Annotated in this window: 53 protein-coding genes, 1 tRNA gene and 2 pseudogenes (1 of these 56 cut by a window edge); 26 read left to right on the top strand and 30 right to left on the bottom strand. The window is 67.4% G+C overall.

Features of this window, described 5'->3' with window-relative positions:
• The 5 genes and pseudogenes from ACFE7F_RS01125 to ACFE7F_RS01105 all read left to right on the top strand — a co-directional run.
• A protein-coding gene (locus tag ACFE7F_RS01125; protein WP_375401987.1) for a M10 family metallopeptidase C-terminal domain-containing protein crosses the window boundary here: on the top strand, positions 1-236 show its 3' end. It extends 2,095 nt beyond the left edge of the window; 236 of the gene's 2,331 nt are visible here — the last part of the coding sequence; the start codon falls outside the window, past its left edge; the stop codon is at positions 234-236.
• A gap of 515 nt (positions 237-751) precedes the next feature.
• A pseudogene (locus tag ACFE7F_RS01120) lies at positions 752-862 on the top strand (PEPxxWA-CTERM sorting domain-containing protein); the annotation flags it as partial.
• Between the two features lie 181 nt (positions 863-1,043).
• Positions 1,044-1,117, top strand: a tRNA-Gly gene (locus ACFE7F_RS01115).
• 200 nt (positions 1,118-1,317) lie between these two features.
• A complete protein-coding gene (locus ACFE7F_RS01110; protein ID WP_375401986.1) occupies positions 1,318-2,619 on the top strand; it encodes a UDP-glucose dehydrogenase family protein in 1,302 nt (433 codons plus the stop codon).
• Positions 2,616-3,608, top strand: a complete 993-nt coding sequence (locus tag ACFE7F_RS01105; RefSeq protein WP_375401985.1) for an SDR family NAD(P)-dependent oxidoreductase — start codon at positions 2,616-2,618, stop codon at positions 3,606-3,608. The genes ACFE7F_RS01110 and ACFE7F_RS01105 overlap by 4 nt, the downstream gene beginning before the upstream one ends.
• 10 nt (positions 3,609-3,618) lie before the next feature.
• On the opposite strand, the gene ACFE7F_RS01100 is transcribed toward ACFE7F_RS01105, so the two are convergent.
• The 4 genes from ACFE7F_RS01100 to ACFE7F_RS01085 all read right to left on the bottom strand — a co-directional run bounded on the left by ACFE7F_RS01100 (position 3,619) and on the right by ACFE7F_RS01085 (position 9,557).
• Positions 3,619-5,295, bottom strand: a complete 1,677-nt coding sequence (locus tag ACFE7F_RS01100) for a TolC family protein (RefSeq protein WP_375401984.1) — start codon at positions 5,293-5,295, stop codon at positions 3,619-3,621.
• Between the two features lie 33 nt (positions 5,296-5,328).
• Positions 5,329-6,675 (bottom strand): HlyD family type I secretion periplasmic adaptor subunit, encoded by a 1,347-nt coding sequence (locus ACFE7F_RS01095; protein ID WP_375401983.1) that lies wholly within the window; start codon positions 6,673-6,675, stop codon positions 5,329-5,331.
• A gap of 11 nt (positions 6,676-6,686) precedes the next feature.
• Complete coding sequence (locus ACFE7F_RS01090; protein ID WP_375401982.1) at positions 6,687-8,453, bottom strand: type I secretion system permease/ATPase; 1,767 nt, start codon at positions 8,451-8,453, stop codon at positions 6,687-6,689.
• A 207-nt stretch (positions 8,454-8,660) separates the two neighbouring features.
• Positions 8,661-9,557 (bottom strand): family 16 glycosylhydrolase, encoded by an 897-nt coding sequence (locus ACFE7F_RS01085; RefSeq protein WP_375401981.1) that lies wholly within the window; start codon positions 9,555-9,557, stop codon positions 8,661-8,663.
• 212 nt (positions 9,558-9,769) lie between these two features.
• Here ACFE7F_RS01085 and ACFE7F_RS01080 point away from each other — a divergent pair, with 212 nt between their 5' ends.
• Positions 9,770-10,630: an FkbM family methyltransferase gene (locus ACFE7F_RS01080; protein ID WP_375401980.1), complete on the top strand. Its 861-nt coding sequence runs from the start codon at positions 9,770-9,772 to the stop codon at positions 10,628-10,630.
• Here ACFE7F_RS01080 and ACFE7F_RS01075 read toward each other — a convergent pair.
• On the bottom strand, positions 10,621-11,604 hold the full coding sequence (locus ACFE7F_RS01075; RefSeq protein WP_375401979.1) for a rhamnan synthesis F family protein: 984 nt from the start codon (positions 11,602-11,604) through the stop codon (positions 10,621-10,623). The genes ACFE7F_RS01080 and ACFE7F_RS01075 overlap by 10 nt on opposite strands.
• Before the next feature lie 74 nt (positions 11,605-11,678).
• Here ACFE7F_RS01075 and ACFE7F_RS01070 point away from each other — a divergent pair, with 74 nt between their 5' ends.
• The 3 genes from ACFE7F_RS01070 to ACFE7F_RS01060 all read left to right on the top strand — a co-directional run bounded on the left by ACFE7F_RS01070 (position 11,679) and on the right by ACFE7F_RS01060 (position 15,178).
• Positions 11,679-13,139 (top strand): oligosaccharide flippase family protein, encoded by a 1,461-nt coding sequence (locus ACFE7F_RS01070; RefSeq protein ID WP_375401978.1) that lies wholly within the window; start codon positions 11,679-11,681, stop codon positions 13,137-13,139.
• 69 nt (positions 13,140-13,208) lie between these two features.
• Positions 13,209-14,366, top strand: coding sequence for a glycosyltransferase family 2 protein (locus ACFE7F_RS01065; RefSeq protein WP_375401977.1), 1,158 nt, complete (start codon positions 13,209-13,211; stop codon positions 14,364-14,366).
• Positions 14,363-15,178 (top strand): hypothetical protein, encoded by an 816-nt coding sequence (locus ACFE7F_RS01060; protein ID WP_375401976.1) that lies wholly within the window; start codon positions 14,363-14,365, stop codon positions 15,176-15,178. Before ACFE7F_RS01065 ends, ACFE7F_RS01060 begins: the two co-directional genes overlap by 4 nt.
• A gap of 73 nt (positions 15,179-15,251) precedes the next feature.
• Here ACFE7F_RS01060 and ACFE7F_RS01055 read toward each other — a convergent pair whose 3' ends face one another.
• Genes ACFE7F_RS01055 through rfbA form a run of 6 tightly spaced genes read right to left on the bottom strand, consistent with a single transcriptional unit; the run spans position 15,252 to position 20,797 of the window.
• Complete coding sequence (locus tag ACFE7F_RS01055) at positions 15,252-16,178, bottom strand: hypothetical protein (protein WP_375401975.1); 927 nt, start codon at positions 16,176-16,178, stop codon at positions 15,252-15,254.
• Entirely contained in the window at positions 16,175-17,434 is a 1,260-nt protein-coding gene (locus ACFE7F_RS01050; RefSeq protein ID WP_375401974.1) for a glycosyltransferase, read from the bottom strand. Before ACFE7F_RS01050 ends, ACFE7F_RS01055 begins: the two co-directional genes overlap by 4 nt.
• Before the next feature lie 22 nt (positions 17,435-17,456).
• Positions 17,457-18,527, bottom strand: a complete 1,071-nt coding sequence (rfbB, locus tag ACFE7F_RS01045) for a dTDP-glucose 4,6-dehydratase (protein WP_375401973.1) — start codon at positions 18,525-18,527, stop codon at positions 17,457-17,459.
• Entirely contained in the window at positions 18,520-19,377 is an 858-nt protein-coding gene (gene rfbD / locus ACFE7F_RS01040) for a dTDP-4-dehydrorhamnose reductase (protein ID WP_375401972.1), read from the bottom strand. Before rfbD ends, rfbB begins: the two co-directional genes overlap by 8 nt.
• Entirely contained in the window at positions 19,374-19,919 is a 546-nt protein-coding gene (gene rfbC, locus ACFE7F_RS01035; RefSeq protein WP_375402029.1) for a dTDP-4-dehydrorhamnose 3,5-epimerase, read from the bottom strand. Before rfbC ends, rfbD begins: the two co-directional genes overlap by 4 nt.
• Positions 19,916-20,797, bottom strand: coding sequence for a glucose-1-phosphate thymidylyltransferase RfbA (rfbA, locus tag ACFE7F_RS01030; RefSeq protein WP_375401971.1), 882 nt, complete (start codon positions 20,795-20,797; stop codon positions 19,916-19,918). The genes rfbC and rfbA overlap by 4 nt, the downstream gene beginning before the upstream one ends.
• A gap of 98 nt (positions 20,798-20,895) precedes the next feature.
• On the opposite strand from rfbA, the gene ACFE7F_RS01025 reads away from it, so the two are divergent.
• Positions 20,896-21,801, top strand: coding sequence for a glycosyltransferase family 2 protein (locus ACFE7F_RS01025; protein ID WP_375401970.1), 906 nt, complete (start codon positions 20,896-20,898; stop codon positions 21,799-21,801).
• Positions 21,802-21,846: 45 nt separating this feature from the next.
• Positions 21,847-22,905: a glycosyltransferase family 2 protein gene (locus ACFE7F_RS01020; RefSeq protein WP_375401969.1), complete on the top strand. Its 1,059-nt coding sequence runs from the start codon at positions 21,847-21,849 to the stop codon at positions 22,903-22,905.
• A gap of 3 nt (positions 22,906-22,908) precedes the next feature.
• Here the strand turns inward: ACFE7F_RS01020 and ACFE7F_RS01015 are convergent, their stop codons facing one another.
• Positions 22,909-23,895, bottom strand: a complete 987-nt coding sequence (locus tag ACFE7F_RS01015) for a glycosyltransferase family 2 protein (RefSeq protein WP_375401968.1) — start codon at positions 23,893-23,895, stop codon at positions 22,909-22,911.
• Between the two features lie 121 nt (positions 23,896-24,016).
• On the opposite strand from ACFE7F_RS01015, the gene ACFE7F_RS01010 reads away from it, so the two are divergent.
• The 4 genes from ACFE7F_RS01010 to ACFE7F_RS00995 all read left to right on the top strand — a co-directional run bounded on the left by ACFE7F_RS01010 (position 24,017) and on the right by ACFE7F_RS00995 (position 27,714).
• On the top strand, positions 24,017-25,144 hold the full coding sequence (locus tag ACFE7F_RS01010; RefSeq protein WP_375401967.1) for a hypothetical protein: 1,128 nt from the start codon (positions 24,017-24,019) through the stop codon (positions 25,142-25,144).
• A complete protein-coding gene (locus ACFE7F_RS01005) occupies positions 25,141-26,103 on the top strand; it encodes a glycosyltransferase family 2 protein (RefSeq protein ID WP_375401966.1) in 963 nt (320 codons plus the stop codon). Before ACFE7F_RS01010 ends, ACFE7F_RS01005 begins: the two co-directional genes overlap by 4 nt.
• A gap of 124 nt (positions 26,104-26,227) precedes the next feature.
• Positions 26,228-26,497, top strand: coding sequence for a hypothetical protein (locus tag ACFE7F_RS01000; protein WP_375401965.1), 270 nt, complete (start codon positions 26,228-26,230; stop codon positions 26,495-26,497).
• Positions 26,497-27,714 (top strand): SGNH/GDSL hydrolase family protein, encoded by a 1,218-nt coding sequence (locus ACFE7F_RS00995; protein ID WP_375401964.1) that lies wholly within the window; start codon positions 26,497-26,499, stop codon positions 27,712-27,714. The genes ACFE7F_RS01000 and ACFE7F_RS00995 overlap by 1 nt, the downstream gene beginning before the upstream one ends.
• Positions 27,715-28,362: 648 nt before the next feature.
• On the opposite strand, the gene ACFE7F_RS00990 is transcribed toward ACFE7F_RS00995, so the two are convergent.
• The 5 genes and pseudogenes from ACFE7F_RS00990 to ACFE7F_RS00970 form a co-directional block, all read right to left on the bottom strand.
• Positions 28,363-29,643 (bottom strand): outer membrane beta-barrel protein, encoded by a 1,281-nt coding sequence (locus tag ACFE7F_RS00990; protein WP_375401963.1) that lies wholly within the window; start codon positions 29,641-29,643, stop codon positions 28,363-28,365.
• A gap of 60 nt (positions 29,644-29,703) precedes the next feature.
• Positions 29,704-31,035, bottom strand: coding sequence for an O-antigen ligase family protein (locus tag ACFE7F_RS00985; protein WP_375401962.1), 1,332 nt, complete (start codon positions 31,033-31,035; stop codon positions 29,704-29,706).
• Between the two features lie 73 nt (positions 31,036-31,108).
• Complete coding sequence (locus tag ACFE7F_RS00980) at positions 31,109-32,152, bottom strand: hypothetical protein (protein WP_375401961.1); 1,044 nt, start codon at positions 32,150-32,152, stop codon at positions 31,109-31,111.
• Entirely contained in the window at positions 32,149-32,550 is a 402-nt protein-coding gene (locus ACFE7F_RS00975; RefSeq protein WP_375402028.1) for a glycosyltransferase, read from the bottom strand. The genes ACFE7F_RS00980 and ACFE7F_RS00975 overlap by 4 nt, the downstream gene beginning before the upstream one ends.
• A 205-nt stretch (positions 32,551-32,755) precedes the next feature.
• A pseudogene (locus tag ACFE7F_RS00970) lies at positions 32,756-33,262 on the bottom strand (glycosyltransferase); the annotation flags it as partial.
• Positions 33,263-33,460: 198 nt separating this feature from the next.
• Between ACFE7F_RS00970 and ACFE7F_RS00965 the strand changes: the two are divergent.
• Positions 33,461-34,048 carry a polysaccharide biosynthesis/export family protein gene (locus ACFE7F_RS00965; RefSeq protein ID WP_375402027.1) on the top strand — a complete coding sequence of 196 codons (588 nt, stop codon included), beginning with the start codon at positions 33,461-33,463 and terminating at the stop codon, positions 34,046-34,048.
• 13 nt (positions 34,049-34,061) lie between these two features.
• Here ACFE7F_RS00965 and ACFE7F_RS00960 read toward each other — a convergent pair whose 3' ends face one another.
• Positions 34,062-34,838: a peptidyl-prolyl cis-trans isomerase gene (locus tag ACFE7F_RS00960; RefSeq protein ID WP_375401960.1), complete on the bottom strand. Its 777-nt coding sequence runs from the start codon at positions 34,836-34,838 to the stop codon at positions 34,062-34,064.
• A 324-nt stretch (positions 34,839-35,162) separates the two neighbouring features.
• On the opposite strand from ACFE7F_RS00960, the gene ACFE7F_RS00955 reads away from it, so the two are divergent.
• The gene (locus ACFE7F_RS00955; protein ID WP_375401959.1) at positions 35,163-36,077 is read left to right on the top strand and encodes a hypothetical protein; all 915 of its coding nucleotides are present in this window, start codon (positions 35,163-35,165) and stop codon (positions 36,075-36,077) included.
• Positions 36,078-36,167: 90 nt separating this feature from the next.
• Entirely contained in the window at positions 36,168-36,683 is a 516-nt protein-coding gene (locus tag ACFE7F_RS00950) for a TIGR02281 family clan AA aspartic protease (protein WP_375401958.1), read from the top strand.
• Here the strand turns inward: ACFE7F_RS00950 and ACFE7F_RS00945 are convergent.
• Positions 36,635-37,438: a PEPxxWA-CTERM sorting domain-containing protein gene (locus ACFE7F_RS00945; protein WP_375401957.1), complete on the bottom strand. Its 804-nt coding sequence runs from the start codon at positions 37,436-37,438 to the stop codon at positions 36,635-36,637. The genes ACFE7F_RS00950 and ACFE7F_RS00945 overlap by 49 nt on opposite strands.
• Positions 37,439-37,649: 211 nt before the next feature.
• Here ACFE7F_RS00945 and ACFE7F_RS00940 point away from each other — a divergent pair, with 211 nt between their 5' ends.
• Entirely contained in the window at positions 37,650-38,264 is a 615-nt protein-coding gene (locus ACFE7F_RS00940) for a hypothetical protein (protein WP_375401956.1), read from the top strand.
• Here the strand turns inward: ACFE7F_RS00940 and ACFE7F_RS00935 are convergent, their stop codons facing one another.
• From ACFE7F_RS00935 to ACFE7F_RS00925, 3 genes are all read right to left on the bottom strand, one after another.
• Positions 38,265-39,581, bottom strand: a complete 1,317-nt coding sequence (locus tag ACFE7F_RS00935) for a cell wall hydrolase (RefSeq protein WP_375401955.1) — start codon at positions 39,579-39,581, stop codon at positions 38,265-38,267.
• 238 nt (positions 39,582-39,819) lie between these two features.
• Positions 39,820-40,707, bottom strand: a complete 888-nt coding sequence (locus tag ACFE7F_RS00930) for a family 16 glycosylhydrolase (RefSeq protein ID WP_375401954.1) — start codon at positions 40,705-40,707, stop codon at positions 39,820-39,822.
• Positions 40,667-42,862: a GumC family protein gene (locus tag ACFE7F_RS00925; RefSeq protein ID WP_375402026.1), complete on the bottom strand. Its 2,196-nt coding sequence runs from the start codon at positions 42,860-42,862 to the stop codon at positions 40,667-40,669. The genes ACFE7F_RS00930 and ACFE7F_RS00925 overlap by 41 nt, the downstream gene beginning before the upstream one ends.
• A 212-nt stretch (positions 42,863-43,074) precedes the next feature.
• On the opposite strand from ACFE7F_RS00925, the gene ACFE7F_RS00920 reads away from it, so the two are divergent.
• From ACFE7F_RS00920 to ACFE7F_RS00910, 3 genes are all read left to right on the top strand, one after another.
• Positions 43,075-44,322: a hypothetical protein gene (locus ACFE7F_RS00920; RefSeq protein WP_375401953.1), complete on the top strand. Its 1,248-nt coding sequence runs from the start codon at positions 43,075-43,077 to the stop codon at positions 44,320-44,322.
• 94 nt (positions 44,323-44,416) lie between these two features.
• The gene (locus ACFE7F_RS00915; RefSeq protein ID WP_375401952.1) at positions 44,417-44,674 is read left to right on the top strand and encodes a hypothetical protein; all 258 of its coding nucleotides are present in this window, start codon (positions 44,417-44,419) and stop codon (positions 44,672-44,674) included.
• Between the two features lie 51 nt (positions 44,675-44,725).
• The gene (locus tag ACFE7F_RS00910; RefSeq protein ID WP_375401951.1) at positions 44,726-45,535 is read left to right on the top strand and encodes a metallophosphoesterase; all 810 of its coding nucleotides are present in this window, start codon (positions 44,726-44,728) and stop codon (positions 45,533-45,535) included.
• Here the strand turns inward: ACFE7F_RS00910 and ACFE7F_RS00905 are convergent.
• Entirely contained in the window at positions 45,529-46,212 is a 684-nt protein-coding gene (locus tag ACFE7F_RS00905; protein WP_375401950.1) for a sugar transferase, read from the bottom strand. The genes ACFE7F_RS00910 and ACFE7F_RS00905 overlap by 7 nt on opposite strands.
• Before the next feature lie 244 nt (positions 46,213-46,456).
• The gene (locus tag ACFE7F_RS00900) at positions 46,457-47,560 is read right to left on the bottom strand and encodes an acyltransferase family protein (protein WP_375401949.1); all 1,104 of its coding nucleotides are present in this window, start codon (positions 47,558-47,560) and stop codon (positions 46,457-46,459) included.
• Between the two features lie 390 nt (positions 47,561-47,950).
• On the opposite strand from ACFE7F_RS00900, the gene ACFE7F_RS00895 reads away from it, so the two are divergent.
• Both ACFE7F_RS00895 and ACFE7F_RS00890 read left to right on the top strand, forming a co-directional pair.
• Positions 47,951-48,655: a PEPxxWA-CTERM sorting domain-containing protein gene (locus ACFE7F_RS00895; RefSeq protein WP_375401948.1), complete on the top strand. Its 705-nt coding sequence runs from the start codon at positions 47,951-47,953 to the stop codon at positions 48,653-48,655.
• Between the two features lie 102 nt (positions 48,656-48,757).
• Entirely contained in the window at positions 48,758-49,006 is a 249-nt protein-coding gene (locus tag ACFE7F_RS00890; protein WP_375401947.1) for an XrtV sorting system accessory protein, read from the top strand.
• A 285-nt stretch (positions 49,007-49,291) separates the two neighbouring features.
• On the opposite strand, the gene epsI is transcribed toward ACFE7F_RS00890, so the two are convergent.
• From epsI to ACFE7F_RS00865, 5 genes are all read right to left on the bottom strand, one after another.
• On the bottom strand, positions 49,292-49,990 hold the full coding sequence (gene epsI, locus ACFE7F_RS00885) for an exosortase-associated protein EpsI, V-type (protein WP_375401946.1): 699 nt from the start codon (positions 49,988-49,990) through the stop codon (positions 49,292-49,294).
• Complete coding sequence (gene xrtV / locus ACFE7F_RS00880) at positions 49,987-50,880, bottom strand: exosortase V (RefSeq protein ID WP_375401945.1); 894 nt, start codon at positions 50,878-50,880, stop codon at positions 49,987-49,989. The genes epsI and xrtV overlap by 4 nt, the downstream gene beginning before the upstream one ends.
• A 315-nt stretch (positions 50,881-51,195) precedes the next feature.
• Positions 51,196-52,416: a methionine adenosyltransferase gene (metK, locus tag ACFE7F_RS00875; RefSeq protein ID WP_375402025.1), complete on the bottom strand. Its 1,221-nt coding sequence runs from the start codon at positions 52,414-52,416 to the stop codon at positions 51,196-51,198.
• A 44-nt stretch (positions 52,417-52,460) separates the two neighbouring features.
• The gene (gene lnt / locus ACFE7F_RS00870; RefSeq protein ID WP_375401944.1) at positions 52,461-53,987 is read right to left on the bottom strand and encodes an apolipoprotein N-acyltransferase; all 1,527 of its coding nucleotides are present in this window, start codon (positions 53,985-53,987) and stop codon (positions 52,461-52,463) included.
• A 46-nt stretch (positions 53,988-54,033) separates the two neighbouring features.
• Positions 54,034-54,414, bottom strand: a complete 381-nt coding sequence (locus ACFE7F_RS00865; protein WP_375401943.1) for a hypothetical protein — start codon at positions 54,412-54,414, stop codon at positions 54,034-54,036.
• A 67-nt stretch (positions 54,415-54,481) separates the two neighbouring features.
• On the opposite strand from ACFE7F_RS00865, the gene ACFE7F_RS00860 reads away from it, so the two are divergent.
• Both ACFE7F_RS00860 and ACFE7F_RS00855 read left to right on the top strand, forming a co-directional pair.
• A complete protein-coding gene (locus ACFE7F_RS00860; RefSeq protein ID WP_375402024.1) occupies positions 54,482-54,958 on the top strand; it encodes a VOC family protein in 477 nt (158 codons plus the stop codon).
• Positions 54,955-55,257 carry a polyhydroxyalkanoic acid system family protein gene (locus tag ACFE7F_RS00855; RefSeq protein WP_375401942.1) on the top strand — a complete coding sequence of 101 codons (303 nt, stop codon included), beginning with the start codon at positions 54,955-54,957 and terminating at the stop codon, positions 55,255-55,257. Before ACFE7F_RS00860 ends, ACFE7F_RS00855 begins: the two co-directional genes overlap by 4 nt.
• Positions 55,258-55,300: 43 nt before the next feature.
• Here ACFE7F_RS00855 and ACFE7F_RS00850 read toward each other — a convergent pair whose 3' ends face one another.
• On the bottom strand, positions 55,301-56,638 hold the full coding sequence (locus tag ACFE7F_RS00850) for a PQQ-dependent sugar dehydrogenase (protein WP_375401941.1): 1,338 nt from the start codon (positions 56,636-56,638) through the stop codon (positions 55,301-55,303).
• Positions 56,639-56,726 lie beyond the last annotated feature (88 nt).

Below are 56,726 nucleotides of genomic sequence, written 5' to 3'. Positions count from 1 at the left end.
TCGTCGGCGTCGACCGCAGCGACGTTACCCTGTCGAATGGACGCATCTTCATCGAGAACGGCGCAAACGACATCACCATCCTCGTCCAGGGCGACAGGGTCAGCGACTCCGCCTTCCTGTTCGCCACGATCGGTTCGCCGACATCCACGACGACCGGCGACACAGTGGTCGGCAGTTTCTCGGGATCGCCGAGCGGCGTTCTAGTTGGGCAGTTCAACGACTATATACTTTTCTAATCGTGTCTTTTCGGGACAAGCATTTTGAGCGTTAACCTGTTATGCGGTCCGCAATCATTGATCGGCCGCAATTTAGGGGTGATGAGCTTATGACGTACAACTACAAGTCGGTGGTCGGGGCCGCGTTGATCGGCGCGGCCGCAGTCGCCACGCCGGCTGCGGCGCAGCAATATTCGTTTTCGTTCGATGACCGGACGGTCCTCAACCGGGATTTCTCGTTCGCGCTGCCGAGCAGCGTGACCCCGGATTTCGCGAGCGAGCTAGGCTTCGGCGTCGCCGACGTCTCGATCCGGCGTACCGGTGGCGTGACGCAGTCAACGGTCAGCGATGTTTCGTTCTTTTTCGGAATCGAAGGCGGCGGGTTCACGACCGACTTCGACGATCTACGCGGGGCGCAGCTCTTTACTGGCCCGAACACGTCGCCGACCTTCCGGCTCGGAAACTTCGATCTGAGCAGGTTCGACGACGCGGGCAATCTGACCTTCGCCGGCAACCTAACGATCGCTGATCTCGCCGCCGCGGTTCCGGAGCCGGCCACCTGGGCGCTCATGATCCTCGGCTTTGGCGCGGTGGGTGCGGCGTTGCGACGCAGGAGGGTCACCACCCGCATCAGCTTCGCCAGCTGAACGCTTGTCCGGATGACGAAGAAGGGGCGGGAGTCGGCGGCTCCTGCCCCTTTTTTGTAAGCGGTTAAGTCGCTGCCATCCGACACCGATCGCATTGACCATCATACTTCGTTCGTGGCATTGACTGATTGCTGATCGATTTGCACCGCGCTCTTGCCGGCTCCGGTTCGGATCTCGCTATGCGGGTGTAGCTCAATGGCAGAGCAGAAGCTTCCCAAGCTTACGACGAGGGTTCGATTCCCTTCACCCGCTCCAATCACTATCCACGGCTTAGCTCGCACTCCACAGGTCGTCGCGTAGCGGCGTCCTAGTAGGCGATTCAGTGCGATACTCACTCAGACGAACGCCGGGATAAGCTGACTTTCACTTGGGTGCCGTTATTGGCCGACTCGCGTCGGTCCGTCCCGCTTGGTCGACCGCGCGACATTGCCGGTTAGGCGAAGGGGGAGACGGACTTGCGCATCACCATGATCGGTTCGGGCTATGTTGGGCTCGTATCAGGCGCGTGCTTCGCCGATTTCGGGCACGAAGTTTGCTGCGTCGACATGGACGTGCGCAAGATCGACCGGTTGTTGGCGGGCCAGATGCCGATCTACGAGCCCGGGCTGGAGGCGTTGGTCGCGCGGAACGTCGCGGCAGGACGGCTGCGCTTCACCACCGACCTGCGCGGCGGTGTGGCGGGCGCGGCGGCGATCTTCATTGCGGTGGGAACGCCGTCCAGGCGCGGCGACGGCCATGCCGACCTGTCCTACGTCCATGCCGCGGCCAAGGAGATCGGCGAGGCGATCACCGGCTATACGGTCGTGGTCACGAAATCGACGGTGCCGGTTGGGACGGGGGATGAAGTTGAGCGTATCGTCCGCGAGGCCGCTCCGGAGGCGGCGTTCGGGGTGGTGTCGAACCCCGAGTTCCTGCGCGAGGGCGCGGCGATCGAGGACTTCAAGCGGCCCGACCGCATCGTCATCGGGTCGGAGGACGCGCGCGCGACCGAGGTGATGCGCCAGGTATACCGCCCGTTGTCGCTCAACGCGGCGCCGATGCTGGTGACGAGCCGGCGCACCGCCGAGCTGATCAAATACGCCGGCAACGCATTCCTCGCGACCAAGATCACCTTCATCAACGAGATCGCCGATCTGTGCGAGAAGGTGGGGGCCGACGTCCAGGATGTCTCGCGCGGCATCGGCCTCGATAACCGCATCGGCCGCAAGTTCCTCCATGCCGGCCCCGGCTACGGCGGCTCGTGCTTCCCCAAGGACACGCTGGCGCTCCTGAAGACCAGCCAGGACTATGATGCGCCGCAACGGATCGTCGAGGCGGTGGTCGCGGTTAACGACACCCGCAAGCGCGCGATGGGTCGCAAGATCATCACGGCGATGGGGGGCGAGGTGCGGGGCAAGACGGTCGCGGTGCTCGGCCTGACGTTCAAGCCCAACACCGACGACATGCGCGACTCGCCCGCGATCTCGGTCATCCAGGCGCTGCAGGACGCGGGCGCGACCGTGCGGGCCTATGATCCGGAGGGGCACGAGCAGGCCCGGCCGATATTGCCCGACGTCCATTATTGCGAGGGACCGTACCAGGCGATCGAGGGTGCCGACGCCCTGGCGATCGTGACGGAGTGGGACGCGTTCCGCGCGCTCGACTTTGCGCGCGTCAAATCGCTCCTGAAGTCGCCCGTGCTCATCGATCTGCGCAACATCTACAATCGCGCCGAGATCGAGGCCGCGGGCTTCAGCTACACGGGCGTCGGACGATGACGGAGGGAACGCGCACCGGCCCGGTCCTAGTGACCGGCGCGGCGGGCTTCATCGGCCATGCGGTCGCGCACCGCCTGCTGGACCGGGGCGAGCGGGTGATCGGCGTCGACATCGTCGACGACTATTACGATCCCGCGCTGAAGGAGGCGCGGCTGGCCACGCTCGCCGGTCGCGACGCCTTCGCGTTCGAGCGCGCCGATATCGCCGACGCGGACCGGATGCGGGCGCTGGTCGCGACCGCCGGGGTTCGACGGATCGTCCATCTGGCCGCGCAGGCGGGGGTCCGGTACAGCCTGGAAAACCCGTTCGCCTATCAGCGGTCGAACCTGCAGGGGCATCTGTCGATCCTGGAGGCCAGCCGCCACGCGCCCGGCTTCGAGCATCTCGTCTACGCCTCGTCGAGCTCGGTCTACGGCGACCGGCCGATGGGCGGTGCGGGCTTCACCGAGGACGAGCCCGCCGGCGCGCCCGTGTCGCTCTATGCCGCGACCAAGCGCGCGTGCGAGCTGATGAGCCACAGCTACGCCCATTTATACCGCTATTCGCAGACGGGCCTGCGCTTCTTCACCGTCTATGGCCCGTGGGGACGGCCCGACATGGCGATCTTCGGCTTCGCGGCGAAGATCCTGTCGGGCGACCCCATCGAGATCTACGGTGAGGGGCGGATGGCGCGCGACTTCACCTATATCGACGACATCGTGGACGGGGTCATCGGCGCGCTCGACCACCCGCCCGCGCCCGGCGGGCAGCGTCTGCTCAACATCGGCAGCAACGACCCGGTCGGCCTGCTCGACATGGTCCGCTCGCTCGAACGCGCGTTGGGGCGCGACGCGGTCAAGGTCATGCGGCCGATGCAGCCGGGCGACGTCACCGCCACCTATGCCGACGTGTCGGCGCTCATGGAATTAACCGGATATCGCCCGCGCGTGAGGCTGGATGAAGGCATCGACCGCTTCGTCGCATGGTACCGCGACTTCCACGACATGTGAGCCGCCGTCCCTATTTACCGCCGCCGGTGGGCGGAGGCAGGACCGGCGTCAACCGTATGCGCGGCGGGGTCTCCGTGGTCAGCGGCACCAGGCCGTCCTCCGCAAGCGCGCCGCTCGGGTCGCGGATCGGCCGGTCGGTCCGCACGTCGCGCGCGGTCAGCCCGTCGAGCGCCGACAACGCCGGGGTGAGGAGGGGAACATCGCCACTCCGCGCCACCCGGTCGAAATTGGCCAGCGAATCGTACGAGCGGATGTCGGGCACGAGCAGCGGCGCTTCCAGCCGGCCGATCGCGGCGAGGAGCTGAGCGCGCGCGAGATATTCGTTGGCCTGGGCGATCACGAAGTTGGTGCGGACATTGAGCAGGTCGCGCGCGAGATCGAGCACGTCGAGCGTGGTCCGCGCGCCCGCGCGCTCCTGAAGCAACGCGCCCTCATAGGCGAGCCGGGCCGCCTCGCTTGCCTTCGCGAAATGCTCGAGCGACGCCCGCGATGCGGTGAGCTGGTTCCAGCTGGTCGCCACCGCCTCGCGCGTATCGCGCAGCGCCAGGTCGATCAGACGCCAGTCCGCCTCGTTGGCCTCCTTGGCGGCGCGTAGCTGCGAGTCGCGCAGGTTGGAGTCGATCAGCGGCTGCGTGAAGGTGATGCCCGCGCCCAGATTGGTCGTGCGCAGACTGTCCGCATAGGGTGATGCGCTGCCGTAGGCGCTTGTACCGCGCAGATCGAGCCTGGGTCCCATCTCCGCGCGTGCCGCCTCGATGTTTGCACGCGAGATCTTCTCGCGCGACTGGGCGGCGCGGACCAGCGGGCTGTTCGCGTCGGCATAGGCGTAGGCCCCGGCGATGTCAGGCGACGCGATCGGTAGCGGCATGGGCTCGGCGAGCGCGGGCGCGGCGGGCGCGCCGACCGCATTCAGGAACTGGCTGCGGCTGACGCCCAGCTGCCCCTCAGCCTGGAGCAGCTGCGCGCGGCCGATCTCGACGCGCGTCTCGACCTGCTGAAGGTCGGTCGAGGTGATCTCGCGGACGCGGAACCGCTCGACATTGTCGCGGTATTGCCGGTCGAGCAGATCGACGTTTTCCTGCGCAATCCGGGCCGCCGACGCATCGCGTTCGACCGACACGAACGCGCTGACCACGTCCAGCAGCACCTGCGCCTCCGTCAGCCGGAGCGAGTCGCGGCCGAGCAGGATCTGCGCGCGCGCGCCGTTCTCGCGCGCCCGGTTACGCCCGAAGGTATAGAGCGGCTGGTTCAGGATCAGCGCGGCGGTGTTCGAGAAGCCCTGATCGCCGCGGAAACGGTTCGGCACCAGCTCGCGCCGGTCGCGCTGGTAGTTCTGGCTCGCCTGGAGGTCCAGCGTGGGGCCGTAGGCGGAACGCGCGATCGGCAGCTGATTGTCGGTCGAACGCAGGTTGGCGCGCTCCGCCAGCAGCTGCGGGTTCGACCAATAGGCGAGCGCGATCGCGTCGCGCAGCGTACCGATCGGACGCCCCGGCGTTGTCGCCGCAACGCCGGCGTCCGCGCCGTAGGGGAAGCTGGGCACGTACACCGGCAGGCGCGCGTCGCGGCCGGGCGGGGCCGGGGGAGGGGGCGTCGGCCGCTCCTGCGCCTCCGCCCCGGTCTCGGCGGCGATCGCCACCGACAGGGCGCACACGGCCAGAAGCGCCGTCCGGCGCGTAACGATACTCATCTGTATGCTTTCCCGCTCCGGCCGATGCGGCCGTCAGCCGTCGTTGAACGCGCGCGCGAACTGGTCGCGCAGCGGTTTGGTGAGATAGGACAGCATCGATCGATTGCCCGTCTCGATGAAGACCTCCGCCGGCATTCCCGCCACCAGCTTCATCTGGCGCTCGCGAGACAGCGCGCGCTCGTCGATTTCGACGCGCACCGCGTAGAAGCTTTGCTGCGTCTCGGCCTGGGTGGTGCGCTCGGGCGCGACCACGGCGACCTCGCCCTCGATCTCGGGCGTCGCGGTCGAGCTGAAGGCGGAAAAGCGGATACGCGCGCGCTGGCCGGACCGCACCTGGTCGATGTCCGCGGGGCTGACCATCGCCTCCACGACCATCCGGTCGTCGTCGGGCACGATCTCCATGATCGTCTCCGCCGGGCGGACGACGTCGCCGATCGTGGCGAACGCGACCTTGTCGATCGCTCCCGAATAAGGCGCGCGGATGACACTTCGGTCGAACGTGTCGCCCGCCGAGACCGAGCGCACCTGCTGCTGGTTGAGCGTGCCGTTGACCTGCGCCAGCTGGGTGCCCGCCTCCGACCGGCGCGACTCGCCGAGCTGGATAATCTGCTCGCGCGCTTCGGTGATCCGCGCCTCGGTCTGCGCGATCTGAGCCTGGAGCGCGCCGATGCTACCCTGGAAGTCGACCTGGGTGCGCTCGAGCTGGTTCAGGCGGCTGATCGTGACCAGGTCCTTGTCCCACAACTCCTTCACGCCCCGGCGCTCGGGCTCGATCAGCGCGGTCTGTTTTTGCAGGGCGTCGATCTGCGCGCGATAGCCCGCGATTTGCTGGCCGTATTGGCGGATGCGCGCGTCGAGCTGGGCGCGCATGCCCGCCTGTTCGCCGCGCCGGATCGCGAACAGCTTCTGCTCGTCGGCCAGCGCCTTGCGCGCGCCCGCGTCGGTGCTGCCGCGCAGTTCGGGCGGGACGCCCATGCCGGCTACGCCGAGCCGCTCCGCCTCCAGCCGCGCGCGCTGGGCGAGCAGCTGGTCGACCGAAAGGCCGGATAGCTGCGCGTCGGCGCCCGTGACCGTGTCGTCCAGGCGCATCAATATGTCGCCCTTCTTCACGCGGTCGCCGGTCTTGACGTAGATGGCGGAGATGATGCCGCCGGTCGGATGGGCGATGCGCTTGACCCGCGATTCGACGCCGACCTGGCCGCTGCCGAGCACCGCGCCGCCCATCGGCACGAACGCCGCCGCCGCGCCGAGCCCGAACACCAGGATCGCGATCGCGATGAGCGACAGGCGCAGCTTGGACTTGATGTTGCGGTCGGGATCATACGGCGCGACGCCGTACCGGTCGTGGTCGCCCGACAGGGCGGGAAGATTGGTGGCCATGGCTGAACCTTCTATACCGCGGCCGCGGCGGGGCCGCCAGCGCCGGCCGCCTGGGGCCGTACGGGTCGAAGCGGCGTCGGCTTGGCGGTGATCTTCGCGAGGACCTCGTCCCGCGGGCCGAACGCCTCGATCCGGCCGTCGCGCATGAAGCACACGTAATTGACCTGCGCGAGCGCCGACGGGCGGTGCGCGATCAGAACGGCGATCCCGCCGCGGTCGCGGATGGCGCGCACCGCGCGCTCCAGCGCGGCCTCGCCCGCCGCGTCGAGGTTGGAGTTGGGCTCGTCGAGCAGCACCAGGAACGGGTCCTTGTAGAGCGCCCGGGCAAGGCCGATCCGCTGCCGCTGCCCGGCCGACAGCTGCGAGCCGTCGGAGCCGACGGCGGTCTCGTACCCTTGCGGCAGCTGCACGACCATTTCGTGCACCCCGGCCACCTCGGCGGCGGCGATCACCGCGGCCGAGTCGGGTTCGGGATCGAAGCGCGCGATGTTCTCGGCGACGGTGCCGTCGAGCAGCTCGACGGTCTGCGGCAGATAGCCGATGAACTCGCCCAGCGCGTCGGGATGCCATTGGTCGAGCGTCGCGCCGTCGAGCCGCACCGCCCCGCGCGCGGGGCGCCATACGCCGATCAGCGCGCGGCCGAGCGAGGTCTTGCCCGCCGCGCTCGCGCCGACGATACCCAGCGCATCGCCCGCCGTCAGCTTGAAGTCGGCATTCTGCACCGTCACGCGCTGGGTTCCGGGCGGGGCCACCACGAGCCCCTCGACCGAGAGCTCGCGCGTGGGCCGGGGCAGGATGGTCATCACCGCCTGCTCGCCGGGCACGCGCGCGAGCAGGTCGCTGATCCGCTTCCAACCGATCCGTGCGGCCGCGAAGCCCCGCCAGTTGCCGATCGCGGCGTCGACGGGAGCGAGCGCGCGGCCGGCCAGGATGGAGGACGCGAAGATCACGCCGCCGCTCGCCTTGCCGTCGATCACCAGGATCGCGCCGACCGTCAGGATCAGCGACTGGAGCAGCAGCCGGAACACCTTGCTGGTGCCGCCCAGCACGCCGATGGTGCGCGACATGCGGTCGTTGGCGCCGAGGTACAGGTTGTTCACCTCGCTCCAGCGATCCTGCATCCGGCTGCGCATGCCGAGCGCCGTCAGCAGTTCGACGTGGCGCAGGTTGTTGTCGGCCATGCCGTTGCGCATCGCGGCGATCTGGGCGACCTGGCTCATCGGCTCGCGCGTGCGACGGTCGGTCAGGACCGTCAGGATGATCAGCACGACCGCGCCGACGAGCGCGGTCACGCCCAGCCAGACATGGAGCATGAACAGGATCGCGAGGAAGAACAGGATCCAGGGCAGGTCGATCAGCGCGGCGGGGCCCGGTCCGCCCAGGAAGCCGCGCACCTGGTCCAGATCGCGCATCACGGTCAGCCCGTCGCCTGCCGTCCGTCCGCCACGCATCGACGCTTCGGAAATGGCGAGCTGGACGCGCCGCGACAGCTGACGGTCCAGTCCCGAGGCGACATCGGACAGGATGCGCTGGCGCATCGTGTCGAACAGCCCCTGGAACGCGTAGATCACGACGATCATCGCCAGCAGGCCGAACAGCGTCGGCAGGCTGTGGCTCGGCAGCACCGAGTCGTAGACCATCATCATGTAAAGCGACCCGCCCAACAGCAGCACGTTGAGCATGCCGCTCAGGATCGCCACCGTGATGAAGGCCGTCCGGTACCGGGCCACCGCGGCGCGCAGCTCCGTCCGCCTGCCGTCACCCTGGATATTCGCCACAGAACTTTCCTCGCCGGGCGCGCGGCGGACCATTCCACCGGGCGACCGCCGCGAGTGACCTAGCTTGAGGTTAGTCCCGCGCGCAAGCTCCGTGCCGCGCCGCGTCCGTTGCGGGAAAGCGTCCGGCAGCCGATCGCGGGCCGGTTAAACCGTTGAAGCGGCCGGAAATCGCCCGGGCGACGCGTCGTCGTCGCCCGGGCCGCCGGGTCAGATCGGCGTCTTGCCGGTCGGGTTGTAGCCGTAGCCGTGGACGGTCATGGTCAGCGTCTCCTTGTCGGCCAGCCCGGTCCACCGGCCGACCCAGCCGACGAAGCCGCCGTCGTCCGGATTGGCGGCCCACATCTCGATGAAGGGCCGCAGCGTGCGGGAAACGAATCCCTTGGAGGTGCTCCGATCCCAGCGGTGGACGCGGTAGCCGTCCAGGTACATCTCGACATAGCCGTTCGTCTGGTCGACCTTGATGCCGAAACGGTGGCGTTCACCCGACATGTCGCGGCCAGCGAAAAGCCGCGACGACATGTGCTGCATCTGACCGTTCACCTTGACGTGCATGGTGACGTCCAAGCCCTTGCGCCCGGCAAATTCGAAGTCGATCTCGTCGCTGCTCTGGGCGTCGTAGAGCCAGAGCGGCGCCACGACCAACCCGTCCTTGAGCTTGGGCAGCGTGACTTCGGTCTCCCACATGCCCGTCGCGACCGGCGGCATCCCGTCCATCGCCTGGAGCTGCGGCGCGCCGCCCGAATCGAGCTTCATGACGACGTCGCCGTTGGCGGCCTTCGACACGTGGTCGTACTTCCAGGGGAGCGGGCCCATCCAGTTGCCCCATTCGGACGCGTGCCACTTGCCGCCCCAGTTCCACAGCCGCATGTCCGACAGGTCGAGCGGCGGCAGCGACGCCGCGCCGCGCTTGATGTAGCGCAGCGCCTCCAGGTCCTCGGGCGAGCCCTGGGCCGTTTCGGGCGCGGGGGCCGGCGCCGCGGCCGGGACCGGCGCGACGGCGACCGCGCCGGGTACGATGTTGATGCCGGGCGCGGCCCCTTCGCTGCCCCCGCCGCAGCCCGCCAGCAGCAGCGCGACCGTGACCATGGCGGACGACGTACGCAACCGATTGATATGCATGTCTTTGAAACCCCTCCCAAGAACTGAGGTGGGAGTAGGCGGCGACCCTTTAACCGCGATCCAAGGGGGTTGGTTGACGCGGCGTTAACCAATCGATGGTTACTCTCGCCTTCAGTCCGTAACCGTCATAGAAGATGAGGACGAGCGGGCTCGGGAGCGCCGTTCCGGGTCGTCGATCATGTGGCGGCTTCGAGATCATGGTGCTCGTCCGCCGGGCGAATCTTGCGTGGCAAAGGAGTGGTCGGGTGGGCCTTGTGAATAGACTGAGGCGCAAAGCATCTCCCATGCGCGAGGTGATGTCAGGCCGCGACTACCGCGCCGTTAAACGCAAGTCGCATTTCGAGGGCGGTGCTTCGCAGCTGTTCGGCGAGCCGATCCGCTATTCAAGCGCTGGAGGATTTCTGCATTCCGTCGGGGAGATATTCTACGACGAGGTTTACCGCTTCGACGCGGCGGGGCCGGCGCCTCATATCATCGATGCCGGCGCGAATATCGGGTTGAGCATCGTCTATTTCAAACGACGATTCCCGGAAGCGACGATCGTCGCCTACGAGCCCGACGAGACGATCTTCGGGCTACTGAAGGATAACGTCGCTAACCTTTCGGCTGTCGATCTGCGCCAAGCCGCCGCTTGGGTCGAGGATACGACGCTTACCTTCTACGCCGAAGGTTCGCTCGCCGGATCGCTGGAACTTGATTCGGAGAATTTGAACCGGCCTGTCAAGGTGCGCGCGGAGCGGCTGCGGTCCGAGCTGGAAAAGCGGTTCGTCGATTTCCTTAAGATTGATATCGAGGGAGCCGAGAACAACGTCATGTTCGATATCGAGGACAAGCTGGACAATGTTGGCCTGCTGTTCTTCGAGTATCATAGCAATCCCGACAAGCCGCAGCTGCTGGGCGATCTATTGAACCTCGTGACGAAGGCTGGTTTCCGCTACGTCATCAACGGCGCGCACGGAGTCGCGCATCCATTTACCGACACGCCCCCGCACGGATTTGACCTGCAGCTCAACGTGTCCTGCTTCCGCCCGGGCGACCGGCAGGGACGTCACTCCTGATCGGCGATGCGGAATGCCCATGGCGAACCTCCGATCCGCTCCAGCTCCTCAAGTTGATGCTCGAGCCTAAGCAGATCGAAGCCGCTTCGCGCCGCAGCCTCGCGCCAGTTCTTCAAGGGCGAGTGGTGCGGATTGTCCCGAAGCAGTTGCACCTTGAGGTATGGAAATCCCGCATCCAGTAGCGCCCGCCAACCATTGATGGTCGGATTGAACCATAATAAGTCGCCGGCCGCATGGAGTGGCTCAGTCCTAAGTCCGGCGGCTTCGAACCGCGAGCGCATCGTCACCTCGTAATTATTGACGACATACTCACGCTCGCCGGAGCGGACCCCGTTCCAGAAACGCCTAAAGACGCGCGACCGTAACGCATTCTGCTTGAAAAACAGCACGAAACTTTGAAAATGCGGCGCGCGTTCCTTGCTCTCAACTAGACCGACTAGATCGGCGCCGGATCCGGCGACGCGATACAGCATAGCACCAAAGCTTGATGACGGGCCAACGACGCTGTCGTTTGCGATAGCGAGTATTGAGGACTCGGCCAACGTCCGGCCGATTAGTCGTATTGTCGCCGCCCATGCGCCGAAATCATAGCCGCGGTTCACGCGCAGAAGAAGGCCGTCTGCGAAATCGACCGGGGTGGTGTCGATTGATTGATCGAGGGAGTCGACGACCACGGTGATGACGACATCGTATCCGGCGTCGTGCCAGGCGCGCGCATGGTCGATGCTGTGTGGCAAAAGCCGGCCTCCCCGCGCAAGCACCACGAAGATGCACAATCTTGCGCCCGGTTTGATCGTGGGTCGACGCACCCATCGAGCGGGCGCGCGATGCGCCTTCGGCCCGCCGTCGCGGATCGACTCGATCCGGGCGCGAAGCCGGATCCGGCGGTACAACGCTTGCAACATCCAGCCCTCGTGATACCCGCAATGTGCGATAACTGACCGGTCCATGGCGACCCGGAGCGCGGGCGGCAAGCGTAGTTGGCTTTCTGCCGGTAGCTGCGGTACGGCGCGGCGCGTTGCAAAGGTAACTTGGTCGATCGATGTCGGTGCGTACGTCCCTCGGCTGGTCCTATGGCGGCCAGGCCTTCACCTTCATCGTGACCTTCGCGAGCTCGGTAATCGTCGCGCGGCTGCTGGGCCCGCGCGAGATGGGCGTATTCGCGATCGCGATGGCGACCTACGGCATCATTTCGATCTTCACCTCGCTCGACATCGGCACCTATCTGTTGCGCGAAGGCGAGATGACCAAGGCGCTGATTCGGCGCGTCTACACCGTGCACACGGCCATGAACCTGCTGCTGGCGCTGCTGACCTTCGGCGCCGGGGCGATCACCGCCTATTGGGGCGGGGAGCGCGAGATCGGCGCCGTGCTGATGCTGAGCGCGGTCGGCCCGCTGCTGGGCATCTTTGAATTCGTGCCCAGCACCCTGTACAGGCGCGAGATGAATTACGGCGTGCTGACGCGCGTGGGCATGGTGCGCGTGGTTATCACGTCGGTGACGATCGTCGCCTGCGCATACGGCGGGCTCGGCGCGCTCAGCCCGGTGGTCGGCCCGCTGGTCGCGGGCGTGTACAGCGCGACCTATTACAACATCCGCCGTCGCCGCGAGCTGATCTTCAGGCCGACACGCGAAGGATTGAAGCCGATCGTCGTGTTCGGTTTCCAGATGATGTCGATCGGCGGGGTGGCGAGCCTGACCCAGCGCCTGTCGGAGATCATCCTGGGCCGGATGCTCGGACTGGCGGCGCTCGGCCTCTATTCGCGCGCGGCCACGCTGGCGAGCCTGGTGTGGAGCAACGTGTACGGCCTCGCCACGGGTGTGCTGTTCGTCAAGATGTCCGACGATCTGCGCGACAAGGGCACTTTGCGCGACACGTTCGTGCTGAGCATCAGGCTGATCACCGCGGTGATCTGGCCGCTGGTCATCGGGCTGGCCGTGCTGGCGCGGCCCGCCATCCACATTCTGTACGGCGAGCAGTGGATGGGCGCGGCGGCCCCGCTCTCCATCCTGATGATCGGGCAGTTCGTGGCGCTGGCGTTCGGCATGAATTGGGAGCTGTTCGTGCTCCGGCGCGAAACCCCGACGTTGACGCGCTACGAGCTGATTCGCGCCGTGATCGGATTGGGCAGCTTTGCGGTCGGTAGCCTGTTCAGCGTTACCGCGGCGGCGGGCGGCCGGCTTATCGAGTCGATAAGTGGTTATCTCCTGTACCGCCCGCATATCGATCGACTGGCGGAAACCGAACGCGGCGAGATCGAGCGGGTCCTGGGCGAAAGCCTGCTGCTCACGGCCATCGCGGTCGCGCCGGCGTTCGGGCTGATGCTGTGGAAGGGCTGGGCCGCCGACACGTCGCCGCTGCTGATCGCCGCGGCGGTCGCGCTAGGCGGCGCGGGCTGGTTCGCGGTGCTGGTCGTACGCGATCACCCGCTTGTCGCCGAATTGCGGAAGGTGCTGGACAAGCTCGGCGCGTTGCGCGGAGCGAACTGGTCGCGAGGCGAGGCGTGACGGGTCGCGAGTTCGCCGTGCCCTCGGTGTGGGGCCTCGATCAGCCAGTATGCTTGGGAGGGTCCTGATATGTCCATCGTCCGCATCGACGTCCTGATCCCGGCATACAACGTCGCTCCGACGATCGAGTCGGCGGTGAGGTCGATCCTCGACCAAACGGTCAGGGACATCCGCGTGATCGTCGTGGACGACGGGTCGACCGACGACACGGCCGCCATCGTCGCGCGCCTCGCCGCCGAGGACGACCGGATCACGGTGTTGCGGCAAGCCAACGGCGGCATCGTCGACGCGCTCAACAACGGCCTGGCGCTCTGCGACGCCGAGTTGATCGCCCGGCATGACGGCGACGATCTCGCCTATCCAGACCGGTTCGAGAAGCAGACTGCCTATCTCGACGCGCATCCCGACTGCATCGCGGTGGGGGCCAACGCTCGCCATATCGACGCAATGAGCGCGCCTATCGGCGTCGTGACTGCAATGGGCAGCATGGACACGGCTGATGCTGCATGGTTTCCCGCTCGCGAGCCGTACCTGATGCACCCGCTACTCCTGATCCGGCGCGACGCGCTGGTCGCGGCGGGCGGTTATCGGTATGTGTTCCACGCGGAGGACGCTGATCTATATTGGCGATTGGGCGGTTGCGGCCGGCTACATAATCTTCCCGATGTGCTGGCCGATTATCGGATCCACGCAGGCAGTGTGACGGGAAAGTCGGTGCTGAACGGTCGCGTTGGGGCCGTCAACGCGCAGCTAGCCGCCTTGTCGAGCGAGCGTCGGCGTGGTGAACGGCCCGACCTTACGTTCCCAAGGGAACGGCTCGATCGTTTCGTGGAGGCGCAGACGACGGCCCGAATGATCGCAGTAGCTGAGGAGGAACTCGATGGATCGGAGCGGGCCAGGCTGAGCCTGGCCACGGCCGCCAAGTTGATCGAGTTGGTCAATTATCGTCCATACGAGCTGGATGGGGATGATTGGCGGTTCGTGACGAAGAGCATTAAATCCCACGCGTCCCTGCTGACGCCTGAAAACGCGCAGGAGCTTCACCTTCGCCAAGTGTGGTACGTAGCTAAGCTAATGTCGCGCGGTCGGCTCAAGTCCGTGCTAAGAGACGTTCCGAAGTCGCTACTTTTTCCAGTCGCCTCCCATCTGATCCGCGGTAAGATCGACAAAGTGAAACGACGACTGGCGCGAAGTGCTCGGCAAATGTCGAAGGCTGTGAGTCGATGAGCGATTTCTTCTCGTCGCATACGGGCAGTGCGGCACCAATCGACTCGCGGCGCTGGAAGCAACTGCGCCTGCTCGACAAGACGTATGACGCGCGGGTCCTGCTTGGCCGCGCCATGGGCGCAGTTCGCCGAGAAGCGGCGGAGCATGGTCCAGCGAGGGTGCTGATCGTCGGCATTGAGGTTCCTTCGCGAGCGGGCGACATACATGCAGTAGTCGACCGGCTACGGTTTCGCTCTAGACAGGACATAACCGTGTCTATCGCGCCCATGCTTGACCAGGGAAAATTCGCAAACATAGACTTGGCTATCGAGCAGGCTGGCAGGCCGTTGTCGGCACATGACTGGTTGGTCATCGTCGACGACGATATCGCGTTCGAGCGCGGACTGCTGGACGACATGATCGCGGTAGCCGCGCATACCGACCTCGCTCTGGCGCAGCCCGCGCACGGCATCGCGTCGCATGCGACCTACGCTGTCACCCGGCGTCGTTTCGGCTCGCTTGCCCGCCGCACAGACTTCGTGGAGATCGGGCCGCTGACGCTGGTGCGGTCCGACCTGTTCGCCGATCTAGTGCCGTTTCCGGCCTCACGTTGGTGCTATGGTATCGACTTGATGTGGAGTGAGATCGTGCGACGCAAGCGGCGACGCATGGGAGTGGTGGATGCGACGCCGATCCGCCATTTGCGGCCGGTCGCGGTGTCGTACAATCTTGATGCGGCTTGGGAGGAGGGTCGGTCGCTGCTCATCCGGCATGGCGTCGAGATAAACCGGGCCGAGTTATTCGCGCGTGACGAGATTGTGCTCCGCGCCTGACGATCCGCGGATGAAGAGGGAAGCACCGCGCATTGCCCCCGGCGCTCGCGACGAACGTCCGGAAATTTGATCATCAAACGCTGCGACGCACGCCCTTGACGGGGCGGTCGAGAAAAAGCGCCAGGCGGCGAACGCCCATCTTAATCCGGTCGAGGCGCGCCCTGGACCCACGTTCGCGGTAGCGGCGGCGGTAAAGGCGGTCGAGGTTTGACCGCGACGCGTCGGCGAGGCCGGACCGGGCGAGTTCGGGCAGTACCGCGCCGAACTCGCGCTTCGCCGTCGCGGGCCAGTAATGATGGACGAGGTCCGCCGCCTCGACGATGTGGTGGCGGCGGAAGGCGTGACCCATCGCGAATTGCTCCGCATGGTGGATCTTGCGGCCATACGGGCCGTCCGGGTCCGCTCCGTCCCAGATGGCGTCGCTGAGCGCCAGCGCGTCGCGCAAGGTCGCCAGATCGGCGGCGTGGATCCCGACGACGCCCGTGTTCCACATGCGGGTGCGCGCGTCGACGCGGACGACCTCGCCCGACGGCATCGACGGCGGGTGCTCGGTGAGTTGCCGGTCGAGCGCGCGGTCGAACGGCGTGCCGGTGGAGCGCAGGAACCCTTCGCAAAGATGAAAGCAGACGCGGCCGGGGCCGATCCGGTCGAATAGGCGCATCGGAGACTTCTTGAAATAGGTGTCTGAGTCGAGAAAGGCGATCCTGCCGCCGAACCGCTCGATCGCGTCGATCAGGACGCAGGTCTTGCGGCGGTGGATATAGTCGCTGCCGGCGAGCCAAGCCTCCAGGGTCGCGGGTTCGGTGCGGATCGCTTCGACGGGGAGCGGGGCGAATGCTTCGGGTCGGTCGCAATAGACGGCGATGCGGAACGGGCGCGGTTCCGGCGCGAAACGCAGCGCCGTGAGGACGGCGTAGATCGTCTGATCATACACCGCGTCCGAGCCGTAGCAGAAGAAGAGCAGCGTCCGCCCGCCGCCACCCGGCGGTGCGGCCGTCATGCGGCGATGTCGAGATCGGCCGCGCGATCGGGCGCGACCATCGCGGCTATGTTATCCTCGATCGTCTGCGGGGAGAAGAACCGCTGCTGCAGTTCGCCCGGCTGGGTCGCGAGCGAGTTGCGCAAGGCCGGATCGCGGGCGAGCCGCACCACCGCGTCGGCGAAATCGGGCATCTCGTCGGCGATGAGCGCATGCACTCCCGGCTCGATATGCAGCCCCTCCGCCCCGATGGTGCTTGCGACCATTGCCCGCCCATACGCCATCGCTTCGACGATCTTGATACGTGTCCCGCTGCCGAAATCAATCGGCGCGATCACGATGTCGGTATCCCGGTAGAACGGCTCGACGCTCGGCACGTCGGCATGCAACCGCGCTCCGGCCGCCTCGATCTCCGCCCTAAGCTCGAGCGAGGGCGACATGCCGACGATGTCCAGGGTGACGTCGGAAACTCTCTCCCTGACTAATGGCCATGCTTCTTGTAGAAACAGCCGCAGCCCGTGCACGTTCGGCTGGAAGCGGAGCGATCCCACGAACAGCAGGCGGACGGAGGGGGAGTTGGTCTTCGAGAGCGCGGCCTTGTCGGTCACGTTCGACATCCGCACCAGGTTGGCTTCGGGGTCGACGACCTTGAGGGCTGCGACGTCCTCGTCGGTGCAGACGCTGACCGCGTCCCACTCCCCGAGTGCGCGCCGCTCCGCCTCCTGCAATCGCTTCACGTCGGTTCGGTTGAGGAAGCGGAGAAGACGTCCCATGGTCGGGCCGTTGACCTCAAGCTCGCGTTCCTTGAACCGCGACATCACGTCGTCGAGGTCGAGTACCTTGCGGCGCGCGGTCAGCATGCCTTTGGCTAGCATCTTGTCGACGACGACGGCGCAGGTCACGCGTCCCGCGAATACGACGTCGTAGTCGTGGACGGGAAGCCGCGCTGCCACCCTGCGCAGTTCACTCGTCGCCACCCGCGGCGCGTCGATGCTGTAGGGCGCGACAAGCGACGCGATCCTGCCTGTCCGCCAGGTCAGGAACGGCCAGCGTGTCTGTGGGTCCTCCCAGCTGTTCAGCTGCACCTTGTGGCACGTCCGCGCCACGCCCTCGACCTGCCGCAGGTCGTCCTGGACCGAGTCCAGGTCCTGCGTGCGGTGGATCAGGAGGAGGTCCACCGTGTCGAGCTTGGCGAGGCTCTTCAGGATGTGCATCGCCCGCTGCGACCCGCCATGGCCGTTCGCGTTGGGCGGAATGCGCGTGATGAACAGGATCACCGCTCGCCTCCGGACCGATCCGTCAACGCGCCACCGCGGCGCGTTCCTGGAGCGGGCGCCACCACTCTTCGTTGTTTAGGAACCACCGAAGCGTCTCGGCGAAGCCGGTGGCGAAGTCGCGGCGGGGGGCGTAGCCGAGTTCCGCCTCCGCCTTGCGTGCGTCGATTGCGTAGCGGCGGTCGTGGCCGGGGCGGTCGGTGACGTATTGTACCAGCTCGGCCGTCGCGCGCCTTTGCGCGGCGGGGGCGTCGGGAAAGCGCGTCGCCAGCGACGGGTCGGCGGCGAACGCTTCGTCGATGCTCCGGCAGATCTCCTCGATCACGCGCAGGTTGGCGAGCTCCTGGCCGCCGCCGATGTTGTATACCTCGCCAGCGACGCCGCGATCGATCGCGAGCGACACGCCCAGGCAGTGATCCTCGACATGCAGCCAGTCGCGCACGTTCATGCCGTCGCCATAAACGGGCAGGTGCTTGCCCGACAGCGCGTTAAGCGTGAAGAGCGGGATCAGCTTTTCGGGAAACTGGTACGGCCCGTAATTGTTCGAACAGTTGCTGATCGTCGTGTCGAGCCCGTAGGTGTGGTGGTACGCGCGCACCAGATGGTCCGACCCGGCCTTGCTCGCGGAATAGGGCGAGTTGGGACGGTAGGGCGTGGTCTCGCTGAACGCCGCCTCGTCGGGCTCGAGCGAACCATACACCTCGTCGGTCGACACGTGATGGAAGCGGTGCGGGGCGCGCGCGTCGCCGCTCAGCCAGCGCATGCGCGCGGCCTCAAGCAGGGTGTGCGTGCCGATAACGTTGGTGCGCACGAACGCCTCCGGGCCGGTGATCGATCGGTCCACGTGGCTCTCGGCGGCGAAATGGACGATCGTGTCGATCGCGTGCTCGGCGAGCAGCCGGTCGACGAGCGCCCGGTCGCAGATGTCGCCTTCGACGAAGCTCACGTCCGCTACGCCGTCGAGGCTTGCGCGGTTGCCCGCGTAGGTGAGCAGGTCGAGCACGACTATCCGGTCGCTCGGATGGCTGGCGCGGCGGTGGCGGACGAAGTTGCTGCCGATGAAGCCGGCCCCCCCGGTCACGAGCATGTCAGCCATGGGCGGCGATGTCCTTGATGAGAATACGGAGGTTGGCGCGCCAATGCGGGGCGGGTTTCCCAAGCAGCGCCGAGGTCGCCGACTTGTCGAGCAGCGAATAGGACGGTCGCTTGGCGGGCGTCGGAAAGTCGGCGGTGGCGATCGGGATCACCGGGACCGTGCGGGCGAGGAGCCCGGCGGCGACCGCCTCCTCCTGGATCGCGACCGCGAAGTCGTACCAACTCACCGCGCCCGAATCGGTGTAATGAAACACGCCGCGCGCTCCGGCTGCGTGGAGCCGCCAGAGTGCTGCGGCAAGGTCGGGGGCGTAGGTCGGCGTGCCGATCTGGTCGGCGACGACACGCACCTCGTCGCGCTCGGCCATCAGCCGGAGCATGGTGCGAACGAAATTGCCGCCGGTCGGGCCATAGACCCAGGCGGTCCGGACGATCAGCGCGTCCGGCCCCGCCGCCAGCTCGCCCGCGAGCTTGGTCCGGCCGTATGCGCCGAGCGGGCTCGGCTCGTCGCCGGGCGCGTACGGCACGCCGCGCTCGCCGTCGAAGACGAAGTCGGTGGAGACATGCACCAGGTCCGCGCCGATCGCGCGCGCGGCGTCGGCGAGCGTGCCCACGGCGTCCGCGTTGATCGCGTGGGCGGCGGCCTCGTTTGCTTCCGCCGCGTCGACGGCGGTCCAGGCGGACGCGTTCAGGATCACGTCCGGCCGCTCGCGATCGACGAGCGCGCGCACCGCGGCGGCGTCGGTCAGGTCGAGCGTGTCGCGGTCGTGCGCCACCACCGCGCAGCCTTCCGGGGCGGAGCGGACCAGCGCCGTCCCGAGTTGGCCATGCGCGCCCGTCACCAGCGCCTTCATGCGAACGCCTCCGCGTCCGCCAGCGGTCCGGCCGCCGCATCCTTGGCCGACAGGCTAGGCGCCATGCCGTCCAGCGGCCAGTCGATGCCGATCGCCGGATCGTCCCAGCGCAGCGAATGGTCGTGCTGGGGACGATAAGGCGCGGTGCATTTATACAGGAAATCGGTGTCGTCCTGCAGGCACAGGAAGCCGTGCGCGAAGCCCTCGGGCACCCACAGCATCCGCTTGTTCGCGGCCGACAGCTCCACCCCGGTCCAGCGGCCGAAATGCGGGGAGGATCGGCGCAAGTCGACCGCGACGTCGAACACCGCGCCCGCCGCGACGCGGACCAGCTTGCCTTGCGGCTCGGGATTCTGGAAATGCAGCCCGCGCAGAACCCCGCGTTGCGAGCGGCTGTGATTGTCCTGGACAAAGTTCGTCGGCAGGCCCTGGTCGGCGAACGCCTCGCGGTTCCAGCTCTCGAAGAAGAAGCCGCGCTCGTCGCCGAACACGCGCGGCTCGATCACGACCACGCCGGGCAGGTCGGTTTCTACCACCGTCACCATGCGCGCGAACCCTTCAGCATCGCCAGCAGATACTCGCCGTAGCCGCTCTTGCGAAGCGGCGCGGCGACGCGCTCGACCTGCGCGTCGTCGATGAAGCCCATGCGCCAGGCGATCTCCTCCGGGCAGCAGATCTTGAGGCCTTGGCGCTCCTCAGTCACCTTCACGTACTGCGCGGCGTCGAGAAGCGACTGGTGCGTGCCGGTGTCGAGCCAGGCATAGCCGCGGCCCATGATCTCGACGCGCAGCGTCCCGGCCTCCAGATACAGGCGGTTGAGGTCGGTGATCTCCAGCTCGCCGCGCGGCGACGGCTTGATCCGGTGGGCATAATCGACGGCGTTCCCGTCGTAGAAATACAGGCCCGTCACCGCAAAGTTGGATTTGGGCGAGGCGGGCTTCTCCTCGATCGTCTCGGCCCGGCCCTCCGTGTCGAAGGACACGACGCCGTAGGCCGACGGCTCGGCGACGTAATAGCCGAACACGGTCGCGCCCTCTTCGCGCGCGTCCGCCGCCGCCAGCAGGTCAGTCAGGCCATGGCCGTAGAAGATGTTGTCGCCCAGCACCAACGCCGACGGGTTCGTCCCCACGAAGTCGCGGCCGATATGGAACGCCTGGGCGAGCCCGTCGGGCGTGGGCTGGACCGCGTAGGATAACGAGATGCCCAGATCCGACCCGTCGCCGAGCACCGCCTGAAATGCCGCCTGGTCGTGCGGCGTCGTGATCAGCAGGACGTCGCGGATGCCCGCCAGCATCAGCGTCGACAGCGGGTAATAGATCATCGGCTTGTCGTAGACGGGCATCAACTGCTTGGAGACGCCGCGCGTCAGCGGATACAGCCGCGTGCCCGAACCGCCCGCCAGAATAATTCCTTTACGCATTTCGGTCCCCGGCTTGACGCGCGCGGCATACGCGAACGATGGGTCGCGGCAAGAGGGTACATCGCCGATTCCCGCGCTGGACCGGTTACGGAGGTCAAATGTCGGCGCAGGCCGGACCATTTCGAGCGATCGACGTCGCGGTCTGCACCTATCGCCGCGCGACGTTGGCGGCGACGCTTGCCTCGATCGCGGCGCAGGCGCTGCCGGACGGCGTGGTCGTCCGGGTGATCGTCGCCGACAATGACGAGACGCCGAGCGCGCGGGCGTCGGTCGAGGAAGCGGCGACGCGACTCGGGATGGAGTGCCGGTACGTGCATGCGCCCAGTCGGAACATATCGGTCGCGCGCAACGCGTGCCTCGATGCCGCGACCGCGCCGCTGCTCGCCTTCATCGACGATGACGAGGTCGCGCAGTCCGGTTGGATCGCGGCCCTGCTGGCGCGGATGGACGAGACGGGAGCCGATGTGGTGCTCGGGCCGGCGCGCGCCGGTTATCCCGCGGATGCGCCCGGATGGGTCGCCCGCGCCGACCTCCACTCGACCCGGCCGCCGCACGTCGAAACCGGGGCGATCCGGACGGGATACACCTGCAACGTGCTGCTGCGGCTGGCGGCATTCGGCGGCGACCGCTTCGACCCCGCGTTGGGTCGGACGGGAGGCGAGGACGACGTGTTCTTCGCGGGCGCCGTACGGCGGGGCGCAGTGATCGCGTTCGCGCCGGGCGCGGTGGTCGACGATCCCATCCCGGCGGCGCGAGCGAACCTGCGCTGGCTGTGCCGCCGATCCTTCCGCAACGGCCAGACCCATGCGCGCAACCGGATCGAAGGCGGGGCGAACAGGACGACGGCCTTGGCGATGGCGCTGGCCAAGGCGGGCGCGTGCGCGACGGGTGCGCTGCTCACGCTACCGTCACCGTGGCGATGGCGTCGTCTCGCGGTGCGCGGCGCTCTGCATCTGGGCGCGTGCGCGCGCTATCTGGGCCGACGCGATTTGCAGCTGTACTGAACAATTGTTGGCCGCCGCACCAAGGACGGCTTCGAAGGGACGATCATGAACAGCCCGACCGCCGATCGTCCACCCTTCTCGATCGTCATCGTCAATTACAACTATGCGGCGTTCCTGCCCCAAGCGGTCGACTCGGCGCTGGCGCAGACGCTGCCGGGTTGCGAGGTGATCGTGGTGGACGATCGCTCCACCGACGACTCGCGCGATGTGATGCGATCCTATGGCGAGCGCATCGTCGCGCTGTACCGGCCGGAGAACGGGGGCATGTCGGCGGCGGTCAACACCGGCTTCACGCGGTCGAGCGGCCGGGTCGTGCTGTTCCTCGACGCGGACGATTATCTCTATCCGCACGCGGCCGAGCGCATGGCGGCGGCGGCCGTGGACGGGGTGGCGCAGGTGCAGGCGCGGCTGCATCTGGTGGACGTCGCGGGCCGGATCGAGGACGTGTTCCCCGCGCTCGAGGTCGGGTTCGACCGGGGCGACGTGACGGCGGCGCTGCGCGCGCGGGGCCGGTACTCGACCACCGTGACCAGCGGCCTCGCCTTTTCGCGCGCGGCGCTGGAGCGCATCATGCCTATCCCGGAGCGAGCATTCGACCGGTCCGCCGACGGCTATCTGGCCGCGGTCGCGCCGCTGCACGGGCGGGTCGCTGGGATCGAGGAGCCGGTCGGGGCCTACCGACGGCACGACGCCAACCACAGCGGCTTCGGCGCCAACATGGCCAAGCGCGCGCGGTGGCGGGTCGACCACGACGAGCACCGCTACTCGGCGATGCGCGAGCACGGCGACATGGGGGCGGGGTGGTCGCCGGGGTTGAGCGACGCGACGCATGTCGAGCAGCGGTTGGCGTCGCTCTGCTTCGACCGGGCGCAGCATCCCTATGCGCGGGACCGGCGCGGTGCGCTCGGCCTGGCGGGCGCGCGGGCGGCGTTCGCGGGTACGACGTCGCTCAAGCGCCGGGCGACCAACGCGGGGCTGTTCCTGCTGGCGGGCTTCGCGCCCGCACCGGTCGCGCGGCGCTCGCTGGCGTGGAAACTGGAGCGGTCGAGCCGGCCGCGCGTGGTGGACTGGCTCGCGGGACGGCTGCGGCGGTTGATGGGCTGAACGCTACAGAAGGAAGCGCGGGCCGCTCCGCTCCGGCGTGGGCGGTGCGGGGCGCAGCTTGTCGCGCGCGACGTCGGCGAGCGAGCGCAGCAGGCCGACCGGCTCCCGCGCCTGTTCGGCGAGCGCGCGGAGCAGACCGACCTCGCGTTTGCGGTCCAGCAGCGCGCGGTGACGCCGCCGCCGCGTTGTCTGGCGCAGATGCCGGCGGAGCTGGCCGCGCAGCTCCGCGTCCCCGGGCGCGGCCTTGAGCGCCCGGCGGATCGCCCTCTCGAACCGGCCGAGGTCGGCCGCGCCGTGCGCGTGGCTGAGCGAGCCCCGACGCTCGACCGCGACATAGCCGCAGCCGCCGATGACGCGAAAGCGCGCGCCTGCCGTCAGCGCGCGCAGATACAGGTCGTAATCCTCGGCCAAGCGCATATCCTCGGCATAGCGGAGCGCGTGGGCATCGAGGAACGCGCGGCGGATCACCGGCTTCAGGAACGCCAGCTCGCCCTTGTACCGACCGATGCGGGTGACCGAGCCCCGCACGAAGTCGGCCGGCGAAAGCGATCGCGGCTTCGTTCGGTGGGCGGTGATCGGTCCCGGATCGATCGAATGCGCATCGGTTTCGTCCACGAAGGCGATGTTGTCGGCGACCAGGTCCCAGTCGGGCTCGGCGAGCAGCGCGGCGAAGCGGCCGGGCAGGACGAAGTCGTCGGCGTCGAGCACCGCCAGCAGCGGCGCGGTGCTGCGGCCGATCGCGAGGTTGCGCGCGGCGCTCGGCCCGGCGTTGGTCGGCAATCGCAGCACGGTCAATCGGCCGGAACCGTCGTCGGCGGTGCGCGCCGCGGCCGCCGTCGAATCGGGGGAGGCGTCGTCGACGACCAGCACCTCGACCACTTCGGGCTGCGCCAGCGCTGAGGCGACCGCCCGACCTATTGTTCCTTCCGCTCCATAGGCGGCGATGACGACGCACACGCCCTGGCCGTCCGACACGCGCACTACTCCCACTAGGTGCTCACCCCTCTTTCACCTCTCGCCGTTAGCCGCAACCGCAAGTGAGGGCCGGGATGGCGGCCGCGACCGGCCCGTGCCAAAGCGCGGGCGACACCGAGCGGGAGCTTCGATCACGATGCGCGGGCGTACCCGGATCGCTTACCTCGTCCACGACCTGAACGACGCGGCCGTCGCCAGGCGCATCCTGATGCTGCGGGCGGGCGGCGCGGAGGTGACGGTGGCGGGGTTCCGCCGCGACGAGCGCGTGCCCGAGTCGGTCGCGGGCGCCCGCGCCGTCGATCTCGGCCGCACGGGCGATGCCCGGCTTGCGCAGCGCGCCGCGATGGTCGCGGCGAACACCCTGCGGCCGGCCAGGCTCCGCGCGGCGGTCGCGGGCGCGGATGTCGTCGTCGCGCGCAACCTGGAGATGCTGGCGCTGGCGGCGAGCGCGAGGCGCGTGGTCCCGGGCGCGCGACTGGTCTATGAATGCCTCGACATCCACCGCATGCTGCTCGGCCGCTCGCTGCCCGCGCGCGCGGTGCAGGCGATCGAGGCGCGGTTGCTGCGTTCGGTCGACCTGCTGCTCGTCTCGTCGCCCGCGTTCCTTCGCGAATATTTCGACGGTCGCTCGACGCTCACTGCGCCGGCGCTGCTGGTGGAGAACAAGCTGCTCGCGCTCGGCGACGCCCCGCCTGCACCTTCCGAGTCGCCGCCGGGACCGCCCTGGACGATCGGGTGGTTCGGCAATCTGCGCTGCCGCCGGACGTTCGACGTGCTGAGCGAGCTCGCGCAGAAATGCGACGGCCGTGTCCGCGTGTTGATCGCCGGGCGGCCGAGCCCCGCCGTGTTCGCCGACCTGCCCGCGATGGTCGCCGCGACGCCGCACCTCGACTATCACGGGCCGTTCGCGCCGGACGATCTGCCCGCGCTCTACGCCCGGTGCCACTTCGCCTGGGCGATCGACTGGTTCGAGGAAGGGCTCAATTCGAGCTGGCTGCTGCCGAACCGGCTGTACGAGGCGAGCGGATACGGCGCGGTGCCGATCGCGCTGGCGGGGGTCGAGACGGGGCGATGGCTGGCCGGGCACCGCGCGGGCCTGTTGATCGAGGGCGATCCCCGGTCGGAGCTGGCCGAGTTGTTCGAACGTCTGGATATGCCGGCGTACCTGCGGCTGCGCGACGCCGTCGCCGCGATCCCGAGCGATGCGCTGGTCGCGACCACCGCGGATTGCGAGTCGCTCGTCGACACGGTCGCCGGTCGATGACGACCCGGGGCGGCGTGCTGATCGTCATCCCCTGCCTGAACGAGGCCGAAGCGCTGCCCGGGCTGCTCCGCCGGCTACTCGCCGACTCGGGCGACGCGTCGATCGTCGTCGCCGACGGCGGCAGCACCGACGGCAGCCGCGCGATCGTCGAGCGGCTCGCGGAGCGCGACCCGCGCGTCCGGTTGCTGGACAACCCCGCGCGCCTCCAGTCGGCGGGGATCAACGCGGCGGTGCGGACCCACGGCGCGGGCGCGCGCTGGCTGGTCCGGGTCGACGCGCATTGCGACTATCCGGCGGACTACGCCTCGCGGCTGGTCGCGGTCGGGGAAGCGCGGGACGTGACGTCGGTCGTGGTGCCGATGGTCAGTCGCGGGACGGCATGCTTCCAGATCGCCGCCGCCGCCGCCCAGAACTCGCGGCTGGGCACCGGCGGTTCGCCGCACCGGCATGTGGGGGAGGGGGGGCTGGTCGATCACGGCCACCATGCGCTCATGCGGCTCGACCTGTTCACCCGAGTCGGTGGCTACCGCGAGGACATGTCGCACAACGAGGACGCCGAGCTCGATCTGCGGCTGGTCGCGGCCGGCGGGCGGATCTGGCTCGAGCCGTCCCTGGCGCTCGGCTATCTTCCGCGGCGGACGATCGGGGCGTTGTGGCGGCAATACCGATCCTACGGTGCGGGGCGCGCGCGCACGCTCCGGCTCCACGATCGGCGGCCCAAGCCGCGCCAGGCGCTGCCGCTGCTCGTACCGGCGGCGGCGTTCCTCGCGCTCGCGGCCCCGGTCCATCCCCTCTTCGCGGCACCGCTCGCCGCCTGGGCGCTGCTGTGCCTGGGCGCGGGCGCGGTCGTGGGCGCGCGGGCGGGCGGCGGATGCGCGCTGGGGTCCGGCGTGGCCGCGATGACGATGCACCTGGCCTGGGGCCTCGGCTTTCTGGGACGCGTCCTCCGACGCGGATGAGCGGGGCGTTATTTTTCGCTGTCCTACAGGATCGGGGAGAACATATCACGAACTCCAGGACGAGTCGCGGCCGTGGGCGGGCGCGGCGACGTCCCGTGAACGACACCGATGAAAGGACATTTCCATGAGCGACGATCCCTTCCGCACCCATGCCGACGGCCTGAGCGCCTCGGCGCGCGCGCCATTCGCGGTAAACTCGAACGACGCGGACGAACTGCCGACCATTCCGAAGGCGCTGTATGTCGGGACCGGCGGCCACGTGACCCTGCGCGGCGTCGACGCGGCGGCCGACGTGGTGTTTCGCAACGTGGCGAGCGGGCAGGTCCTCGACGTCCGCGCACGGTTCGTGCGCGCGGGCGGCACCACGGCGTCCGACATCGTGGGGCTCGTCTGATGGGGCGGCTCGGACTTGGGCTGGGGGCGGGGCTTGGCCGTCGCCGTGGCCTGCTCGGCGCGGTGGCGACGATCTCGCCTACGCCGCCTTTCGGCTTCGCGGCGAACGGATCTGAAAATCCGGTGCTCCGGGCGATGCTGGCGCGTGTTCGCAGCGGGGCCGGGCGCGGGCGCATCGTGTTCAAGGGCGACAGTACGACGGCGGGCGCGGGCGGCGGCCGGGCGGACAGCCCCGTCCATCTTGCGGATGCGCGGCCCGCCCGCACAAGCGCGGTCCTGGCCGCGCTGCTCACGACCGACGGCTATCCGACGCTCGACGGCTCGGTCGTCGGCGACAACGGCTGCGCCGGATACGTCTCCCTGCCCGATTACGACCGGCGCGTGACGCTGGGCTCGCCCGACCCGTGGACGATCGACGGCGGTCAGGCATTCGCAGGCGGAAATTATCTGCTCGGCCGGAACAGTGCGTTCGACTTCACGCCCGATACCGCCGTCGATACGTTCGAGATCGTCGTCTATGCAGTGCCCGCCGCTTACCGGATCGCCATCGACGGGGCCGCGCCCGCGTCGCTGACCGCGAGCGCGGGAGTGAACGTCGCCGGCGGAGTCGCGACCGCGACGGGGGCCGGGGGATTTCACCGCATCGTGGCCAGGGCGGCCGACGCGGGGACACACACGCTGCGGCTGACCGAGGCGGGCGGCGGCGTGGTGCGCTCGGTCACCGCCTATGACGGGACGGCGGCGGCGATCGACCTGCTGAACCACGCATCGAGCGGCGCGAGCTCGGGCGATCAGGCGAGCACCGGGAACGACGGCGCAGGCTGGTACAACAACCAGGCGCTCGGGTACGACGCGCCCGATCTGACGATCGTCAATCTGGGTCTGAACGACATCGGCGCCGCGCTCCCGCCCGCGACCTACCGCGCGAACCTGCGCAGGGCCGTGGCGACGGCGAAGCTATCTGGCGATGTTCTGCTCGTCTTTCCGCATCCGGCGGGTGAGCAGTTCGCGGTGAATGCGGCGGCGTACCGCGACACTGCGGCCGCGCTGGCGGTCGACGAGGGCGTGGCGTTCCTGTCGCTGTTCGACCATTATGGCGGCGCATTCACGCCCGCGCTGCGGGCGCGGATGCGTGATGGGCTGGTCCACGGCGACCCGGCTTTCTATGCCGAAATCGCCGAGCTGTACCGGCGTTCCATCCGCGTGATGGCGGCTTGATGACGCCCAACGGCGCTGCCGGACGCGATCGCCCTCGATCGGTAGCACGACGACCGATCCGAGGTCGGATCGAGCCCGGTGAAAGGCGTGGGCGACGTATTCCGATAAGCAGACGCTCATTCGACGGCTCGGAAGCTGTTTTTCAAGGTGGAAGGGGAAGCGGCCGATCTACCGCAACATCTCCTGTCTCACGCCGGGCGCGGAGTTGGCGGTGGGCTTGCCGAGGCCGGGGTCGGGACGCGCCGCGGTGTGTCTGACGCGAGCTAGTCCGCACCGCGCGCATCGCGACACGATCGTGGTCGGCCGCGCGCTCGCGCGGCGTCGAACGAACCGATGCAATCCGATGGTGCAAAAACTCAACACGCGACCTCCATCAGCGGCTCATAACGTCGAGAAGTTACAAAAGACCCGTCACCAGACCGATCGTCAGCCATAAAGCCAAGCTCGCGGCGACCGCGTTCATCCAACATTCGGGGCTCACGCCGCCGATCCGTTCCAGATCATCAACCGTCATCGCAACCTCTCCCGCCGTCTGAACGCAGCGTTGCTCGATACGTCGCCGATCATGCGCGAGTAATTCATACGATGGTAGCAAAATCTTATCATGGAGCGAGAATTCGACCTCCGGCCCGCGCGGACGGCGAACGCCTAGAATGCGATCCGCAGCGACACGTCGGCATAGGCGGCGTTATAGCGCAGGAATGGGCTGTCGGAGGATCGCCCGGAATAGCGCACGCCCCCGCTCACCGAATAGCGGCGGTCGATCAGATAGCGCGCGCGCGCGCCCGCATAATATTCGTCGCCGCCGATCCCGACGCCGTTGGGGCGGAAGCGCCCATAGCCGACATCGCCCGTCAGGATCACGTAGCGATAGAGCTCGTGGTCGACGGTGGCGCGAAAGTCGCTGCGCGTGTTGCCGGCGATGAAGGGCGAGCTGGTGCCCTGCACCGAGCGGCTGGCGCGGAACCGCGCGGAGGTCAGCGGCGTGACGTTCCACAGCAGGTCGGCGTTGTAGGACAGCCCGCTGAAGTCGCGGAATTGCGGATCGTCGTAGCTCCGCTTGAGATAGCCGACCTGGACCGTGCCGAAGACGAGGCTGGTCAATTCGAGCGAAACGCCGCCCAGGATGTTGAAGCCGCTCGAGTCGCGGTTGAGGCCGGGGTCGATCACGCCCGGTGCGATCAGGCCCGGCGCAGCTGTCTGGTCGTTATAATCCTCGCTGTCATACTGGGCATTGGCGATGAGGGCGATGCCGTTACGCAGATCATACTGGACGGTGCCGCCCAGCGTGGTGAGGCGCACGTCCCGGAAATCCTGGTCGATGGGCGTGCGGTCGCGCAGGCTGGCGTCGCCGAAGTTGCGGTCGTCCAGCGCCGCGTTCGCCGAGACGGAAAGATCGACGAACCGCCGCGTTACCCCGACCCCGGCATGAAGCACGTCATACGATACGGGCTCGCGCGCGTCCTGGAACGCTCCCAGACTCGACCGGCTTTCCACGTAATGCGCCGCAGACACGTCGGTGCGCAGCTGCCAGTCGCGGTTCGGTTCAAAAGCACCCGACGCCGACGCCCCATACTGCCCGACATTCTCGCCGGGCAGGTTGGCATGTAGCGCCTGAGTGGCGAACGCGCGTCCCTCGACCCGGGTGCGCGCGAAATCGCCGCGAACGAACAGCTCGGGCGCGATGACCAGATACGCGTCGCTGCGGCGGTTGGTATTGCTGGCCAGGTAGTTGTTGGTCGCCTCGGCGGTCAGCGTCACCGACGGGAACAGGACGTAGGACCCGAACCGCGCGCCGCGCTGATCATAATCGGGCCGGGCGCGATCAGCGACTCCCTGGCCCTGGATCAGCGCCTGCGCGGCGCTCGGACCGGAATATAGAAGGGCGGCGACCGATACGCCAATGCAGAAAAGCGCCGCGATCCTCAATTATCCGCCCCCAACCCGTTTGATCGCGGCATACCGGCGGCCGCGTGATTTGAACAGGGCTCAATCCACGCCGCGCCGGGGAGTCCCGCGCGCGCCGCCGGCCGCGAGGCGAGCACCGGCATCGCCGGCGCCGGATCCGGTCGGCGCGGGGCGGGAAAAGGCATAGATGCCCGTGGCCAGCCAGATCAGCGTGATCAGCGAAAACGGGGCCACCAATCCCTCCTCCACCAGGCTGCGGAAATAGTTGACGGTCGTCATGCCGACCAGACACGCCAGCGCCACGCTGGGCCGGGCGATCTGACGGATCAGCGCCGCCCCCAGGATCACGACGCAGTTCAGGATCAGCAGCCCCATGCCCACCAGCCCCAGATCGACGCGCATCCCGATGAACGCGTTGTGGAAGTTGAACCCGCTCCGACTGGCGATCCCGCCCCAACGCCACAGTCCCTCGGCGTCGATGTTGCCCTGCCGCCAGAACGCGCCGTAACCATAGCCGAGACCCGGCCGGGCGGCGGACAAACGATCCGCGACCTCCCACAGATAGGTGCGCCCCGTAAGCGTCGCGTCCTTCTTCAGGACGTTCTGCCGGAATTCCGTGATAGCGGTCTCGATATCGTCGAGGAAGAAATAGGCCGCTACCAGCACGCACAAGGTCAGCATAGTCAGGGCCAACCGAAGCGTCGGCCTTACGACCACGAGAAGCGCCAACGGCGGGAATACGATCAGCGTGAGCGCGATCGACGAGGTGGTGCCGCCCGATTGCGCCAGCCACGCGAGCAGCAGCCCGAACGGCGCGGCGGCGATCGCGGCGAGCCGGGCCGGTCCCGGCTGCGCGCGGTCGCAGATCAGCGCCAGCGACAGGGCGCTGATCAGATAGCCGAGAGTTCCAACCTGATTCTTGCTGCCCATGGCCGCCACCAGCGGTGTTCCCGACGCCAGACTGAATGGGATGTAGGGGATCGTCAGCAGGCCCATGACCACGAGCGCCAGAAACAGGAGCAGGATCATCCGCTCCAGCCGCAGATTGCAACAGATGAGGATCGCGGCCACGAATGTCAGAAACAGCTCAAGCCCCACCCGCATCGAACGGCCAGGCGCGTCGGACCAAAGAGTGGAGACGATCGCCAGCAGCGGCAGGAGCAGGAGCGGGGACAAGCGCCCGATCTGGCCGGCACCGGTCAGGGGCTGTATGCCGATCACCAAGGCGGCGCTGGCGAAGAACAGCAGCACTCCGAAGAAGCCGATCACCGCCGCCACCGCCAGCGACAGCAGCGCCAGGCCCGCGAGCATTTCAGGCGTCGGCCGGAACAGCGTCCGCCGGACCTGGTGAGCAGCTACGCGGGGTGCGGGCGAGTAAGACCGCGGAGTCGCGACGAAGGCCTGGCGATTCACAAGCGATCCTGTCCTTTTCAATCGCCGTCTGTACCAGCACCGGCAAGCGAATCTACAATTATCGTGGCGAACTTCACGATGCATTAGTATGGTTGAAGCGGTCCGGCGGCGCGTCTCGGTGTCGATTCGCTCTCCTTACGAATCGCACGACATCGACCGCCGCGGCGATAGGAAGTCCGATCAACGTCGGACGCCCGAATGCACCCAGATAAATGAGGCGTGACAGCAACGTCGGCGGCTTCAGCCATTGAGTCTCGACCAGATCGTCTTGGTACTGTCGCGCAATCAGGCGATAAGGCGTAAGCATTTTATAAAGATTCAGTATCCTGTCGTAGTGTGTCTTGGGCTCGGTGGACGGCCACCAAGGCTTGTATCCTTGAGAATGGATGATCGGTGGAAGCCCTCCGACTAGGTGCAGCGCCCGCTCGCGCATAGTATAGCCCACTGTCCCAAGATACTGGATCACGTCGCGTCCACGCCGCAGAACGCGGATTGGTATGCCAGCGAAGCGCATACTTGCAAGTAGAGCGGTCAAGACCTCCTGATCACCCATCAGGTGAATGGGACGGGCGGAAAAGTCGAGCCGTTGGGCCGCGCGGTATTCGCTCGACCGCAGCAAAGCCTGCCACGCGGACAAGAGTTCGCGGTGTTCTCTTGTGACACCCAGCACGCAGCTATTGAATGCAAAGGGCAAGGATCTTCCAACATCCAGGCCCCACTGCTTGGTCCGAGTTTCGCCGAAGCTGCCATGGGTATCAATCATGGCTTCCTCGCATATTATAACCTCGGCCAATGTCGTGCGCATCAGTCGCGGCTCCGGCGATCGAGCGAAGCTGATGTCCGCGTCGATCCAGGTGACCGCGTCGTAGCCTTGATCAATCAACGCCGCCAACAGCGTCGGTTTTATATTGTAACCGTCCCAGTCTCCGTCGATCGGCAAGGCGTTTAGCTCGACCAGTGGGTAGTTGGCGACCCATTCTAAAAATGCGCCGTCTGGATCTGGATAAAATACATGCATCGACTGATCGGGCCAGTGATGCGCCAAGCTGGCCAGCAGCAGGCGGAGACCGGGCTCACAATCTTTCCGATTCTCGGCAATGCAGAGCGTCATCCTCATCGTTTCGGTCCTTCACCGACGTGACCGCATAGCTGGGAGGGCAAGTCGGCCGCCGCTTGCAACCGTCCGACATAGCCGTCGAGCGAGTGTCGCTCGCGCATCAGTGTGGCGGCAGCAGCGCCCATCCTGGCGGCGCGGTCGGGGTCGGTGATGAGTGATACGACCGCTGTCCGCAACGCATTCACATCGCCTGGCGGCACGAGCAGCCCCGTTTCGCCCGGGATTACAAAATCGGACAGTACGCGCCCCTCCGACGCGATGACCGGCGTGCCCGTCGCCATCGCCTCCGCGATCACCGCGAATCCAGCTGCGAAAGGTACGTCGTGCGTCGGTACGACCACGACGCGCGCGCGCCGGTAGAGATCGCGTAGATTCGCGTAGATTCGCGTAGTTACCATAGGATCGGAACTCAACATGATCGGGTTTGACCACCCGCATCGCATTTGCCGCGCCGACCCAGGTGCTATGGGAAGCGATCCGCGTGTCGATGCCCGTACCGGCGACGGCAAGGACCAGCGTATCGTAATCGCGGTTGGACGCGCCGGCGCTGGCCACCATCGCCTCGGTCGGTGCGGGATCGGTTCGGAAATATTCGGTATCGATCCCGTAACCGGTCGCTAGGCAACGACGAGGATCGATCCCGTGATGCAAGGCGAGCCGGTCCGCGAGCGAGCGTGACAAACAAGCAAAGATCACGTTCGGCATCGACTTCACCGCCGCCAGGACCAGCCGGAACTTGGCCGAGCCGAACTGCGGCCCGTGCGTCACCATGACGAGCGGCGTCCGCCGCCGCCTCACGCGCAACGCCAGCGCAACGAGAATTCCAATGTCCTCACCCGACGCGATGATCGCATCATAGCGATCCGCTCGACGCGCCACCAGCATCGCCAGCTTGAAACGGTGGGCCAGCAGCGCCCACTTGCGGTTGGGCTTAGCACCCTTATCATCAGGCCCCAACGTCGACAGGCTGACGACATCGGCACCGTTGACCTGCACGAATCGCTGATACTCGAACGTCGGCTCGCCCGGTGCAGCCCCAAGGTCTTGGCCGACATAGCCGTTCAATACATACAAATAGCGCTTCGTCACGACTGCGGTCTCAATAGTCATATGACATCCCTAATAGCCCGGGTCGACTACAGCCAGAGGACGATCTTAGCCGCCCAGTCGGCGGGAGGCGTCACCGGCTCCGCTGCCGAACGCCGGATGATCGGTCCCGGCCGAAGCCGCACGTCCCCGCGTTCTTGCCGCCGCAGCGAGCGGCCGATAAGGACGGAGCGTTAAGTTTCAGGAGCATCCATGTTGCGTGTGAAGTCCGGACCCTGCGCCCACGCCGTCGCGGCGCTCGCCCTGTCGCCCGTGCTCGCGGTCGCCGCCTGCGGCGTGTCGGCCCCGATCGGCACGCCCGTCGCGGTCGCGCCCAACCCCGACGACGAATACACCCTGTCGTCGGGCGACCGGATCCGCGTGATCGTCTTCGGCGAGGAGACGCTGACCGGCGAGTACGTCATCACCAGCGGCGGCAACCTCACATTCCCGCTGGTCGGCAACCTCCCCGCGACCAAGCGCACCGTCGAGCAGCTGCAGACCGCGCTCGCCGCCGCGCTGGCCGACGGGTACATCAACAACCCGCGCGTCAGCATCCAGGTGGTCTCGTTCCGCCCCTTCTACATCCTGGGCGAGGTGTCGCGGCCGGGCGAGTACCCCGTATCGACCGGGCTCACGCTGCAGCAGGCGGTGGCGTCGGCGGGCGGCTACACCTACCGCGCCAACACCCGCCGCGTGTTCCTGAAGCGCGCCAACGAAACGCAGGAGCGGCTGTTCGACCTGCGCGACGCGACCCCCGTCGTGATCCGCGCGGGCGATACGATCCGGATCGGCGAACGGCGCTTCTGAGCGGGCCCGGTATCTAGCGCGCGGCTTTCGGCTTGAAGGCCGGGTCGTATTCGATCTTGGCGTCGGCGCGCAGCTTGGCCATCGCATCGACCATCGTCTTCTGCGTGCGCTCGCGCCGCAGCATTCCGGTCGCCTGCTGCGTCCAGCCGGCGCTGGGTACGGCGGCGGGGGTGCGCGCGGTGATCGCACTGATGAAAGTCCCACCGTTGGCGGACAGGTCGAAGATCTGCCCGTTCGGCAGCGCGGCGATCTGGCGCGCCACCATCGACTCGACGGTGCCGGTGTCGAGCGACGATCGGCCGCGCGCGGCCGGCGTCTTGTCCGTGCGCAGCTTCGCCTCGATCGCGTCGAGCGATCCCAGCGCCGTCAGCGCCTTGACCTGGGTCGGGTCGCTCGGTGTCGGAAAGCGCAGCTGGTCGAGCGCCAGTCGCTCGCGGCGCGCGAACACGGCCGGATTGGCCTGGATGAACGCCCGCACTTCGGCGGGCGTCGGGGCACCGGACGCGGTCGCCAGCTTGCGCAGCGCCAGCGTGGCGAGCAGCGACTGTTCGAGCTGGCGTCGCCGGCCGACATATTCCGGCCCGCGATCCAGCCCCTGATCGCGCGCGGAGTCCGCCAGCAGGTTGCGCTCGATCACCCGGTTGAGGATCAGCGGCGCGAAGGTCTGGACGTCCTGGCCCGCCGGTACGCCCGCGGCCTCCGCCTCGGCGCGCAGCTCCTGCTGCGTGATCTCTTCCGAATTGACGACCGCGATGACCTGCCCGCCCGGCTTCTTGTCGCACGCCGTCATCGACGCCAGCGCGAAAAGGGCGGTGGAAACGGCGAGGACTCGTCGAGCCGGTCGCGTGGACGGTCGGCGCAGGCGCGTTGCTGACATTGGATTTTCCCCCCAAGGACGATGTTGGCAGATGATCGGCCCGCCACTAGCACCGCACGACGAATTGTCGAACATCCCCGCGCGCCGCCGCCCGTGCCTGATCGGGATGGCGGATCAAAGGCTTGGAACGAGCGGCGGGAATGTGCCATTCACCAAGCGCGATCGGGGCGCACACCCGGAGCAGGGGGGCGGGCGTCGGCGATGTCGGTTGAGGGTGGGACGGTTAAGGTGGATCGCATGCGCCGCAGGCGTCGGACAGGACGCAGCCGCGGTCGGCGCGCGGTCGGGCGCACCCTGGGCTTCTCGTTGTGGCTGGCGCTCGTGTCGCTGTTCCTGCTGTGGCAGGCGGCGACGTACCGTGGCTTCATGTCGCTGGTCGGCGAGTGGCAGTTCAATGCGTTCGGGCGTCACTACCCGACCTTCAACTACGTCGTGCTCGTATTCCTTCTGGGGCTGCCGGGCTATCTGTTGTTCCTCCGGCCCCGCAAGCCGAGGCGGGAGGAGCGCCCCGAAAGTGCGCTGATGCGGTCGGCCACCGCATTTCTCAAGGCGCTGTTCGGCGTCGCGGCGGGCCTGGGCGGGGCGATGCTGCTCGTCGCTCTCCTGCTGCTGTTCCTACCACGCGAATCGGGCGAGCTGCAGCGGATCGACCTGTCCAGGCCGCTCGTGGCCCAGCCGCATGACGGACCCGCGATCCTGTCGGGCGACATCATCTACGAACGTACCGCCGGCTTCGACGAGGACCTGCTGGTCGCCCGGCGTTCCTTCCGCTTCACGCCGGTGATCGGCGTGGGGAACGAGCCCGGCGATCTGCGCTTCTTCGTCCAGCTTCCGCCGGCCGACGAGCGGACGCGCCGGGGCGTCCGCTCTGTCAAGGGCGTGCTGAAGCGCAATGGACTGCCGGGGGAGATCGTGCGGCTGTTCCGCTATGCCGGCTACCGGCTGGACGAGCCGCATTACGTGCTGTTCGCCGAGCCGGCGGCGATGCGGTGGCCGTACCGGACCGCGCTTGCGCAATTCGCGGTCGGCGCGGTGCTGGCCCTGCTATTCGCGCTGCTGCAGCGTCGCCGAATCGGGCGATTCGGCGAACGCGAGCCCAAGGCCGAGCTCGAACCCGAACCGGCGGTCGAGCCGTCCGCCCGGCCGGTCTGAGGCTTGCTTTCGACGCGATTAAGCTAACGCCTTCACGCGGGCTTAGACGGACGGAGAACATGAGGGTGCATGACCAGCCCCCTCCATATGATGCTGCTCGCGACCGCGCTGGTGCCGAGCATGGCCATACCGCGGTCGGTAGGCAGCACGCCGGTCGAAGCGGCCTCGATGGAAGCGGCCTCGATGGAAGCGGCGCCGATCGAAGCGGTGGAGGTCGCCCGCGCCGCCCCGACGACAGGAACGGTCGCGGCCGGTCCGACCATCGTCGAGCAGGCGGACGACGGGCTGTTCTACATCACGGTGCGCGTGAACGACGCGTCCATTCAGTTCGTGGTCGACACCGGCGCCAGCGTCGTCGTCCTCAGCGCGCGCGACGCGGCGCGGGCCGGCGTCCTGGCGGCCGGCAGCGTCGCGGTGGACACGGCCGGGGGCGTCTCCTCCATGCGGCGCGCACGGATCGAGCGGGTCGTGCTGGCGGGGCAAACGATGCAAGGCGTCGACGCCGCGATCGTCGACCGGCATCTCGAAACATCGTTGCTCGGCCAGAGCGCGCTGTCTCAGCTCGGTTCGGTAACGTTCCGCAAGACCCGGCTCGAGCTGGAATAGCGGCGACGACGACGGAGCATCCCGCCGACGATCATGAAGCCTGCGATCATGGTCGCCCAGGTCGCGGGTTCGGGCACCGCCGGCGCGATCGGCGGCGTCGGCGTATCGGGGCCGGGCGTGTCGGGTCCGGGCGTTCCCGGACCCGGAGGGTTGGGGCCTCCCGTCACGGGAGGAACAGGCGCTCCCGTGCCCGGCAATATCGGAAGCTCCGTTCCCGGCGTGACCGGCGCGACGGGCGCTATCACGACGGCGGGGCTGGATCCCGAGCCTCCGAATCCCGCGCCGGGGAAGGGGAAGGATGCGGGGCCCGAGCCGTCGCCGCCGGGCCCCGCGCCACCGCCGGGCCCTGCGCCGCCGGGCGCGCCACCGACCGGTCCGGGCGCCGCGAACGGCGCCGCCGCGTCCGGCGCGAACGCCGGAGCGCCGGGGCCTCCTCCCGCACCCAGCGGGCCGGGCGCACCGAAGATCGCAGGAGCGCCGGGGCCGCCCGGCACCCGCGCGAGGAACGCCCTGAGCGGCGCGAAGTCATTCGGCCCGCCTGCCCCTAAACCGTCATAGATAGGATTCAGGATCCGGGCGAGGGTGATCGGCGGGAACGCCGCGCCGAACGCCCCGAGCGTCGGGCCGTCGGTGATGAACAACGACCGTTCCTGACGAGGCAGGATCGCGAGCACCAGCGCGAGTCCGGAGATGCTGCCGACCAGCCATTTCTGGCGTCGGTGATTCTGGCCGTATAAGCCTGCTGTTTCGGTCATACGCATACCCCTATCACGCTGTTATGAACGGTTGAACGCACAAAGGGAACATCCGGTCCTGCACCGGGACGCGGATGATCGACATGCGAAGATATCCTACGTGGCATTCGACATGCTTGCTTATTGAGCGCGCCCGCTTACCACCGCGGGGAATATGCATGTTGGTCGACGAAAAGCCGGTTCTTGGGCCCGTACGGGCGTCACCCTGACATTGTGCGCCACGGGCCTGGCCAGCTGTAGCGTCGCGCCGGGGCCGCGCGACGATGTCCAACGAATCAACGATTCGCTGCTTGCGCTGCTCACCTCCGACGGTCGGCGGATCTGCGTCGATGCCAAGACCTACGGCGAGCCGCTCGGCATCTTCCGCACCATGCTGCCCGCCCCCGATCCCGCCAAACGGCCGCTCGGCTGGTTTCCGCCGCGTCCGCTCGAGTTCGGGCCGTCGCTCGGGGCCAGACAGCTCGTGGACGTCGAGCTGCGCGGCGAACGTGTCGTGCTGCCCGAGCGTAGCCAGCCCCGCGACCGACTGCCGGTGACGCGGCAGGTGCAGCTCAACAGCCTGGCCGCCGACGGCGCGCTGATGACGCCCCACGGCAGCACCAGCTTTCGGTCCAACCCGGCCGCGCCGCGCGCCACCGTGCGCTGGTGGCCGCTCAACCGCTTCGATTCGAAATGCGGACCCGTCTACACTTTCTCCAAGCCGGTGGTGTTCCGCGGCGCGGCGTTCGTGACCGTGACTGCGGGCCATCGCGGCTCCACCTATGCTTTCAGCGAATCGGGCGCGGGTTGGGCCCCGGTCGCCAAATGGAGCACCTGGCTCTACTGATCAGGACGCGGCCATCTGGGCCGCGCCGTCAGTCAGGCACTGCGTCTTGTTCGATCGCGGGAACTGCCGGCAGTTCCACAGCGCCCTGTCGTTGCCCTCGCCGCGGCGCGTGAAGTGGAAGCTGAGCGCCTGACGCTGCTCCCGGCTCAGCGGCAGCGACCGGCCCATGCCCGACGGGTCGCCCCAGCCGAGCACCTCGCAGGTCGGCTTGCCCTTGCACAACGCCACCGCGGCGGTCGCGTAGTTGCCGGGGAAGACGTCGGGGTCGAGCTGGAGGAAATACTGGTTCGCGTCCGCTTCCGCCCCGCGGACCAACGCGCCGCGCAGCGACTTTTCGCGGACACCCTCGATCGCCATCGGCGCGGGCAGGGGAGCGGTCGCCGCCCCCGCCTCCGTCATGGTCGGGAGCGACAAGGTGAAACCGTCGGCCGGCGGCGTCGCGCCTTCCTCCAGATGGACCGGAGACAAGACGGCGAGCCCGGCCTCCCGGGGCTCCTCGCCGTTCGCCGGTCGGCCGAACGCCGCCCTCGTGCCCCAATAGCCGCGCCAGCGATAGAAAATGTGCGGGCCGATCTGCGCGATCTTATCCTGCGAGCTCGCCCAATACGGGACGACGTAGTCGGCATGGTAGTGCGTGGCGAAACCGACGCTCTTGTCGACCGCGCCGTTCAGCGCGACGTGCGCCAACGCCTGCGCCCGCATCCAGGCCGCGGCGGACGGACGACGGCGCAGCAGCGATCCGTCGCAAGTGAAGGTGAACTGGCACCCGGTGGTCCGCTCCGACCCCTGGAACACGACAGCGCATACCGTCCGGGGAAAGGCCGGGTGCCGTGCGCGGTTGAGGATCACCTGCATGACCGCGCGTTGCCCGACCGCGTCGTCGCCGATCTCGTACCAGCTCGCCGCGGCCAAGCAGTCGACCGCGCGCTCGCGCGACGCTGGCGCGACCGCGGCCAGAAAGGGAGCCGCCGCCGGCAGCGGCCCGGCGACGATCGGCCGTTCGGCGTTGAGCACGCGCGCCGCTTCCGGCGGCACCTCCAACAGCCGCTGCTCCTCGACGGGTGGGGGAGCGAGTCGCGACGGCACCGACTCGGTCTTCGCACGACGTTCGTCCTGTCCGTCGCCGATGCTTGCTGCCGCCCAGAACACCACCGCCGCGAATAGCGCGACCACCAGCAGCGCCGCCGCCACCAGCGCGGGACGGGCCGCCGGACCGCGCAAGGCTTGCATGGCATGGGCCGCCCACGCCTCCGCGCGGTCGCGCGACCGACGAAGCGACGATCGAAGATCGTTCCTGGGGTAGGTCGTCGCTGTCATCATCGGCCTCGCTTCACGGTGCCCCTGCCCAACGCCCTGAAAGGCGAACCGTCGACGGCGAAACCCGGACGGTCGGGCCGGTCGAACGGTCACGCTGATCGCGACCATCCCGGCTGGGGGCGTTTCGGCCCGCCGGTCGGGTTGCGCAAGCGGGAACGCCGTACCGACCGGGGACACTCGGACGGCTCAACCGTCCGGTGCGGCTCTGGTTCCGATTCGGGGCGACCGCGTCCCGCCGTCAGGGAAGCTTGCAGGTCACCGATTGGGGAAAGCGGCACCGCTCGCCGGTCTTGGTATAGGCGATCCAGTCGAACTCCGCCGCGACGGGCGTCCGCGCCGCGTCGAACGGCCCCAACCAATCCTCGATGTTCTTGGTGCCGTTCCACAGCGACAGGATCAGGTTTCCGGGCACCTTGGGCAGGTCGGTGCCGCTCGCGTCGCGCACCAGCTTGCCGTTGACGTACCAACGGATCCGGCCGGGCGTCCAGTTGAACGCGTAGTCGTTGAACCCGGCGGCGGTGTCGAAGCCGAGCTCGGGCAGCGTGCCGTGATCGCCCTTGCCGCTGGCGAAAAAGTTGAGCTGAACGGTGCCGCTGCTCTTGCCCAGGAACTCGAAATCGATCTCGTCATGGACCGGGGTCAACGGCTTACCCGAATAGGTGAACATGTTCGAGTTCAGGCCGGACCCGGCGGCGGTCCGCATCCGCACCTCGTAGGTGCCGTATCCGAACGGGACCGTCGACTTGATCTCGCCGCAGCGGTACGGGCGCAGCCGGTCGGCCGCGCGGCCCAGCCGAATCTGCAGCACGCCCTTGCTCACCGACACGTTGTCGCGCGACCAGGTGCACCCTTGGTGGTCGCCGTTCGTCCAGTCATCCGACACGGTCCACCGCGCGGCGTCGATCCGGTCGAGCGGATCGAAGAACGATCCATGCTCCTGCGGCATCGCGAACGACGGCGTCGGAGTCGGCGCTTTCGCCTGCGGCACCGGCAAGGCACCGGTCGACCCGTTGAGCAGGACCGACCCCGCCGCGACGCCGCTCAGCAGCAACGACCAGCCGACCACGCGCCGGCCGGCTCCGCCGTTAGTTGACGTAGTACCCTTTGAACTTCTTATGATAGCCATAGACGTCCTCCTGCCCGGTGCTGCCGAACTTGCGGATGTCGACCTGAGTCAGCGCCACGCCGAATACCTTGGCGCGCACGCCGATCAGCAGGTCTAGCGCGGTGTCGACCGCGCGCAACGATGTGCTACGCCACCGCGCGAGTAGGATCACCGCGTCCGCCAGGCTCGCGACCGAGCGGGCGTCGGCGATGCCCAGGATCGGCGCGGTATCGATCACGACATACTCGAACCTGTCCTTGAGCGTCGCCAGCAGCGCGCCTACCATCCTAGGCGTGAGCAGGTCGCGCCCGTCGTCGGGCGCGCGGTCGGTGCCCAGAACCATCAGATCGGTATCGGGATCTCGGAGAAGGCCGTCCTCGACCGGGAGATCGCCCGCCAGTACCTCGAACAGGCGGCCGGGCCGACCGTTCAGCAGCGCGTCGCTCGCCGAATGGCGCCGAACGTCGCAATCGACGAGCACGGTGGTTGCGCCCGACATGGCGAGTGTCCGCGCCAGGCACAGCGCGGTGGTGGTCTTGCCCTCGCGCGGCAGCGCCGACGTGATGGCGAGCACGCGCGGCTGGCGGCGGCCGCGCAGCGTCACCGACGCCCTGAGGTTGCGCAGCGCCTCCGCGAAGGTGGAGAGCGGATGGGAGATGATGTACTCCTCCGGCGTCTCCGTGCTGCGCAGCGTGCCCAGCGTCGATCCGATCTCGGGCACGGAACCCAGATAACGCGCCCCGAGCCGGCGTTCCACATCCGCCTTGGTCTTGATGCCACCATCCAGGAACTCGGCCAGCGCGACCGCGGAGATGCTGGCGACCAGTCCAGCCAGAAGTCCGATGACGTAGATCAGCGGAACGTTGGGCGACGAGGGCTGCGTCGCCGGGACCGCCGGGGACGACATGGACGCGATCGGCTGTTCGAGGCCGTCGCGCGCCGCGGTCCCGCGCGACTTGTTCAGGAACGCCTCGTAGATGGTGCGCGCGGCCTGCGCCTTGCGGTCCAGCTCGAGATAGCCGACCTGCGACGATGCATTGGCGGCGAGTCTGGAGCGGGCCTGCGCCTGACCGCCCTCGAGCGAGGCAAGGCCGGACGCTGCGACGCGGACCTCGCCCTCCAGGCTCGTCAGGATGCGGTTGGTCTCGGCCTGGATCTGGCGCTGTACATCCTTCAGTCGTTCCTCTTCCTGCGCCACCGACGGGTGGCGAGAACCGTAGCGGGCACGAAGCTGGGCGAGGTTGCGGCTGCTGTCCGCTTCCTGCGAGCGTAGCGAGCCGACGGTGCCCGAGCTGAGCGTCGAGGTCACGTCGCTGCCGCCGCCGCCCGAGCGGAGCTGCTGGCGCGCCGCGCCGAGCCGGCCCTGACGCTCGGCGAGCTGCGCGCGCGCCGCCTGGACCTGCTGGTTGAGCGTGGAGTTCTCCTGCTCGGCCATGGTCGCGCCTTCCGAGCTCATCAGCCCGTTGGCGATCTTGTAATTTTGCAGCGCCCGATCGGCCTGTTCCGCCTCGCCGCGCAGTTGGTTCAGGCGGCTGTCGATCTGACCGTTCAGCTGCGTGGCGCTCAGTTCGCGGGCCTCGTTGATGCTGGCGAGGTATTGGACGATGTATTGGTTGGCGATGCGTGCCGACTGGACGGGCGACAACGTGCTCGCCGACACCTCGATCAGCGCGGTCTGGCCCGCGCGCCGGATGTTGACGACCGATCGTAGCCGCTGCGCGGCCGTCGACAGCCGCGCTCGCTCCTGCGCGGGGGTCGGCTCGCGCCCGTCATCGGCGACCGGACCGCCGCCGAACGTCGGATCGTCCAGCAGGTCCAGCGCGCGGACGACCCTGGCCGACAGCTGCGGCGAGTCGATCACGAGGATCTGCGTGTCGATGAAGTCGGACGAGGGCGCTTGGTCGGCGGTGGCCGCGCCGTTCTGCTGCACGGGATCGCCGCGGCGCGGCTCGACGAGCACGGTAGCGACCGAGCTGTACTGCTTGGGCGCGAGGCTGGCGTACGCCACCGCGGCACCAAGGACAACCGCGAACACTCCCAGGAAAATCCATATCCGCCGCCAGAAGATGATCAGCAGCGTTTTGGGATCGGGCAGGAGCGAGCTCGCGCCGACGCCCGCCTCGTTCGGCTCCGGCGGAGTATCGTGATCATCCGGCACAAGCGGTCCGAGAGGCACTGTGTTCAAGTCGTCGTCCCCATACGCGTTCGGGCGGCACCGGGCGGACTTTTCCATCACCGACCCCGATGCCTTTAACTCGAAATGGTTCAACGCGCCCTTAAAAAATGCTCGCTCCGGCGAACTCGGCCGTTCATGCGGCGGCAGGTGGGTTGAGGATCCCCGCACGTACGGATCGTTCCGGCGCGCGCCGTGGGTCATGGAGGCGTGAAGTGCAGTCGTTGGCTGGGTCGCTGGGTCGTCGCAGTGGGGAGGTGCCCGGGCGGGCGCCGATACATGTCCTGCTCGTCGCCGTTATCGTCGCATTACAGGGCATCGAGGTCTCCGACAGTTCATCGCTGCTGAACACGCGCCTCGTGTGGGCGGCTTACCCGGTCTGCATCGGCACGCTCGCCGCCTCGCTCGGTTTCGCCCTCGCGCAGGGCCACGCCGTTGCCGGGTGGCGCGCATTCGCGACCGATCGGCTGCGCAGGACCGCTCCCGTTCACGCCGCCGCCGTCCTGCTCGCCGCTTTCGCGATCGGGCCGCTGGTCACGAATTTGGGGATGCGGAGCTATTTTTCCGATCCGCAGACCTACGCATACCTGCTCAATCTGGTGGCGTGGCCGCGGTTTACGCTGCCCGGCGTGTTCGAATTCAACAATCTTTCGGGGATAGTCAATCGCAACGTCTGGGTTGCGCCGATCGGTTTGGTATTGCTGGTCGCGGCCTGCGTCGGTCCGGATCGTCGGATCACCAAGCATGCTCCTATCGCACTCGCCGCCGTCGTCGGGCTTGCCGCCGTCACCCTCGAAATGTCGGGAGTATCGTCGGGCGATTCATCCGGCCCGGCGGCCCAGTTCCTGCGCGGCGACGCCCTGAGCGCGCTGTTGGGCGGGCTGATCGGCATTGCTGCATTTCGCGTGCGTGCGCGCGTGCCGTCCGATCGTCGCCTGGCCGCCGGCGCGATCGCGGTTGTCGGCGCGCTGGCATTTTTCGGAAATGCGTCCTGGGCGGCGTCGGCTTGGTTCCGCGTCATCTGTGCCCCACCAATCGCCTACGCCGCCCTGTACCTGTCGATGCGACGGTTGCCGGGCGCGCTCGCCGCACCGCGGCTGGAGCCTTACCTGACAGGTGTTTTCCTGTTCAGCTTCCCGCTGCAGCAGCTGCTGATCGAAGAAGGGCCGGTGCGGCAGAACGTGTTCCTGAACATCGCCGTGGGCGGCAGCCTCGCGCTCGCGCTTGCGCTCATGCTGCGACGAGTCGTCGGGTGGGTGCTTTTGGGTGAGCGGCGGCGCGGCACCGCGCCGGTCGCGGCGGCCGGGGAGGGGAGGCCGCTTCCCCCACGGCGGCGGAACGGTCATGTCCCGCTCGGGCCGGCGCTTGCCTATTTCGCGGTTGCGGCGATCTTGATCCTGGTATGCCTGGGGTTGATGGCGATGCTTTATCTGGCATTCCAATCGGACCCTGGAGGGATCTGACCACCGGTGCGGGCCGACAAGGCGTTAACTTCGAGCCGCAACAGCTTCGTAACGGTTTGCGCCACATCACAAACCCCACCGAGCGGAGGCTTCGATGATGGCTGTTCCCAAGACGAAGGTTCCCCAAACCATCGCGAGCCCGCGCCGCGACCAGGTGGCGGCGATGGCCGACCCCCCGCATCCCATGCATCAGGAGTTGCTGCGGCGCGTGACGGCCGCAGACATGGATGCGGGCCCGGCCGCCTCGATCCCGCTGAGCAGGCCGGCGCGGCTTGCGACCATCTTCTATCTGGGCCTTGGATCGTGGGGGTTGCTCGGCCTGCTCGGCTATTCCATCGTACGACTTGCCTGATCGCGGTCGCGGTCGCGGTACCGGACCGCCGAGCGCGCAGGGGACGGCCAGATGGGAATCCTTAGTTTCCGGCGCGGCTTTTCTCGGAGCCGGGTCGCCCCGCGCGTCTATGCGATCGGCGACATCCACGGCCGTCTGGACCTGCTCGCCGAGCTGACCAAGCTGATCCGGATCGACGTCGCGGGCCGCGCTCACCGCCCGACGCGCATCGTCATCCTGGGCGATTTCATAGATCGCGGCTGCGACTCGGCGTCATTGATCCGTTTATTCATGCGGCTCAGGGAGGAGCGGGACTTCGTCATCCTGAAGGGTAACCACGAGGCGGCTATGTGCGACGCCCTGAACGGCGACCATGCCGCGCTCGATTTGTGGCTCGCGCATGGCGGGAGGGCGACGCTGGCCAGCTTCGGCGTCGACGCGGCAGCGCCTGACTTGGAGGACGGCCCTCGACTGCTCCGCGCCGCGCGCTTGGCGATACCCAAGCCGGTCCGGTCGTGGCTCGCGGGGCTGCCGACGCACATGCGGTCCGACGACCATTATTTCGTGCATGCAGGCGTACGGCCGGGCGTCGGGCTGGATGAGCAGACCGATGAAGACCGGTTGTGGATCGGCGACGAGTTCACCGGGAGCCTCGCGGATCACGGCGCGGTGATCGTGCATGGCCATACGGTCTGCGAAGGCGGAGTGCATTTAGGCGCGAACCGCATCGGCGTGGACACCGGGGCATATCGCACCGGACGTTTATCTGCCGTCGGCCTTGAAGCTGGAAACGCCTGGATCGTCGCTACGGCGTCCACAGGCAATAGCGCGCGATTACGAAGCCGGGCGGACGACCCGACGATCAAACGCGTCGCTCAGTAGGCTCCGCGCGCGAGGCACACGGCGGGGATCGTCTTGAACAGGATCCGCACGTCGCCCATCGCCGACTTGCTTCGGACGTAGGTGACATCGCAGGCGATCCGCCGGCGGTAGCTCGTACCGTTGCGACCGCTGATCTGCCACAGACCGGTAATTCCCGGGCGCACCCGGCAATATGTCGCCAGATAACGGCCATAACGGTGGGATTCCGCCTGCACGATCGGCCGCGGGCCGACGATGCTCATCGAGCCGTTCAGCACGTTGAGGATCTGAGGAAGTTCGTCCAGGCTCGTCTTGCGCAGGACCGATCCTACCTTGATGATGCGCGGATCGTTACGCAGTTTGCGGTCCCGATCCCACTCCGCACGCGCAACCGGATCGTCCTCCAACACGCGGGCGAGGATGCCGTCGGCATCGGTGTGCATGGTCCGGAACTTGAAGCAAGTGAACAACGCCCCGCCGCGTCCGACCCGCCGCTGCCGATAGAGCACCGGTCCGCCCGACAGGATGATGGTCAACGCGACCAGGATCATGAGCGGGGCGAAAAAGGCCAGCGCGGCGAGCGCGATCACGATGTCGATGGCGCGGGTAATCCGCTCCGCCGAGAAATCCGTGCTTGCGAGAAGCGGCGGCCCTGCAGGCGCGGATGTCGTGCCGACGAACGAGCCGAGGTCTCTCAACCCCGGGCCACCCTCCGCCGATGACAAGTCGAATTCCCTGAACACCCGCACGCTCCCACCTTTACAACAGGCGATCAAAACGCGATCGTTCTGCGACGCAGCAAAGTGTATCCCATATTACACCCGACCCGACAAGCCCGTTCGACACCGATCGGCTTGGGATGAACAAGCAAACTGTCTCGTTTTTGAGCGCTTCGGTCGTTCCCGAAACGTAACCGGTCGCCATAAGTCGAAGGTCTCAAGATCAAGTGGACGGGGACATGTGGACCAAGTCCGATATTTCAGGAGCTATGCTCTCCTGCGCGCGACGCCTTATCAACCGCATTACCGGGCGTTCGACGAGGAGCCAACTCGCCCAGCCGAGCGCGATGGCGGCCGTCCAAGTCAGGAGGCCCAGTAACAATGGGTCGGTCACGGCGAACAGATGGGTGAAGAGGCGCTGGACCGGCCACGCATATAGATAGACGCCGTAGGAAATGTCGTTCCGGTTGTTGATTCGCGCCAGCCAGGTCGACCCGCCCAGCTGCGCGCCGGCGATCATGAGATAGCCGCCGCAGACCGCGATCCCGATGTCGGCGATCGGCGCGATCGGAAGCGTGACCGCCAGTCCGACCGCCGCGAGCAGCATCGGAGCGCGCCCGAAAGGGATGCGATGCCGAAGGACGTGGAACGAAGCCCCCGTCAGGAACATGCCGACCAGGCGTATGCCGGCCGCCGGCGCGGCAGGTAGCAGAGCGGGCCGCGACAGCTGGCCCATCCAGTCCGCGGGGACTGCGCGCGATGCAGCGAGGCACAGAATCGCCGACGACAGGAGAAGCGCCGGACGCCGCAACAGCCCCAAGCGAGCGAACGCGATCACAATCAGATAGCAGGCGAACTCATACTGTATGGTCCACATCGCCCCGTTCAGGGACGTGGTCCAATCACCGTAATGTTGACCGGGAAAGGCCCCGGCGATCATCGGCCTGGCGAGCACGGCCATGCGCATGACGGCCGCCACGACCGTCCTGTCCAGACCATGCTCGAGCCGGGCTCCCGCGAGCGGCGCCGCTACCAGAAGGCAGAATAGCGACGCCGCGATGAAAGCGGGATAGATGCGCGCCGACCTCTTGCCCAGGTAGGACAGGGCGGAGCGGCTGTTCAGGAAACTCGCCGTGATCAGATAGCCGCTGATGATGAAGAACCCGTCGACGGCCAGTTCGCCGAACGATGTGGTGCCGGTCAGGCCGGTCAGGAGTTCACGGTCGCGGTTGCCGTCCAGCAACTCGGGAACATGCGAGACGATAACCAGCGAAGCGAACAACAATCGCAACGCGCCGAATGCGTTGTCGTGTTTGGGCGTCATCATCGAAGTGGCGTTCCTTCAATCCCGCGATCGAACGGCGACAGCATGGACGCGTTCGAGTCGCCCGCACCGATCGTCGGAGACGACGGCCATAGGATCGAATGATGAAGGAACCGGCGAGTTGATCGGCCACGGGCGTGAGCCTGATCGACGATCGATGAGACCAACCATGGATCCGACCTCGAGTAAGGTCGTCGACCGTCCTCGCATCGCCTAGATTGTTGCGCTTGTTCGTCCCGGAGCGGCACATCCGATGCCGCATCTGCGAAGAAAAGCTGGACAAAAGGCTTAAAGTTCGGTTAGCGAAGGGATCGAGAGCGTCGGTAGGCAGTTACGTTTTCTACCGATGATTACCGCGTCCCGATGGGCGCCTTATGCAAAAGGGACACGAAAATGCGGAAATATCTACTGACCGGCCTAGCCATGTTGGCGCCTGCGGCCGCCAACGCGCAAACGCCGACGCCGACCATCATTTTCACACCCAACTCGTTCGCGATCCCGAACTTCACCAGCGCCCAGATTTTCGAGAATTTCGAGGGCGGCGGCATGAACAACACCCAATATAACCCCGGCTCTCAGCAGAACGCTGCCAGCGTCAATGCGGGTTTCACGCAGACGGTATCGGGCGACGTGCCGATCTTCTCGGGCACCGTGCCGGGCGAGTCGACCAATCCCGATGGCGGTGGCGACAAATACCTGGCGATCCAGAACGGTAGCTTCACCGTGAATTTCGGGTCGGCGGGCGTTCAGTTCCTTTCGTTCATCTTCGGTTCGCTCGACTCGTACAATACGCTGACATTGTCGTTTGCGAACGGTACGTCGTCGACCTTTGCGGGTACCCAGATCATCGGTCAGTCCGGCGTGGGTCCGTTCAACTCGAACGTCAACGGCCGGGTCAGCTTCGACCTGGGCGGTCAGTCGTCGATCACCCGCGCCGCATTCGGTAGCATGCAGCAGGGCTTCGTGGCTTTCGAGATCGACGAGCTCGCGGCCGCCGTGCCTGAGCCCGCGACTTGGGCGCTGATGATCCTCGGTTTCGGCCTGATCGGTTCGCAGCTGCGCGCCACCCGTCGCCGTACGAAGGTAACCTTCGCCTAAACGACCGGGTTATGAGAACGGTAAGGGCGTCTCCTCAAAAGAGGGGGCGCCCTTGTCGTTTGCGGCACCGTTCGAGCGGGCGAGGTATCGGGAGATCCGGCGATGACTATTTACGACGTTCTCACACTGGCGATCTTCGCCGGTCTGATCGTGTTGTTTCTTCAGCGATCGGTCGACCCCGATGCGCCGGAGGATCACCTGTGGCAGTATCTGGTCGCCGCCGTCGGCTGTGCCGTCGCCAATTACGCCGGCAACGAGGGCTATGCGGTCGGCGCGGTGGTACTGATCATCGCGACGTTAGCCTTTATCAACTATGTTCTACGCCCGTTCCCCAGCATCACGTTTCGTTAAAGGGGCTTGGCGACCACGAGATCGCAGGCATCGCGGAGCGGAGATCAGCTACGCGCGCGCTGTGCTTGGCATAATCAACAGCGGCTGGCGTCGGCCTGAAACGCCGCGAGTCGCCGGTTGGATCAAACGATAGAACTTCGATCAGTGGACCAACTGCCCGCAGGTGCGTCGAGATCGCGTCGGGTTTTAAGTCCTGACACCTTCATATGGTCCGGTAATCAATTGGTCGACCGGCCTGGCTATCCTGCACCACGCTCTTGGCTCGCAGCGAGCAAATTTGACGGCCTAGGCGCGCCCTACCAGCACTTGGCGACCTACGGGACTCGTCGCGTTCATCATCGAATATGCGAAACGATCGAGCGCAGCGTCCACGTTGCCGATATCGACTCCGACGGTCGAAATGCGCACGAGTACGCCGTCCGGAACCACGCCCCGCAGCACGCTGTGGATGATGGCGCCGTATTCCTCGGCGGTGTTGCGCGGGAAGTCGCGGGCGATCCGCGTCCAGTAAACCAGCCTTTCCACACGCTCGTCGCGTTCGGCGGTAAAGCGGCGCGCATGGACCTCGCGGTCGCCGGGAAAACGGAAGTCCGCATCCTCAAATTGATTAATGCGGAAACCCTGACCTGGATAGCAGGTCTCGGGCCGGTGAAGCTGCAACGTCCCGCCTTGCGTGCTGCCATAAGCGATCAGCAGCATCATCGTCGGCAGACCAGGTGCCTGGTACACCCTGGTAAGCAATTGGTCGTAACCGTCCTTGTTCTCGCTCTCCTCGCTCGCGGTGACGATGCCGACCGGCGTGGTTATATTCCAGGGACCGATGCTTCTTGGCACCAACTCACCAAGCTTGCGCCGCGCCAGACGCCGCTCCTCGCGCCGCGGCGTCGCGGCGAACGCTCCCGCCGCGGTGAGCGTCATCGCGCCGCCGACGACAAAGGCGCGGCGGTTCATCGACGCGGGCGGAGACGGATCGCGGCTGCTCACGCCGGGATGCTCCGGCGATGCCAAAGCCGTCCGAGCAGTCCGTCGAACGCCATGGTGCCGAGAAGCGCGATGACGAACATCGCCATGCCCGCGAACTGGTGCAAGAAGCCCTGTGCGGCCTCGTTGCCCAAATAATAAGTGATCAGCACCAGCAGGATGACGCGGATGAAGTTGGCGAGCACGGCCATCACCACGATGGCGCAGAACATCACCGCCATGTAGGCCGCGTCACCGCTATGCCTGATATAGGCGTAGAACAGGCCGATCGCGCTCAGGCTGATCAACGAGTTGAGACCGCCGCACGCCGCCTTCACCTCCAGCGTATATTGCTCGATGAAGATGACCAGCCCGGTCTGCGCGACCGGTAGCCCGAGCATGCTGAGCAGCGACACCGCGCCGGCGGATATCTGCAGCCGAAGCGGCTGCGTCGCCGCAGCCACCACGCTGCCCGGCGGCGGAAGCACGAACAGGAAATAGAGGATCGGGAACCATGCTTGGCGGATGCCGCCCATGCCGACGAACAGATACAAGGTCGCGCAGAGCGCGCCGTAGCACGCCGCGGCCTCCAGCACTTCGCTGCCGACGATCCGCGCCGCCGTGTATCCGAGTAACGCGCCGACAAGCGTTCCGCCGCCGAGCCAGGGGGAGCCCAGCAGGGCGTGACGCTTGATCGCCGGCCAACGCCGCACGAACAGCCAGATCGCGATGGCGAGCACGATCGGTCCGTGGGCGCCCTGCTCGGTCGACCAGGATTTGTTCGCAACCCGCTGCAATGTCGGGATCACCATGGAGAGTACCCCGACGGCGATCGGGACCAACGCCCAATTGATCCGCCACCCGGGTACGATCTTCGCAAGACCGGGTAATTCGACTCGGGACTGAACGGTCATGTTGATCGCCTCGATACCCCTGAAGCAAGGCTCGATCGGTGGCTACCTACGCAGCAATCCGACGAACATCGGAAACGCTTAGCGGCTAATCGTGAATTTTGATAGAGTGGATCGCCGAAGCCGGTCCAAGGACGGCACGATGCGACGCGGCGGACGATCGACCGTCGGCTCGACTAGGTGGGGGTAACGACGACGCCTCGCGGCAGTACGCGATGGAAACCGGACCAAAGGCGGATGAGGCTACCGGTCCAGGGATCCGCGAGGCGCAGGGCATGCCGCCACACCTGTTCATAAGCTGCGTGGCCCCGAGGATCGTCAGCCCGCGACCGCCGTTTTCAGCGTTTCGACCAGATCGGTCCGCTCCCAGGTGAAATAACCGCCCTGCGCCTCGCGCCCGAAATGGCCGTATGCGGCGGTGCGCTGATAGATGGGCGCGTTCAGGCTCAGATGCTCGCGGATGCCCTTGGGCGTCAATCGGACCAGTTGGGGCAGCACCCGCTCGAGCACCGCCTCCTCGACCGTCCCGGTGCCGTGCGTGTCGACATGGACCGACAGCGGCTCGGCCACGCCGATCGCGTAGGAAAGCTGGATCGTGCAGCGCTTGGCGAGCCCCGCGGCGACGACGTTCTTGGCGAGATAACGCGAGATATAGGCCGCCGACCGGTCGACCTTGGTCGGATCCTTGCCCGAGAACGCGCCGCCGCCGTGCGGGGCCGCGCCGCCGTAGGTGTCGACGATGATCTTGCGCCCGGTCAGCCCGGCGTCGCCGTCCGGCCCGCCGATCTCGAACGCGCCGGTCGGGTTGATGTAGACCTTCGTCTCGGGCGTAATGAAGCCGTTCGGGAGCACGTCGCGGAGCACGCCCTCGACATAGCTGCGGAGCTCGGCGTAGCGAGCCGGATCGGCATTGTCTCCTTTCTCGCAGTAGCCAGCCTTATGCTGGGTCGATACGACGAGCGCGGTCGCCGCGACGGGAACGCCGTTCTCATACCGGAGCGAGACCTGGCTTTTGGCGTCCGGCTCGAGGAACGGGGCCGCACCCGAATGCCGGTCGGCCGCCATTCGCTCCAGGATCTTGTGGCTGTAATACAGGGTCGCGGGCATCAGGCCCGGCGTCTCGTCGCTGGCGTAACCGAACATGATGCCCTGGTCGCCCGCGCCCTCGTCCTTGTTCCCGCTCTCGTCCACGCCCATCGCGATCTCGGCGGATTGGCCATGGAGGTTGTTGGAGAAGCTGAACGTTTCCCAATGAAAACCCGACTGCTCGTAGCCGATGCGCTTGACCGTAGCGCGCACGGCCGCCTCGATTTCGTCCATCACACCCGGCGCCCATTCGCCGCGCTCATACACCCCGCGCCCACGGATCTCGCCCGCCAGCACGACCATGTTGGTCGTGCACATCGTCTCGCATGCGACGCGCGCTTGGCTGTCCTTGGACAGGAACAGGTCGACCACCGCGTCCGAGATCTGGTCGGCGACCTTGTCGGGATGGCCCTCGGACACGGACTCGGACGTGAAGGTGAAGGACGTGCGCATACGGTCGGGAACCCTCGTCATATAAAGAAAGCTTTATATGTCCGTTAGCGAGCGCGACGCCGAATGGCAACGGCCAGCCCGAGCAGCGGCGCCGCGACCAGCGCAGCGAGCAGATTGCCGAAGCGCGAGAAGAGCGTGGGGGGGAGGGCGGGGGGGATGGGCAGCTCGACCGCGCCCGCCGTCTCGTGCGGGATCGTGGCCAGCAGCCGGCCATCGGCCGCGATCACCGCGGAGATGCCCGTCGGCGTCGCGCGGACGATCGGTAGTCCTTCCTCCACCGCGCGCATCCGCGCCTGCGCGAGATGTTGCGGCGGCCCCCAGCGGCCGAACCACGCGTCGTTGGAGGGATTGAACAGGAAACGCGGCCGGTTCGCCGGATCGACCACCTCGCCGGAAAAGACGATCTCGTAACAGAGCTGCATGCCGACCGCGCCGAAACCGGGCAGCGGAAGATTGCGCGGGCCGGGACCGGGCGAGAAATCGAAGTCGCCCGGCACCAGCCGCCTGAGCCCGAGCGGCTCGAGCAGCGCCTTCATCGGCAGGTACTCGCCGTAGGGCACGAGGTGCGCCTTATCGTAGCGTCCGCGCAGGCGCCCGGCCGCGTCGACCGCGAACACCGAGTTGGCGGCCGCGGCGATGTCGTCGTTCCGGTCGAAGCTGAGCGCGGTCCCGCCCGTCACCACCAGGTCGCTCGGACCAAGCACGCTGGCGATCCGACGACGGATCAGCGGGGCTGGGCGACCGTAATAGATATAGCCGGGATAGCCGTCCTCCAGATAATCGCGCACGACGCCCTCGGGCCAGACGACCAGGCGGGGCACGGGCCCGGGCTCGCCGGAGCGCGCCAGCAGCGCGCGCAACACACGCTCGCCGTCGTCGGGGCCACGCTCCTCCTGGCCGATATCGGGCTGCACGATGCGGACCAGGGGCGAACCGGGCGCGGCATCGGGCGCGCGGGTGAGGGGGGCGGAGAGGGCCGCCAGCGCCAACCCCGCACCGGCGATCGCCGGGAACGTCCAGCTCCGCCACAGGAGTAACAGCAGGCTCACGGCCGCGACCACGGTCAGCCCCGACAGCGCATAGGTGCCGACGAACGCCGACAACCGCGCGACGCCCATCACCGGTACCCATACCACCCCGAGCGGGTCCCAGGCGTACCCGGTGAACAGGACGGCGCGCAGCCACTCGGTCGCGATCCACGCAGCCCCGAAGGCGAGCGCGTACGCGGCATCCGGCGCGCGTCCGCGGAACCGCCAGGCGATTCCCGCGGCGATCGTCGGATAGACCGCGAGATAAAGCGCCAGCGCCACGGCCGCGAAATAGCCCAGCACGGGCGGCATCGCGTCCTGGAAGTCGAAGGCGTGCTGGAACCAGTTGTCGTTGACGGTGAAATGCCCGACCCCGAATGCATAACCGAGCCACAGGGCTTGGCGTAGCGAACCCGCTTGGTGGACGAGCCACGCCCAGCCCGCGACCGCCAGCAGCGTGAGCGGCCAGAGTTCGAGCGGCGCGAACCCGCACGCCGCGACCGCGCCTAGGACGAGCGAAAGGAGAACGGGACGGCTGAACACGCGCGGCGCTATGCTGCGGAGTGGCGGCGGGAACAATCCCGGACGTTCACCGGGTTTTGGGCGGGCCTTTGCCGCCGTCGCGTGGGGACGGCGGTCGACGCTTGGTCTCGATGACGGGCGGCTTGGCGGGCGCGCGGGAAGTCGGGCGCGGGCGAAGCGGGGCGCTCGGCGTGGGCGAGGCTCCACCGGCCGGAGCGATGACGTACCCCTCCTTCTGTAGCCGCGTGAAGGCGGCGCGGACGCCCGCGGTAACCGCGGCGCGAACCTCGACGGGAAGGTCGTCGAGCGTGGTGTTCAGGTGCACGGCGCCCAGATCACGCAACAGTGCGTTGGGCACGCCTCTGGAAGCGGTCTTGAAGGCGACGACGGTGTCGATCGCGGCGGCGGCGACTATCTCGCCCATGATATCGGTCGCTGACTTGGCCATGGTTCCTCAACGCGCATCGGGCGGTTCGGTCTCCCCCGGCCCGCGCGAAGGTGATATGATCGTCCCCATGACGCTTCGACCGTTCCACCTCGCCTTTCCGGTCCACGACCTCGACGCCGCGCGCCGCTTCTACGCGGGCGTGCTCGGCTGCCGAGAGGGGCGGTCGAGCGATCGCTGGATCGACTTCGACCTGTTCGGCCATCAGATCGTCGCGCATCTCGATCCGGCGGCCAAGCCCGCCCAAATCTCGAACGCGGTCGACGGACACGACGTGCCGGTACCGCATTTCGGCGTGGTGCTGACGATGGAGGACTGGCGCTCGCTGGCCGAACGGGTCGCGGCGGCGGGTGTCCCGTTCGGGATCGAGCCGCACGTCCGCTTTCCCGGCCAGGCGGGCGAGCAGGCGACGATGTTCTTCCGCGACCCCAGCGGCAATGCGCTCGAATTCAAGGCGTTCGCCGACGATGCCCAGATCTTCGCCACCGAGCTTGCCCCCGGACACTCTACCCCTGCCCCCCTCGTCTCCGACAAGGTGACCGCATGACCGCTCCCGTCGAAGTCGACCTGCCGCACAAGCTCGGCCAGGCGGAGGCGCGCCGCCGCATCGAGCGCGGCTTCGGCAAGCTCGCGGGCTGGATCCCGGGCGGGCAGGTGAGTCGCCATGCTTGGGAGGGCGACACGCTGGTCTTCACGGTCGAGGCGATGGGGCAACGTGTCGCCGCGCGGCTGGATGTCGAGGAAACGCTCGTCCACGCGCGGTTGGAGCTGCCGGCAATGCTCGCGATGTTCGCGGGACAGATACAGGCGGCGCTCAAGGCTAACGGGCCCAAACTACTCGAATGATCCTGGACCGCGTTCTTGGCGAATGCCGGGAGCTCTCATCCACCTACCGCGCGGCGACCGCTAGGGCAGGAGCGACTCTCCACACCACGTTCCCCACATCGTCCGCCACTAGCAACGCCCCCGCACGATCGGCGATGACGCCCACCGGGCGCCCGCGCGCCTTCCCCTCGCCGTCCAGGAAACCCGCGAGCAGATCGACGGGCTTGGCCCCTGGAATGGGAAAGCCGTTCGCGCCGAAGGGGACGTACACGACCTTGTACCCCGACACCGGCTTCCGGTTCCACGACCCATGCTCGCCGACAATGGCGCCGTTCGCGAAGCGGTCGCCGAGCCTCAGTCCGTCGGTGAAGGTCAGCCCCAACGCCGCGACGTGCGGCCCCATGGCATAATCGGGGCGCTTGGAATATTGCTGGAGTGGCGCGTTGCCCGGCTCGACGCGGCGGTCGGGATAGCCGCCCCAATAGAACCACGGCCAGCCGAAATGGTCGCCGAACTCGACCTGCGTCAGGTAATCGGGCGCGAGGTCGGAGCCGAGCATGTCGCGCTCGTTGACGACGGTCCAGGGCTGCTTGGTGACGGGATTGATCGCCATGCCGACGGGATTGCGCAGGCCCGCCGCATAGACGCGCCACGTCTTGTCAGGGCGAACCTCCAAGATGTTGGCACGGTACTTCTCGACCTCCAAACCCTTCTCGGCAATGTTCGACGCCGAACCGACGGAGACGAGCAACGTCTCGCCGTCGGGAGCGACGATGACGCCGCGCGACCAGTGGTTGCCCGCCCCGTTGAGCTTGGCGACCAGTTCGGGCCGGGCGGTGATCCGCGTCTGGCCATCGATATAGGGCACGCGGACGAGCGCGTCGGTATTGCCGACATATAGCTGCCCTTTGAGCAGCGCCATGCCGAATGGCGAGTTGAGCCCGGTCATGAACGGCGTCTTCACCTCCGCCACGCCGTCGCCGTCCGCGTCGCGGAGCAGGGTTATGCGGTTGGCCGAGGGTACGCCCGCCCCCGCACGGCCGAGCAGCCAGCCCATCACGATGTCGGTCACGCCCTTCTTGGGCCGGGGCGGCGAGTTGGTCTCGGCGACCAGCACGTCGCCGTTGGGCAGCCGGTACAGCCAGCGCGGATGGTCGAGCCCGCTCGCGAAGGGCTGGACCGCGAGCCCGGCGGCGGGGGTGGGACGCCCGCCGGTCCAGCCGACGACTTCCGCGATCTTCACGGTGGGCAGCGTCTGGACGCGCGGCGCGGAGATGGTGGGCCGAGCGCCCTCGACCGCCTCGAGCGGGAGCTTGGCCTGGTCGGGCCAGGCAAGCCAGGTGAAGACGGCCCCCGCGGCGAGCGCAAGGAGGCCGAGAACGATCAGGATGGGGCGGAGCATGAAGGGAAGGTAGGCGGGGAGTGAGGCGCACACAATCCTCCCCCGGGACGGGGAGGTGGCACGCCGAAGGCGTGACAGAGGGGTAGCT

The sequence above is a fragment of the uncultured Sphingomonas sp. genome (assembly GCF_964235535.1).
GTDB lineage: Bacteria > Pseudomonadota > Alphaproteobacteria > Sphingomonadales > Sphingomonadaceae > Sphingomonas.
This window is presented reverse-complemented; position numbering and strand designations above follow the sequence as displayed.

Bases quoted from the DNA above. Each gene is read 5' to 3' on its own strand.
- ACFE7F_RS01105 (WP_375401985.1), top strand. From the start codon at position 2,616: ATGACGGAGGGAACGCGCACCGGCCCGGTCCTAGTGACCGGCGCGGCG.
- ACFE7F_RS01100 (WP_375401984.1), bottom strand. From the start codon at position 5,295: ATGAGTATCGTTACGCGCCGGACGGCGCTTCTGGCCGTGTGCGCCCTG.
- ACFE7F_RS01095 (WP_375401983.1), bottom strand. From the start codon at position 6,675: ATGGCCACCAATCTTCCCGCCCTGTCGGGCGACCACGACCGGTACGGC.
- ACFE7F_RS01080 (WP_375401980.1), top strand. From the start codon at position 9,770: ATGGTGCTCGTCCGCCGGGCGAATCTTGCGTGGCAAAGGAGTGGTCGG.
- ACFE7F_RS01065 (WP_375401977.1), top strand. From the start codon at position 13,209: ATGTCCATCGTCCGCATCGACGTCCTGATCCCGGCATACAACGTCGCT.
- ACFE7F_RS01060 (WP_375401976.1), top strand. From the start codon at position 14,363: ATGAGCGATTTCTTCTCGTCGCATACGGGCAGTGCGGCACCAATCGAC.
- ACFE7F_RS01055 (WP_375401975.1), bottom strand. From the start codon at position 16,178: ATGACGGCCGCACCGCCGGGTGGCGGCGGGCGGACGCTGCTCTTCTTC.
- rfbB (WP_375401973.1), bottom strand. From the start codon at position 18,527: ATGGCTGACATGCTCGTGACCGGGGGGGCCGGCTTCATCGGCAGCAAC.
- rfbD (WP_375401972.1), bottom strand. From the start codon at position 19,377: ATGAAGGCGCTGGTGACGGGCGCGCATGGCCAACTCGGGACGGCGCTG.
- rfbA (WP_375401971.1), bottom strand. From the start codon at position 20,797: ATGCGTAAAGGAATTATTCTGGCGGGCGGTTCGGGCACGCGGCTGTAT.
- ACFE7F_RS01025 (WP_375401970.1), top strand. From the start codon at position 20,896: ATGTCGGCGCAGGCCGGACCATTTCGAGCGATCGACGTCGCGGTCTGC.
- ACFE7F_RS01020 (WP_375401969.1), top strand. From the start codon at position 21,847: ATGAACAGCCCGACCGCCGATCGTCCACCCTTCTCGATCGTCATCGTC.
- ACFE7F_RS01010 (WP_375401967.1), top strand. From the start codon at position 24,017: ATGCGCGGGCGTACCCGGATCGCTTACCTCGTCCACGACCTGAACGAC.
- ACFE7F_RS01005 (WP_375401966.1), top strand. From the start codon at position 25,141: ATGACGACCCGGGGCGGCGTGCTGATCGTCATCCCCTGCCTGAACGAG.
- ACFE7F_RS01000 (WP_375401965.1), top strand. From the start codon at position 26,228: ATGAGCGACGATCCCTTCCGCACCCATGCCGACGGCCTGAGCGCCTCG.
- ACFE7F_RS00995 (WP_375401964.1), top strand. From the start codon at position 26,497: ATGGGGCGGCTCGGACTTGGGCTGGGGGCGGGGCTTGGCCGTCGCCGT.
- ACFE7F_RS00980 (WP_375401961.1), bottom strand. From the start codon at position 32,152: ATGAGGATGACGCTCTGCATTGCCGAGAATCGGAAAGATTGTGAGCCC.
- ACFE7F_RS00975 (WP_375402028.1), bottom strand. From the start codon at position 32,550: ATGGTAACTACGCGAATCTACGCGAATCTACGCGATCTCTACCGGCGC.
- ACFE7F_RS00960 (WP_375401960.1), bottom strand. From the start codon at position 34,838: ATGACGGCGTGCGACAAGAAGCCGGGCGGGCAGGTCATCGCGGTCGTC.
- ACFE7F_RS00955 (WP_375401959.1), top strand. From the start codon at position 35,163: ATGCGCCGCAGGCGTCGGACAGGACGCAGCCGCGGTCGGCGCGCGGTC.
- ACFE7F_RS00950 (WP_375401958.1), top strand. From the start codon at position 36,168: ATGCTGCTCGCGACCGCGCTGGTGCCGAGCATGGCCATACCGCGGTCG.
- ACFE7F_RS00945 (WP_375401957.1), bottom strand. From the start codon at position 37,438: ATGACCGAAACAGCAGGCTTATACGGCCAGAATCACCGACGCCAGAAA.
- ACFE7F_RS00935 (WP_375401955.1), bottom strand. From the start codon at position 39,581: ATGACAGCGACGACCTACCCCAGGAACGATCTTCGATCGTCGCTTCGT.
- ACFE7F_RS00930 (WP_375401954.1), bottom strand. From the start codon at position 40,707: ATGGCTATCATAAGAAGTTCAAAGGGTACTACGTCAACTAACGGCGGA.
- ACFE7F_RS00915 (WP_375401952.1), top strand. From the start codon at position 44,417: ATGATGGCTGTTCCCAAGACGAAGGTTCCCCAAACCATCGCGAGCCCG.
- ACFE7F_RS00910 (WP_375401951.1), top strand. From the start codon at position 44,726: ATGGGAATCCTTAGTTTCCGGCGCGGCTTTTCTCGGAGCCGGGTCGCC.
- ACFE7F_RS00900 (WP_375401949.1), bottom strand. From the start codon at position 47,560: ATGATGACGCCCAAACACGACAACGCATTCGGCGCGTTGCGATTGTTG.
- ACFE7F_RS00895 (WP_375401948.1), top strand. From the start codon at position 47,951: ATGCGGAAATATCTACTGACCGGCCTAGCCATGTTGGCGCCTGCGGCC.
- ACFE7F_RS00890 (WP_375401947.1), top strand. From the start codon at position 48,758: ATGACTATTTACGACGTTCTCACACTGGCGATCTTCGCCGGTCTGATC.
- xrtV (WP_375401945.1), bottom strand. From the start codon at position 50,880: ATGACCGTTCAGTCCCGAGTCGAATTACCCGGTCTTGCGAAGATCGTA.
- metK (WP_375402025.1), bottom strand. From the start codon at position 52,416: ATGCGCACGTCCTTCACCTTCACGTCCGAGTCCGTGTCCGAGGGCCAT.
- ACFE7F_RS00865 (WP_375401943.1), bottom strand. From the start codon at position 54,414: ATGGCCAAGTCAGCGACCGATATCATGGGCGAGATAGTCGCCGCCGCC.
- ACFE7F_RS00860 (WP_375402024.1), top strand. From the start codon at position 54,482: ATGACGCTTCGACCGTTCCACCTCGCCTTTCCGGTCCACGACCTCGAC.
- ACFE7F_RS00855 (WP_375401942.1), top strand. From the start codon at position 54,955: ATGACCGCTCCCGTCGAAGTCGACCTGCCGCACAAGCTCGGCCAGGCG.
- ACFE7F_RS00850 (WP_375401941.1), bottom strand. From the start codon at position 56,638: ATGCTCCGCCCCATCCTGATCGTTCTCGGCCTCCTTGCGCTCGCCGCG.